The 57,671-nt window shown below is 61.6% G+C and carries 46 protein-coding genes (1 of these 46 only partly in view); 15 read left to right on the top strand and 31 right to left on the bottom strand.

Translation table 11 applies throughout. The annotated features are described in order from the left end of the window. The 4 genes in view from J2129_RS07600 to J2129_RS07585 are tightly spaced (at most 5 nt apart) and all read right to left on the bottom strand, a layout consistent with a single transcriptional unit that may run on beyond the window. Positions 1-680, bottom strand: partial view of a Coenzyme F420 hydrogenase/dehydrogenase, beta subunit C-terminal domain gene (locus J2129_RS07600; RefSeq protein WP_209630292.1) — the 5' portion only. Its footprint begins 334 nt before the window's first position; 680 of the gene's 1,014 nt are visible here — the first part of the coding sequence; it begins with the start codon at positions 678-680; its stop codon lies beyond the left edge, outside the window. 5 nt (positions 681-685) lie between these two features. Continuing rightward, positions 686-1,423 carry a hypothetical protein gene (locus J2129_RS07595; RefSeq protein WP_209630291.1) on the bottom strand — a complete coding sequence of 246 codons (738 nt, stop codon included), beginning with the start codon at positions 1,421-1,423 and terminating at the stop codon, positions 686-688. Between the two features lie 2 nt (positions 1,424-1,425). Next, a complete protein-coding gene (locus J2129_RS07590; RefSeq protein WP_209630290.1) occupies positions 1,426-2,937 on the bottom strand; it encodes a glutamate synthase-related protein in 1,512 nt (503 codons plus the stop codon). Then, on the bottom strand, positions 2,937-3,986 hold the full coding sequence (locus J2129_RS07585; protein WP_209630289.1) for a glutamine amidotransferase family protein: 1,050 nt from the start codon (positions 3,984-3,986) through the stop codon (positions 2,937-2,939). The genes J2129_RS07590 and J2129_RS07585 overlap by 1 nt, the downstream gene beginning before the upstream one ends. Before the next feature lie 93 nt (positions 3,987-4,079). On the opposite strand from J2129_RS07585, the gene glnA reads away from it, so the two are divergent. From glnA to J2129_RS07570, 3 genes are all read left to right on the top strand, one after another. Beyond that, on the top strand, positions 4,080-5,408 hold the full coding sequence (gene glnA, locus J2129_RS07580; protein ID WP_209630288.1) for a type I glutamate--ammonia ligase: 1,329 nt from the start codon (positions 4,080-4,082) through the stop codon (positions 5,406-5,408). A 1,572-nt stretch (positions 5,409-6,980) separates the two neighbouring features. After that, positions 6,981-12,113 (top strand): PKD domain-containing protein, encoded by a 5,133-nt coding sequence (locus J2129_RS07575; protein ID WP_209630287.1) that lies wholly within the window; start codon positions 6,981-6,983, stop codon positions 12,111-12,113. 17 nt (positions 12,114-12,130) lie between these two features. Then, complete coding sequence (locus J2129_RS07570) at positions 12,131-15,433, top strand: lectin like domain-containing protein (protein ID WP_209630286.1); 3,303 nt, start codon at positions 12,131-12,133, stop codon at positions 15,431-15,433. A gap of 717 nt (positions 15,434-16,150) precedes the next feature. On the opposite strand, the gene J2129_RS07565 is transcribed toward J2129_RS07570, so the two are convergent. The 6 genes from J2129_RS07565 to J2129_RS07540 all read right to left on the bottom strand — a co-directional run bounded on the left by J2129_RS07565 (position 16,151) and on the right by J2129_RS07540 (position 25,242). Continuing rightward, on the bottom strand, positions 16,151-17,359 hold the full coding sequence (locus tag J2129_RS07565) for a glycosyltransferase (RefSeq protein ID WP_209630285.1): 1,209 nt from the start codon (positions 17,357-17,359) through the stop codon (positions 16,151-16,153). A gap of 51 nt (positions 17,360-17,410) precedes the next feature. After that, positions 17,411-19,597 carry a bifunctional alpha,alpha-trehalose-phosphate synthase (UDP-forming)/trehalose-phosphatase gene (locus J2129_RS07560; protein ID WP_348632337.1) on the bottom strand — a complete coding sequence of 729 codons (2,187 nt, stop codon included), beginning with the start codon at positions 19,595-19,597 and terminating at the stop codon, positions 17,411-17,413. An 869-nt stretch (positions 19,598-20,466) separates the two neighbouring features. After that, positions 20,467-21,210, bottom strand: coding sequence for a hypothetical protein (locus J2129_RS07555; protein WP_209630284.1), 744 nt, complete (start codon positions 21,208-21,210; stop codon positions 20,467-20,469). A 611-nt stretch (positions 21,211-21,821) separates the two neighbouring features. Next, the gene (locus J2129_RS07550) at positions 21,822-23,066 is read right to left on the bottom strand and encodes a Glu/Leu/Phe/Val dehydrogenase (RefSeq protein WP_209630283.1); all 1,245 of its coding nucleotides are present in this window, start codon (positions 23,064-23,066) and stop codon (positions 21,822-21,824) included. A gap of 982 nt (positions 23,067-24,048) precedes the next feature. Next, the gene (locus J2129_RS07545) at positions 24,049-24,360 is read right to left on the bottom strand and encodes a hypothetical protein (RefSeq protein WP_209630282.1); all 312 of its coding nucleotides are present in this window, start codon (positions 24,358-24,360) and stop codon (positions 24,049-24,051) included. Next, on the bottom strand, positions 24,361-25,242 hold the full coding sequence (locus J2129_RS07540; protein WP_209630281.1) for an Mrp/NBP35 family ATP-binding protein: 882 nt from the start codon (positions 25,240-25,242) through the stop codon (positions 24,361-24,363). It abuts the gene before it with no gap. A gap of 194 nt (positions 25,243-25,436) precedes the next feature. On the opposite strand from J2129_RS07540, the gene J2129_RS07535 reads away from it, so the two are divergent. Beyond that, positions 25,437-27,239, top strand: coding sequence for an aldehyde ferredoxin oxidoreductase family protein (locus J2129_RS07535; protein WP_209630280.1), 1,803 nt, complete (start codon positions 25,437-25,439; stop codon positions 27,237-27,239). Here the strand turns inward: J2129_RS07535 and J2129_RS07530 are convergent. The 6 genes from J2129_RS07530 to J2129_RS07505 form a co-directional block, all read right to left on the bottom strand. Then, entirely contained in the window at positions 27,208-28,338 is a 1,131-nt protein-coding gene (locus J2129_RS07530) for an MFS transporter (RefSeq protein WP_348632336.1), read from the bottom strand. The genes J2129_RS07535 and J2129_RS07530 overlap by 32 nt on opposite strands. Before the next feature lie 49 nt (positions 28,339-28,387). Next, positions 28,388-28,801, bottom strand: coding sequence for a tRNA (N6-threonylcarbamoyladenosine(37)-N6)-methyltransferase TrmO (gene tsaA / locus J2129_RS07525; RefSeq protein ID WP_209630278.1), 414 nt, complete (start codon positions 28,799-28,801; stop codon positions 28,388-28,390). After that, the gene (gene cas4 / locus J2129_RS07520; RefSeq protein ID WP_209630277.1) at positions 28,798-29,634 is read right to left on the bottom strand and encodes a CRISPR-associated protein Cas4; all 837 of its coding nucleotides are present in this window, start codon (positions 29,632-29,634) and stop codon (positions 28,798-28,800) included. Before cas4 ends, tsaA begins: the two co-directional genes overlap by 4 nt. Beyond that, positions 29,631-30,035 (bottom strand): ribonuclease HI family protein, encoded by a 405-nt coding sequence (locus tag J2129_RS07515; protein WP_245320680.1) that lies wholly within the window; start codon positions 30,033-30,035, stop codon positions 29,631-29,633. Before J2129_RS07515 ends, cas4 begins: the two co-directional genes overlap by 4 nt. 655 nt (positions 30,036-30,690) lie before the next feature. Further along, positions 30,691-31,149 (bottom strand): DUF2721 domain-containing protein, encoded by a 459-nt coding sequence (locus tag J2129_RS07510; protein WP_209630275.1) that lies wholly within the window; start codon positions 31,147-31,149, stop codon positions 30,691-30,693. 339 nt (positions 31,150-31,488) lie between these two features. Next, positions 31,489-31,911 (bottom strand): CBS domain-containing protein, encoded by a 423-nt coding sequence (locus J2129_RS07505; RefSeq protein ID WP_209630274.1) that lies wholly within the window; start codon positions 31,909-31,911, stop codon positions 31,489-31,491. Positions 31,912-31,989: 78 nt separating this feature from the next. Between J2129_RS07505 and J2129_RS07500 the strand changes: the two genes are divergently transcribed. Genes J2129_RS07500 through J2129_RS07490 form a run of 3 tightly spaced genes read left to right on the top strand, consistent with a single transcriptional unit; the run spans position 31,990 to position 34,619 of the window. Continuing rightward, positions 31,990-32,820 carry a Clp1/GlmU family protein gene (locus J2129_RS07500; RefSeq protein ID WP_209630273.1) on the top strand — a complete coding sequence of 277 codons (831 nt, stop codon included), beginning with the start codon at positions 31,990-31,992 and terminating at the stop codon, positions 32,818-32,820. A gap of 18 nt (positions 32,821-32,838) precedes the next feature. Then, positions 32,839-33,780, top strand: coding sequence for an ATP-binding cassette domain-containing protein (locus tag J2129_RS07495; RefSeq protein ID WP_209630272.1), 942 nt, complete (start codon positions 32,839-32,841; stop codon positions 33,778-33,780). A 2-nt stretch (positions 33,781-33,782) separates the two neighbouring features. Next, on the top strand, positions 33,783-34,619 hold the full coding sequence (locus tag J2129_RS07490; RefSeq protein ID WP_209630271.1) for an ABC transporter permease: 837 nt from the start codon (positions 33,783-33,785) through the stop codon (positions 34,617-34,619). A gap of 11 nt (positions 34,620-34,630) precedes the next feature. On the opposite strand, the gene J2129_RS07485 is transcribed toward J2129_RS07490, so the two are convergent. The 3 genes from J2129_RS07485 to J2129_RS07475 all read right to left on the bottom strand — a co-directional run bounded on the left by J2129_RS07485 (position 34,631) and on the right by J2129_RS07475 (position 39,310). Further along, positions 34,631-36,430, bottom strand: coding sequence for a beta-propeller domain-containing protein (locus tag J2129_RS07485; RefSeq protein WP_209630270.1), 1,800 nt, complete (start codon positions 36,428-36,430; stop codon positions 34,631-34,633). Positions 36,431-36,745: 315 nt separating this feature from the next. Next, positions 36,746-37,975 carry a DNA methyltransferase gene (locus J2129_RS07480; protein WP_209630269.1) on the bottom strand — a complete coding sequence of 410 codons (1,230 nt, stop codon included), beginning with the start codon at positions 37,973-37,975 and terminating at the stop codon, positions 36,746-36,748. Positions 37,976-38,191: 216 nt separating this feature from the next. Next, positions 38,192-39,310, bottom strand: a complete 1,119-nt coding sequence (locus J2129_RS07475) for a TIGR04084 family radical SAM/SPASM domain-containing protein (protein ID WP_209630268.1) — start codon at positions 39,308-39,310, stop codon at positions 38,192-38,194. Between the two features lie 174 nt (positions 39,311-39,484). Between J2129_RS07475 and ablA the strand changes: the two genes are divergently transcribed. From ablA to J2129_RS07455, 4 genes are read left to right on the top strand one after another with little or no spacing between them, the layout of a single operon-like run. Beyond that, the gene (ablA, locus tag J2129_RS07470) at positions 39,485-40,798 is read left to right on the top strand and encodes a lysine 2,3-aminomutase (RefSeq protein ID WP_209630267.1); all 1,314 of its coding nucleotides are present in this window, start codon (positions 39,485-39,487) and stop codon (positions 40,796-40,798) included. Then, the gene (gene ablB, locus J2129_RS07465) at positions 40,791-41,618 is read left to right on the top strand and encodes a putative beta-lysine N-acetyltransferase (RefSeq protein WP_209630266.1); all 828 of its coding nucleotides are present in this window, start codon (positions 40,791-40,793) and stop codon (positions 41,616-41,618) included. Before ablA ends, ablB begins: the two co-directional genes overlap by 8 nt. 33 nt (positions 41,619-41,651) lie before the next feature. After that, complete coding sequence (locus J2129_RS07460; RefSeq protein WP_209630265.1) at positions 41,652-41,813, top strand: rubredoxin; 162 nt, start codon at positions 41,652-41,654, stop codon at positions 41,811-41,813. Further along, complete coding sequence (locus J2129_RS07455; RefSeq protein WP_209630264.1) at positions 41,814-42,563, top strand: hypothetical protein; 750 nt, start codon at positions 41,814-41,816, stop codon at positions 42,561-42,563. Positions 42,564-43,402: 839 nt separating this feature from the next. On the opposite strand, the gene J2129_RS07450 is transcribed toward J2129_RS07455, so the two are convergent. Then, a complete protein-coding gene (locus tag J2129_RS07450; RefSeq protein WP_209630263.1) occupies positions 43,403-43,960 on the bottom strand; it encodes a flavodoxin family protein in 558 nt (185 codons plus the stop codon). A gap of 81 nt (positions 43,961-44,041) precedes the next feature. Then, a complete protein-coding gene (locus tag J2129_RS07445) occupies positions 44,042-44,692 on the bottom strand; it encodes a protease inhibitor I42 family protein (protein WP_209630262.1) in 651 nt (216 codons plus the stop codon). Between the two features lie 297 nt (positions 44,693-44,989). Between J2129_RS07445 and J2129_RS07440 the strand changes: the two genes are divergently transcribed. Both J2129_RS07440 and J2129_RS07435 read left to right on the top strand, forming a co-directional pair. Beyond that, positions 44,990-45,472, top strand: a complete 483-nt coding sequence (locus J2129_RS07440; protein ID WP_209630261.1) for a response regulator — start codon at positions 44,990-44,992, stop codon at positions 45,470-45,472. Positions 45,473-45,526: 54 nt separating this feature from the next. Continuing rightward, positions 45,527-45,805 (top strand): peptidylprolyl isomerase, encoded by a 279-nt coding sequence (locus J2129_RS07435; protein WP_209630260.1) that lies wholly within the window; start codon positions 45,527-45,529, stop codon positions 45,803-45,805. Positions 45,806-46,212: 407 nt separating this feature from the next. Here J2129_RS07435 and ruvB read toward each other — a convergent pair whose 3' ends face one another. From ruvB to J2129_RS07400, 7 genes are all read right to left on the bottom strand, one after another. After that, a complete protein-coding gene (gene ruvB, locus J2129_RS07430) occupies positions 46,213-47,199 on the bottom strand; it encodes a Holliday junction branch migration DNA helicase RuvB (protein WP_209630259.1) in 987 nt (328 codons plus the stop codon). Further along, on the bottom strand, positions 47,196-47,792 hold the full coding sequence (gene ruvA, locus J2129_RS07425) for a Holliday junction branch migration protein RuvA (protein ID WP_209630258.1): 597 nt from the start codon (positions 47,790-47,792) through the stop codon (positions 47,196-47,198). The genes ruvB and ruvA overlap by 4 nt, the downstream gene beginning before the upstream one ends. 1 nt (position 47,793) lies before the next feature. Next, positions 47,794-48,309, bottom strand: coding sequence for a crossover junction endodeoxyribonuclease RuvC (gene ruvC, locus J2129_RS07420; protein WP_348632310.1), 516 nt, complete (start codon positions 48,307-48,309; stop codon positions 47,794-47,796). Positions 48,310-49,030: 721 nt separating this feature from the next. Further along, on the bottom strand, positions 49,031-50,257 hold the full coding sequence (locus tag J2129_RS07415) for an MFS transporter (protein WP_348632309.1): 1,227 nt from the start codon (positions 50,255-50,257) through the stop codon (positions 49,031-49,033). A 74-nt stretch (positions 50,258-50,331) separates the two neighbouring features. Then, a complete protein-coding gene (gene dnaK / locus J2129_RS07410; RefSeq protein WP_209630257.1) occupies positions 50,332-52,149 on the bottom strand; it encodes a molecular chaperone DnaK in 1,818 nt (605 codons plus the stop codon). A gap of 332 nt (positions 52,150-52,481) precedes the next feature. After that, entirely contained in the window at positions 52,482-53,156 is a 675-nt protein-coding gene (locus tag J2129_RS07405; protein ID WP_209630256.1) for a phosphoribosyltransferase, read from the bottom strand. A gap of 151 nt (positions 53,157-53,307) precedes the next feature. Continuing rightward, the gene (locus J2129_RS07400) at positions 53,308-53,520 is read right to left on the bottom strand and encodes a KTSC domain-containing protein (RefSeq protein WP_209630255.1); all 213 of its coding nucleotides are present in this window, start codon (positions 53,518-53,520) and stop codon (positions 53,308-53,310) included. A gap of 332 nt (positions 53,521-53,852) precedes the next feature. Between J2129_RS07400 and J2129_RS07395 the strand changes: the two genes are divergently transcribed. Then, positions 53,853-54,089 (top strand): hypothetical protein, encoded by a 237-nt coding sequence (locus J2129_RS07395; protein ID WP_209630254.1) that lies wholly within the window; start codon positions 53,853-53,855, stop codon positions 54,087-54,089. Then, positions 54,076-54,306 carry a hypothetical protein gene (locus J2129_RS07390; RefSeq protein WP_209630253.1) on the top strand — a complete coding sequence of 77 codons (231 nt, stop codon included), beginning with the start codon at positions 54,076-54,078 and terminating at the stop codon, positions 54,304-54,306. Before J2129_RS07395 ends, J2129_RS07390 begins: the two co-directional genes overlap by 14 nt. Positions 54,307-54,845: 539 nt before the next feature. On the opposite strand, the gene J2129_RS07385 is transcribed toward J2129_RS07390, so the two are convergent. From J2129_RS07385 to J2129_RS07375, 3 genes are all read right to left on the bottom strand, one after another. Beyond that, entirely contained in the window at positions 54,846-55,136 is a 291-nt protein-coding gene (locus J2129_RS07385; RefSeq protein ID WP_209630252.1) for a hypothetical protein, read from the bottom strand. A gap of 348 nt (positions 55,137-55,484) precedes the next feature. Then, positions 55,485-56,837 carry a DNA cytosine methyltransferase gene (locus tag J2129_RS07380; protein ID WP_209630251.1) on the bottom strand — a complete coding sequence of 451 codons (1,353 nt, stop codon included), beginning with the start codon at positions 56,835-56,837 and terminating at the stop codon, positions 55,485-55,487. Between the two features lie 62 nt (positions 56,838-56,899). Continuing rightward, positions 56,900-57,559: a hypothetical protein gene (locus tag J2129_RS07375; protein WP_209630250.1), complete on the bottom strand. Its 660-nt coding sequence runs from the start codon at positions 57,557-57,559 to the stop codon at positions 56,900-56,902. Positions 57,560-57,671 lie beyond the last annotated feature (112 nt).

Below are 57,671 nucleotides of genomic sequence, written 5' to 3'. Positions count from 1 at the left end.
TCGCCCCTGATCTTGCCCTCCATCAACTGCTCGTAGTCGAAGGTCTCGGTGCAGAAGAGCCCGACCACCAGGCGGACCGCCCTGGCATAGGGGGCATGGAGGTCGAGCCCGCTCGTGCGGATCCGTGCGAGGGCCGCCGCCGCACACGGCAGGGCGACGACCGCGACCCGCCTGTACTTGCGGACGACCACCGCCTCCTTGAGCGCCGCAAGCAGCGGCACCCACCAGTTGTACCTGCTCCCTGCCTGGGCGACGAGCGCCTCGGTCTCCGTGATCACCACCGACTGCGGCTTCTTCGTCCAGGGGTCCTGGGCGACCGTGACCACGGCGTCGACCAACCCCTTCTGGAGAGCATTAACCAGGAGCGCGGTCACCGCCCCGCCGCTCTGTCTTCCAGGGATCGCAAAAGTCGCCTTCGCCGTCACCGCCGCACGGTAGTCGCCGAGCAGATCGGCGGGCCGCACCTGCTCCCCGACCTTCGGGCATGCCAGATAACACGACCCGCACGGCACCTCGTCGGCCTCCATCTTGCAATATCTTGGGGGTTCAGGGTGGGCTGGCGACCCCGGCGGGAAGGTGAAGGCGTCGGCCGGGCAGACCGCCGTGCAGGCCCCGCACCTGGTGCAGAGCCCCTTCTCCCAGACCTCGCGTTCCAGATCCCGGTAATTTTTTTCAGCCATCGTCTTCACTCCCATGTATATTTCCCGGCAAACGGGCGGGCACTCGCCGGCCCGATCCTCGTGTAGTCGTCGGCAAGGAGGGCGGCGGCGTCGCACCCGAAGTGCCGGCAGTAGTCCTTGATGAGCGCCCCGACCCTGGCGCGTTCCTCCTCGCCGAAGGATTTTTTCACCGCCCCCACGGCCAGACACCGGTCGTCGACCTCGCCCCGCACGAAGATCTCGCCGCCATGGATCCCGCTGGCAAGCCCCCGCTCGGCAAAGGGTTCTTCTGAACCCCGTCTCAGGAGGAGGATCGTCCCCCCGGCCATATACTCGCCGAGGAAGGCCCGCGCCTCCCCGCCGATTACGAGATACGGGTGGCGGGCATTGTAGGCCTTCATGTGGATCCCGCCGCGGTAGCCGATATCGTCCCTGACAAAGATCATCCCCCCCCGCATCGAGTGGGCGACGGCGTCCCCCGCACTCCCGTGGATGACCAACCGTCCCGCCTCCATCGTGTTCCCTGGCGCGTGGTCGGCATTCCCGTGGACGACCACCGTCGGCCCCCGCATAAACATCCCGAGGTCGCCGCCAGGCACCCCGTGCACGACGAGCGTCACCTCGCCGACCAGGCCGTCGGCGATGAACCGCTGGCCCAGCACATGTTCGAGGACGATCTCGTCCTCGCCTGCGGCCACCGCCTCGCGCACCTGCCGGTTGAGCGGAGTGTAGTGGAGGCCTGCGGCGTCGATTTTCATGACCATCTTCACGCCCCCGCCTGCATGACGTCCAGCACTTCGAGCATCCCCTCGTCGAGCATATAGCCGCGCAACCGGTCGCGGTTGCCCCGCAGACTCTCGATCGCGTTGATCCCCGCGGCGCCCATCAGTTCTGAGACCTCCATGGTCCATGCCTCGATGAGGTTGGCGACATGCACCGCCTCCTTCTCAGGGTCGAGGCGGGCGACGAGGTCGGGGCGCTGGGTGGCGATCCCCCACGGGCAGAGCCCGCGGTAACAGTTGCCGCAGACCCGGCACCCCATCGCCACCAGGGCCGCGGTCCCGATATAGATCGCGTCGGCCCCCAGGGCGATCGCCTTGGTCACGTCGGCGGCGTTCCTGATCCCGCCGCTTGCGATGACCGAGATCTCGTTTCTCACCCCCTGGTCCCGGAGTTTGGCGTCCACCGCCGAGACCGCCGCCTCGATCGGGATGCCCACATGGTCGCGAAAGACCTTGGGCGCCGCTCCGGTCCCGCCGCGGAACCCGTCGACCACGACGGCGTCGGCGCCCGACCTCGCGATCCCGGCCGCGATCGCCGCGGCATTGTGGACCGCCGCGATCTTGACGAAGACCGGTTTTTTCCACTCGGTCGCCTCCTTGAGACTGCGCACCAGCTGCGCCAGGTCCTCGATGGAGTAGATGTCGTGGTGGGGCGCCGGACTGATCGCGTCGCTCCCGAGCGGGATCATCCTGGTGCACGAGACGTCGGCGCAGACCTTCTCGCCGGGAAGATGGCCGCCGATTCCCGGCTTGGCGCCCTGCCCGATCTTGATCTCGACCGCCGCCCCGCGTTCGAGGTAGTCGATCCCGACCCCGAACCTTCCTGAGGCCACCTGCACGATGAGACGGTCCTGGTACGGGTAGAGGTCGGGGTGCATCCCGCCCTCGCCGGTCCCCATGAAGGTCTCGGTCTTATGCACCGCCCTGGCCAGGGCGAGCTGGGCGTTGAGCGAGATCGCCCCATAACTCATGTGCCCGATCATGATCGGGGTCTCGAGCATGAGGTTGGGGGCGAGCTTCGTCTCCAGTTCGACGTCCCCTGCCTCGGTCCGCGAGAACTCCAGCTTCCTCGGCTTCTTGCCGAGATAGGTCCGCAACTCCATCGGCTCCCTGAGCGGGTCGATGGAGGGGTTGGTGACCTGGCAGGCGTCGAGGAGGAGACGGTCGAAGATCGAGGGGAGGGGCTGGGCATTGCCCATCCCGGCCAGGATGATCTTCCCGGTCCGCGCCTGGTTGAAGATCGCCTCACGCGCCTCGGCGGTCCAGACCGGGTGAGAACGGTAGTCCACCGGCCGCTCCTCCAGGCTGATCGCGTCGCGGGGGCACATGGCGATGCACCGGTGGCATGCCGTGCAGTTCCTGGAGACCGCGGTGATCTGGTCGCCTTCCCATCTGAATGTCCCATAGGAGCAGTTCTCGATGCACCGCCCACACTCCATGCACCGGTCGCGGTCGATGGTGACCTTATACTTCAAGGGGACACTCCCGAGGGCCATCAGCGCACCCTCCCGAGCACCGGTTCGCCGGCACGCGGCATCCAGACCCGGTCGAGGTCAGGGGCCATCCTCCTGATCGCCGCCTCTTCGCTGGAGATGTAGAGGCGGTCCCCCTCCTCGGCGGCGACGAGGGGCCTGAGTTTGATCCGGTCGGTGAACCCGACGATCCCGTCGCGGTTGGCGACCACGATCGCGAACGGCCCGTTCATCATCGCAGGGCCGTAGGTGAGGCGGAGGGCGCGGTAGAGGTGTTCTTCGCGCGGGGGCATCCGGTCGATCTCGTCCCAGAACGGAGGAGCAAGTGCATGGACTGTGAGGGTCTCGTCGAGGCCGTGGCGCCGCGCCAGCAGGTCGACGAGATAGGCCACCACCTCGGTGTCGGTGAACATCGTGCACGTGTAGCCGAAACTCTCGATGTACCGGCGGTTGGTGCCGTAACTGGTGATCTCGCCGTTGTGGACGACGCTCCAGTCCAGGAGGTTGAAGGGATGGGCCCCGCCCCACCAGCCGCGGGTGTTGGTCGGATAGCGGTTGTGGGCGAGCCAGATGTAGCCCGAGTAGTCCTGGATGCGGTAAAAGTCGGCGACCTCCTCGGGCCATCCCGCCGCCTTGAAGACCCCGATGTTCTTGCCTGACGAGTAGATGAGGGCGCCAGGGACCGTGGTGTTCACCTTCATCACCAGGTAGGTGACGATGTCTTCCTCTGGCGAGGGGGTGCCGGTCATCAGCGAGGGGTCGGGCCTGAAGAAGTAGCGCCATGGGGTGTGGACCTTCTTCAGGTGGGGTTGTTCGTAGGTCGGGATCTCTTCCTCGTGAACGATCTCCCCCCAGGTTTCGAGGAGGGCGTCCAGCGAGGACTTGGTCTCGATGATGTTGTCGAAGAAAACGTGGAGGGCGTAGCAGTCTGCATACTCCGGGTATGCGCCGTATACCGCGTACCCGGCGCCTTCCCCGCTGCCGCGTTCGTTCATCATTGCAAGAGCGTCTTTGATACGGGCGCCGTTCATCGCCGCCCCTGAGCGGTCGACGACGCTGATGATTCCACACATAGTCTGCTCCAACGCCACCCCGCGGGGTGGCGGTGCTCGCGACTCATAGCTCCAGTAGCCATATATATTATTGGGTGGAACCATGTTTCCATTATGCCATCCGACGAGGTTACGGCACTGCTGGAGAGGATCAAGGCAGACAACGTAAAATTTATCCGTCTGCAGTTTTCCGACCTCCAGGGACAACCGAAAAATGTGGCGATCCCCCCCATCCAGGCGGAGAAAGCCCTGACCGACGGCATCTCATTTGACGGTTCATCGATCGAGGGGTTTGCCAGGATCGAAGAGTCCGACATGGTGCTGAAGCCTGACATCTCGACCTACACCCTCCTCCCCTGGAGGACAGATGAGGGAGCGGTCGCCCGTTTCATCTGCGACGTCAAGTTCCCGGATGGGAGGGCGTTCGAGGGCGACCCCAGGCATATCCTCAAGAAGGTCGTGGCCGACGCCGCAAAAGACGGTTACGAATTCAACACCGGGCCTGAACTGGAGTTCTTCCTCTTCAAGATGATCGATGGGCGCCCGTCTCTTGAGTTCCAGGACCATGGCGGATATTTCGACCTCGCCCCCACCGACCTTGCCGAGAATGTGAGGCGGGCCATCGTCCTTGCCCTCACCGAGATGGGGTTTGTGGTCGAGGCCTCCCACCATGAGGTGGCCAAGAGCCAGCACGAGATCGACTTCAAGTACGGTCCTGCCCTCCAGATGGCCGACAATGTGGTCACCTTCAAGTTCGCCACCAAGACGATCGCCCTCATGAACAACCTCCATGCCACCTTCATGGCCAAACCGATCTACGGGATCAATGGGAGCGGGATGCACACCAACTGCTCGCTCTTCAAGGATGGGGAGAACGCCTTCTTTGACCCCGACGCACCCCTCCAGCTCTCTGAGACGGCGCTGCACTTCATCGGCGGGGTGCTGAAGCATATCAGGGGGATCACCAGGATTGCAAACCCGACCATCAACTCGTACAAGCGCCTGGTCCCTGGCTACGAGGCCCCGGTCTATATCTCGTGGAGCACTTCGAACAGGACGGCCCTCTGCCGGGTCCCCTCGCCACGCGGCAAGTCCACCAGGATGGAACTGCGCAGTCCTGACCCGACCTGCAATCCCTACCTCACCTTTGCGGTGATCCTGGCGGCGGGGATGGACGGGGTGCGCAACCGCATCGAGCCGCCGGCAAGTGCCGACCAGAACATCTTCGAGCTCTCGCCAGAGGAGCGGACGGCCGCGGGGATCGATGTCCTGCCCGACAACCCGATGGAAGCGAACCAGTATCTGCTGGAGGACGACCTTCTCTGCTCGGTCCTTGGGGATCACGTCGTCGAGAACCTCACCAAACTCACCGAGATGGAGTGGGACAGTTACCGTTCGATGGTCCATCCCTGGGAAGTGGAGCACTACTTCTACCAGCACTGAGCGCGAGGATCTTTTCTCTTTTTTTGCCCAGATCTACTGCATGGCCCCTCTCGCGTGAGGGGCGGGATCTTTTTCCTCGCGATCGGGCATCTGGAGGGTCTGGTTTCATCGCCGCCCCCCGAACCTCCTGCCGATGAAGATTGACGGAGGATTGCAACCTCTCTTCATGGTCTCTCGCTGCCTTCCCGTTCCAATCGCCATCCCGGGGGTCTGGGGGCGGAGCCCCCGGTGCGAGCGTAGGGGAAGGGTACGGATGTAGGTCTGCGCAACAAAGAGGCGACGACCTCTCAACCATCATCCATCGCCATCTTCTCTGAGAGGGAGGCCGGAGATTTTGGGATGACCTCTATGATAGGGCGGTGGATCAGATCGACGTGCCCCCCCCAGACTCCCCGCGTCAAGATAGGACAAGGTAGCGCAACTCCCTCTTCATGTCCATCGGTCATACCCTTCCAGGCACGATCTTCATCTCCTGGGTCGGGGGCGACGCCCCTGGTGTGAAGTCTGGGGAAGGTGGGCGAGTCGCGCTCGCACCACAGATAAGTGGAGTTTTCTCGGGATTGAATGGTGGGATTTTGGCTCTGTAGAATCGGGCATGACCCTCTGGCTCATGCATATGGGATGAAAATTTTTCGTCACCTGCTCTCTCTCTTTTTAAGAGAGGAGAATCGGGGTGGGATCGTATTCCATCGCCGCCCCCACCACTCTTCGGTCCGTGGGGGGTCCGGGGAGCGGCACGCCCCCCCGGTGCGAGATGGCGGTGAAGATTCGACGATGGGGGGCGGCACATCGGATCGACGTGCCTTCCCGCACCGCCATGCCGGGCGCCGCGCCCCCGGAACCCCCAGGATGGCGATAGAGGTGGGAAGGCAGAACGCCGATCATGCTGAAGACGACTCTGTAATCTGCATATCATCTTCAACGAGATATGGCTGGTTCAAATTCTCATGCAAACCTGGAAAGATAATCGTCAGGATCATTTTCATGGTAAACCCTCTTGATAGTTCTCTTCGATGGGGGGCTCGCCGCCTCCCGCACCCCCCGCGCCACGATAGGTCGTGGACGGCAATCCCCTCTTTATGGTCATTTTTTGTGCCTTCCTGACCTCATCGTGGTCCTGGAGGTCCGAGGGAGCCGCGCCCCCGGTGTGATTGTGTGGGAAGGCGATTGAGTCACCCTTGCACCGAGAAGAAGTGAGGGGTTCTACAAAGCCGAAATCTTTGATCTTCCTATCAATCGAGTACTGCGCCCCTCTCACCGGTGGCTCTTCCCTCCGTCTCCGTCATGGCGGTAGATAGTTGGGCCGCCGGGAGATGGACCTGGCATTTCCCCCTTCTCTTCGGCTGACCTCGACCTTTTATGCCATGATTCTTCCCTGGATGGCCGTGGTCTGGTGGTTGAATCTCATCGATTTTTGGGCCATGTAGACGGAGTTAAGTGAACCCGGTTAAATCCCCATCTATTATTCAAATCACTATTATAGATTTTTTCGTCACTTGGGGCGGTTTAGAAGCTTATTTCACTATATACTGAGGTACCTCATGTAATCAAATTCATCAAACAGGTTAAACCATGTACCGAAGTCAACAAGACACATATACTCACGCGGCCGCCATGGCCGTGGCCATCCTCCTCCTCTTCTGTGTGATGGTCATGCCCGCGGCTGCAGAGGACACGGGCCTCGGGGCGGCGGTCGACGCCCCTGACCTTGTATGGACGACCGGCAACAATGTCGATTGGACGGTCGATACCGAACACGCCGTGAAAGGCGGAAGTTCTGCCCGGAGTGGTGAACTTTCTGGGTTCATTGGAGACTCTGAGATCAAGACCACTATTACTGGTCCTGGCACTCTTTCCTTCTCCTGGGATGCTTCTTGCTCAGATAGCAGTTCGCTGAGCTTTGCCCTTGATGGGGCAGATCTGAAGACGATTGCCGGGACAGAGAACTCCTGGAAAGAGGAGTCGGTTTTTGTTCCAGAAGGCGAGCACGAGCTCAAGTGGCACTTCCATAAAATGGGTTCAGCAGGCGAGAACTGCGGCTGGCTCGACGCCGTCTCCTTCACACCCGGAGAAGCGCCTGAAAAACCTCCCCTTGGTGACGCCCTCGACGCTCCTGAACTTACCTGGACCACCGGCGGCGACGCAAACTGGAGCGTGGATATTCAGGACGGAGTGACCGACGGGAACAGTGCCAGGAGTGGTGCACTCTCCAGTTCCAAGTCCACCTGGATCGAGACCAGCGTCACCGGGCCTGGCACCCTCTCCTTCGACTGGAAGGCGAACATCCAGAACATCTTCTCTTCACAGGGCAGCCTGGAGTTCTCCATCGACGGTGCCACTTCTTCTGACGAGGACTACAAGATCATCAAGGCGACCAGCGACTGGGCCCATGAGTCTTTCGACCTCGGTGAGGGCGAGCACACCCTGCGGTGGACCTACTCGGCCAAGATGAGCGACAAACCCGAGAATGGCGGATGGCTCGACAACGTCACCTTCGCCTCCACACAACCGCCAGAGCCCCCAGAGCCCACCCTGGGCGAGGCCCTCGACGCCGCTGAACTCGAATGGACCACCGGCGGCGACGACAATTGGGTCGTCGAGGTAGGAAACGGCGTCGGTGGCAGCTGCGCCAGGAGCGGCGAGGCCCTCTACGGCTCTGACGGCTCCTGGATCGAGACCACGGTCACCGGCCCTGGCACCCTGAACTTTGCCTGGAATGTCTCGTCATACTACGACGAGAGCGACGACCTCAACGACCCCTACTCTTCTGACCTCCTCAGGTTCACCATCGACGGCGAGACTCAGAAGAACATCGCCGGCGAGGACTACACCTGGACGAGTGAGTCCTTTGCGATCGGCGAGGGCGAACACGCCCTGCGGTGGACCTACCTCGACATGAGCGGTGATTGTGCCGGCGAAGACTGCGGATGGCTCGACCATGTCGTCTTCACCCCGGAGACCGTGTCCGCGCCCACCAGCCTCAAAGAGGCCCTCGACGCTCCGAACCTTGAGTGGGCCTCCGCCGGTGCATCTGAGTGGACCATCGACACCGAGAACGGCGTGAAAGGCGGCGGGTGCGCACGGAGCGGTCCGCTTGAATACCGTTGCCAGGAATCAGATCTCCTCACCAGCGTCACCGGTCCGGGCACCATCACCTTCTGGTGGAATGTCTCCTCCAACACTGAGGAATACTATTATTTCGCAATTGATGAAGACAAGAATGTCATTTCCAGCATCAACGGCACAGACCACGCCTGGGAGGAGTGTACCGCTGAGATCGCCCCTGGCACGCACACCTTCAAGTGGTGTTACTTCCGGTTCACTGATGAGCCTGAGGGCGAAGACTGCGGCTGGCTCGACAACGTCTCCTACACTCAGCATATCGCCACTGCCTTCACCGCCAACACCACCGGCGGCGAAGCCCCGCTCAGCGTGCAGTTCACCGACCAGAGCACCGGGGCGATCACCGCCTGGCACTGGGACTTCGGCGACGGCACGACCTCTGATGAGAAAAATCCAGTTCACACCTTTGCGCCTGGTACCTACGACGTCTCCCTGACCGTCACCAGAGACGGCGTGGAGGAGACCGAGACAAAGACCGATTACATCCATTCGGTCGGCGAGGTCACCCTTCCAGAGGCCCTCGACGCCCCTGACCTTGCGTGGACCACCGGCGGCAATGCCACCTGGTCGGTCGTGAAGGGCCCCGAGTATGTCGGTGCCTGCGCCGGCAAGAGTGCCGGTGCGCTGGAATATGGTGAGAACTCCTGGGTCAGGACCAGCGTCGACGGTCCCTGTATCCTTTCCTTTGACTGGAAGGTGAACCCGGGCAGGGTCTCCGGGATGCCGATGGGCAAGATGGAGTTCGTGGTCGACGACGCCGACCAGTACGACGACCTCTATGAGAAGATCCAGCACGACAGGGATTGGCGCCATGAGACCTACCACATCGGCCACGGCACCCACGCCCTCACCTGGGCCTACTCCACGTTCATGACCGAGTCCGAGGAGAACGGCGGGTGGCTCGACAATGTCACCTACACCTACGGCGGCGGCGACCCGGTCGCGGACTTCGTCACCAATGTGACCGAGTACCGCGGCATGGCGCCCCTGGCCGTGCAGTTTGCCGACAACTCCACTGGATACCCAATAAAATGGGAGTGGGACTTTGGCGACGGTTCGGCGCCGAGTGCGGCCGAGCGGCCGGTCCATGTCTATGAGAATACCGGCGAGTATCAGGTCAGTCTGACGGTCACCAACATCGCTGGCAGAGATGCCGACGGGAATGACGTCTTTGGCACCGACACCGTGACAAAGACGGTGAAGGTCGTCGAGCCCATCTCGCTCGGCGAGGCCGTCGAGGCCCCTGGCCTTACCTGGACGACCGGCGGCGACGCCGACTGGTTCACCGACCTCTACTGCGCCCTGACAGGCGGGAGTTCCGTGAGGAGCGGCGTCATCTCTTCAGAAGACAACGCCACCTGGATCGAGGCCACGGTCAAAGGTCCTGGCGTGCTCACCTTCAACTGGAACATCAATGCCACGGCCTTTATCTACAGCGGACTCCTGAATTTCTCGGCCGACGGGACCGATGTGTCTCATATCAAGGGGACCCAGGAGGGCAAGTACTGGCCTGGCGTCTACTACGAGGTTCCGCCCGGCGAACACGCCCTCAGGTGGACCTACACCAACGAACACCGGTATGGAGAGGGCGACTGCGGTCACCTCGACAATGTCACCTACACCGAAGGCGCCATCAAGCCGACGGCCGCCTTCGAGGTCAATGTGACGCGGGCGATGGCCCCGGCGACGGTGCAGTTCAACGACACCTCTGCAGGGTGCCCGACCGCATGGTCCTGGGACTTCGGCGACGGTGCGACCTCTGACGAGCGGCACCCGACCCACACCTACGAGGAGGTCGGGGAGTATCCGGTCAGCCTGACGGTCACCAACGACGCCGGCACCAGCAGCACGACGCAGACTATTGCGGTTGTCCCCTTCGCCACCCTCCCAGAGGCCGTCGAGGCCCCTGACCTCGAGTGGACCACCGGCGGCAACGCCCCATGGTTCGTCGACGTCGACTGCGTCCACACCGGCACCACCTCGGCACGGAGCGGTGTCATCGGCAGCAACCAGGAGTCCTGGCTCCAGGCGAACATCACCGGGCCCGGCTACCTCACCTTTGCCTGGAATGTCTCCTCTGAACCCAGTTACGACTACCTGAGGTTCCTCATTGACGGTGAAGAGGAGAAGAAAATCTGCAGTTTCCCCAAGAACTGGTCCGAGGAAGAGTACAGGCTGGGGTTCGGCACGCACGCCGTCAGGTGGGTGTATGAGAAGGGTTCTGGTGAGGGTATGATGGAGGACTGCGGCTGGGTCGACAATGTCACCTTCACCAGGATCGACGACACCGACTTCGTCGGCAACGTCACCTGGGGCGAGGTCCCGCTCACCGTGGACTTCACCGGATATTCGACCGGGAACCCGACCCACTGGGCCTGGGACTTCGGCGACAAGGAGTCGGCGGTCGGCAGGAACCAGACGCACACCTACACCACGCCAGGCGTCTACAATGTCACCCTCATCGTGCAGAAGGACACCGCCCCTGAAGGCCAGATCGAGGTCAAGAACGGCTACATCACCGTCACCCCGATCTTCGAAGAGGCCCTCGACGCCGAAGACCTCGTCTGGACGACCGGCGGCGACGCCCCATGGTTTGTCCAGCTGAACAAATCCTTCACCGGCGGGAGCGGTGGACAGAGCGGCGCGATCGACCGCAACCAGCAGACCTGGATCGAGACCACGGTCACCGGTCCCAAGAACCTCACCTTCGACTGGGGGATCTCTTCCTATGAGGGCTTCTCGATGAAGTTTTCAGACACCCTTTCCTTCTCCATCGATGGCGAAGTGCAGGACGAGATCGCCGGCACCGGCGAGGGTCTGCAGCCCGCGAAGTACACCCTGGCGAAGGGCGAGCACACCCTGCGGTGGATGTACGAGAAGCGTTCATACGACGATGCCGCGGGCGAGGACTGCGGATGGCTCGACAATGTCACCCTCACCAACATCGCCCCGGTGATCTCGTTTGCGCCGGCCACGGCGACGGTCGCCGCCGGCACCGAGCGTGAGGTCGCCATCGTCGCCGACCATCTCCCTGACGGCCTGAAGAATGTCAGCCTCACGGTCAGCCTTGAGGGCACGAACGCCCTGATCACCGGCGTTGACTTTGCCTTCCTGGCGGGCGCATCCGGGTGGTCAGGCGTGCCCGGCACCACCATCACCTTCGACGCGACCGACGACGGCAACACCGTCGAGGCGGGCGCGGAGAACGTCGTCCTCGCCACCCTGAAGGTCAAGGGCCTCACCGACGGTATGAGCGGGATAGAGGCCAGCGAGGTCGTCATCTATACCGACGCCGGTGAAGAGACCGCCGTGGTCTGTAAGCCGGGCGCCATCGACGTCGTCGGACTTTCGCCCTTCCCTGGGTGCACCTACAACCCTGGCGACCGTGACGGCGACGGCCTCTTCGAGGACGTGAACGGCGACGGTACCCTGGACACCGACGATGTCAGGGTCTACTTCGAACACTTCGAGAGCATCTTCTCGCAGAAGAACCCGCGGGTCTTTGACTACAATGGCAACGGCCGGACCGACTTCGACGACGTCGTGACGGTCTACCGCGCCATGGAGACCGACACCATATGAGACAGGTGGCTGGAGACATGAATTTCAACATACTGAAAGGTCTGGCAGGCGCATTCCTCTGCGCCTGTCTCCTTCTCTGGGTCGCGGCCCCGGCGGCCTCCGCACTGGAGGTGACCGAGGCACCGCTCAACCCTGAGTTTGTACAATATCTTGAGGAGAAAGAGGCCCCGACCGAACGCATGATGATGTCGGCCGCCGCCCCGATCGAAGAAGGCGACCCCACCGACGCACTCTGCGGCGAGATCCCCTCGCCGGTGACCGTTGCCTGGCCTGAAGAGAGCGAGGTGCAGACCACCTCGGCCTTCAATCCCGCCCCCTCGGAGAGCCGTTACGACCTCCGCGACGAAGGCCGCGTCGGTTCGGTGAAGGACCAGGGCCACTGCGGGAGTTGCTGGTCGTTTGCGGCCATGGGCTCCCTTGAGTCCACCCTCCTCCCAGGCGAGGTCTGGGACTTCTCTGAGAACAACCTGAAAAACACCCATGGTCTGGACTATACCTACAAAGAGGGTGGGAACGCCTACATGGCCACCGCCTACTTCTCCCGCTGGTCTGGCCCGGTGAACGAGTCCGACGATCCCTACCGCGAGGCCTCGGGCGTCTCCCCCACCGGCCTCACTGTCCAGAAGCATGTCCAGGACGTGGACTTCCTCCCCAAGCGGACCGAGCGTGCCAATGTCACCCTGATCAAGCAGGCGGTCAAGGAGCACGGCGGGGTCTACTCCTCGATGTACTGGTCGAACGGGTTCTACGACGAAGAGCATGCAAGTTACTATGACCCCTGGCTCGTCGGCGGCGGCCACGCCGTCCTGATCGTGGGCTGGGACGATACCTACAGCAAGGACAACTTCACCTTCACCCCACCGGGTGACGGTGCGTTCATCGTGAGGAACTCATGGAACGCTGACTGGGGCGACGACGGCTACTTCTACCAGTCGTACTATGACGCCGACCGCGGCTGCAAGGCGGTCTTCACGGCAGAAGATACCGACAACTACCGCGACGTCTACTACCACGACCCGCTGGGATGGACTTCGGCACTCGGGCTTGGGAGCGAGACGGCGTACGCCGCCAACGTCTTCACCGCCACCTCGGGCAACAGCCTTGGGGCGGTCGGGTTCTTCACCCCGGCGCCGAACGCCGCCTACGAGGTCTCGGTCTATGTCGACCCGACCGACGGCCCCATCTCGGCAGACGGTCCGGTGACGACCATCTCAGGCACCCAGGTCCTGCCTGGCTACCACACCCACCCGCTCACGACGCCGGTGCCCCTGGTGCCTGGCCAGACATTCTCGGTGGTCATGAAACTCACGACGCCGAACTACTACCAGCCCCTGGCGGTCGAGCGACCGATCGCAGGGTTCTCGACCGGCGCAGAGGCGTCGGCAGGCGAGAGTTATATCAGCGCTGACGGGGTTGAGTGGGAAGACCTCACTGTCAACGCTCCCAACACCAATGTCTGCCTGAAGGCCTACACGGTCTACGAGGAGCCGAAGCTCTCGTTCAGCACCGACCAGGCCTCCCTGAATTCGGGCGACGAGACCGAGGTTGCCATCACGATGAGCCGCGCCCCATGGGGGCTTGCCGGCTATGAGATGGACGTCTCGGTCGCCGACCCTGAGATCGCCACCGTCACCGGCGCTTCCTTCCCGGCCTGGGCGACGCTCAACCTCTCGCGCGAGACCGACGGCGGTCTTATGATGCGGGCGGTCGACCTGGAGGACGCTGTCCGTGCAGGCGACGAGGACGTCGTGCTCGGCACGGTGAGGGTGAAAGCCCTCATCGGTGGGTCTTCAGATCTCCAGATCGCCGTGCGGCAGATCGATGCCGACGGCGGCGACCTGGTCACCACCAGGGCGAACACGAGCAGTGTCAAGGTCACTCCGGCCGGCGAGACCGAGCAGGTCGAGAAGGTGAACCTTGACGTGCCGGGATGCACCTTCGATGGTGAGAATGTCTCGGTCGAGGCCTCTGGAGATGTCCAGATTTCTGAGGACAGGAAGGGTATCACGCTTCACCAGGGATCCTTTGACCTGATCATCGGGACCGCAGGAGAGGTGACCGAGGAAGACGGCGTCATCAACGCTACTGTTGAGAGCATCCTCCTCCAGACCAGGTCGCTTGCGGTCAGGTCAGACGAGACCGGCGAGGTCCATGGCTCGGTCATGGCAGACCTCGACAGTATGCCAGAAGGCGCGGCGGTCACCACGGCCCTGAGGATCAGGGCCAGCGGCGACGCGATGAAGGGCTTCGAGGATGCGGCTGCAGAGAATGGGTTGACGATCGATGCCCTTGCCGCCGCCCTCCAGGTCCAGACCACTGGACTCACCGACGGGGAGGAGATCACCAGCGCCACGGTGCTGATACGCGCCCCGACCGCATGGGTGGAGGCGCACGGCGGTGCGGAGAATGTCACGATCGTACGCTATGGGGACGATGGGACTACGGCCTTCCTCCAGACGCATGTCCAGGGGACCGAAGGCGGCATGACCACCTTTGCCGCCGTCTCGCCTGAGGGTTTCTGCGAGTTCGGGCTTGTGGCGGTCTCTGCGATACCGGTCACGCCGACTCCTGAGCCTACGACTCCTGAACCGACTCCCGAGCCCACGACTCCTGAACCGACTCCCGAGCCCACGACTCCTGAACCGACTCCCGAGCCCACGACTCCTGAACCGACCTCAGCCCCTGTCTCCTCCTCGAATGGAGGCGGCGGCCGGTCCAGCACCTCAGTGGGTACCGCAGGCACCCTCGAAGCAGGGGAGAATGTCACCCTCACGATGAACGGCAATATGCCGGTCACCGAGGTGGCGCTGACCGCCGACGAGGCGGTCGGCGACCTGATGGTCATCATCGAGAGGGCTTCGATGCCGGCGGAGTATGAAGGCGAGGTCTATGCCTGTATGGAGGCCTCGCTCCGTCACGTGCCTGCAGAGCGTGTGAAGGACGTCACCATGCACTTCGGTGTCCCGACCTCATGGCTCAAGGAGCATGAGTGCACGGCAGAGGACGTTGTCATGCTGAGGTATGACGGCACCGCCTGGGAGACGCTCAAGACGACCGTACTTGGCGAGGAATACGGGCAGGCCCTCTTCTCCGCCGAGACCGACGGCTTCTCGACCTTCGCCATCGCGGTCGGCACGACCGCGTCGGCCGCCCATGGGGCAGAGGAGAACGTCACCCCGACGGTCACCCAGACCGTCACCGTGACCGAACCAGAAGAGACGGCCACGCCGGCGCAGACGCCGACCCAGAAGGCCCCGTTGCCGCTCTGGCCGGCCCTTGTCGCGGCCGGTGCCGCCGCCCTCCTGGCAAGGAAACACTAATTTTCTTTTTTTTCTTTTTTTGGATCTGTAAAATCGAGCATGAACCCTGGGTTCACGCATACGGGATGGGAAATGATCCGGACGTTCAATTCTGGAGGTATGGATGAGAACTTGAACAGACAGATTTCTCTCATACCTGACATGCGGAGAACAAAACCGCCTTCTGAACAATCAGACTCTCTGCCTTCCCTGCCCTATCTTCATTCCGGGGATCCGGGGGATGCGACTGGAAGGAGCTTGAGAACAGAGAGAATCGAAGATTCCTGATGATAGGAAGATCTTCGATCTTCTGTGGATCTTTGATCTTTGGGCTCTGTAGAAACCCTCACCTCTTGTGTGGGGGAGACGTGTGCCACCCACCTTCCTACCCCTTTGGCCGGGGGCTCTGCCCCCGGACCCCTGGGACCACGATAGGGTCGGGAAGGCAGAATAGATGACCATAAAGAGGGTGCTGCCGTCCTCGACCTGTCGTGGCGCGGGGGGTTCGGGGGGCGGCCAAGCCCCCCGCCAGAGAGATTCATCAAGAGGATTTCTACAGAGCCGATCTTCGAGAACACCCCCGGACCCCCCACGATGAGGATAGGCGGGGACGGCGATGGAACAAGGCCTTCATCGACTCTTCAGTCTTGAAAAGAGAGAGCGCAAGCGACGAGAAATTTTCATCCCATATGCTTGAGGTGTGCTTCCGCTTCATGAGCAGTTCTACAGAGCCCCTCTTCACAAGATCACATCATTCAGCACATCAAGCCAGTCGCCGAGCAGCCGCGTGATCAGGAACTTCTCCTTCACCGTCCTCCTCGCGTTCTTCCCCAGACGCTTGGCCAGACCCTCGTCCTGCAGCACCTGGACCACGCGGTCGGCGCACCCCGAGATATCCTCAGGGTCGACCAGGAACCCGTTCTCGCCGTCGGTGATCTGGAGACCGATGCCTCCTACCGCCGAGGCGACGACCGGGCGCCCCTTCCAGAGCGCCTCGGTGACCGTGAGCCCGAACCCCTCGCGCAGCGACTTCTGCACCACCACGTCCGAGGCCCGCTGGAGGGCGTTGACCAGGATGTTGTTCTCGCTGTTGATGACGATGACGTCGCCGTTGGTGCTGAGCTCCGTCGCCTTGCGCTCCACCCGCTCGAAGATCTCCTGCCCCTCCGGGTCGTCGGCCGCCATGCTCCCACAGAGGACAAGCCGGCAGTCCACCTCCTTCTCGACCTCCTGATAGACCTCCAGGACGCCCTCGGGGTCTTTCCAGGTATCGAACCGCGAGATCTGGGTGATGAGAGGTTTGTCGGTCGGGATGCCGAATTTTTCGAGGTAGCGCTCGGCCAGGTCCTGGGGGATCTCGATGTTCTTTGGGGAAAGCGGGTCGAGGGCCGGGTGGATCACCTGCTGCTCCACAGGAAGGTCCTCTCTGAGATACCGCGTGTTGGAGACGAGCATCAGGTCATATCTCAGCAGGTACTGCTTGAGATAGTCCCAGAGTTCTTTGTTCGGGTTGGTGAGGTCGAGGTGGCAGCGCCAGATCCAGGGCTGCAATTTCCGGCAGCACCTGACAAGAGGGAGAGGCTGGGGGTCGTGGATGATGACGCAGTCGTGGTCGATATGGGTATAGACCTTGAAGTCCTCGCTTGCCCTGACGTACAGGCTCTTCTTCATCTCGGTGAGGTTCACCTCGGCACCCTGCAGGGCATTGTGGAACTTCTTGGTGATGGTGAAGAAGTCGGGGTTGCCATGCAGGATCCGCCACCCCATATCGACGCCGAGGTCGTTCATGAGCGGGACCATCGAGGAGAGGAGTTCGGCCACCCCTCCCCCCTGGTAGGTCGAGTTGATGCAGAGGACATGTTTGCCGGTCAGGCCTCTGGCCTTCTGGTAGATCTCGTAGATCTGCCGGTCGCTCACGATCCCATGATAGTCGTCCAGGCTTCGCATACCGTCTCCCCCAGGGCGCTCGCGCCTATATCCCCAGGGACACCCGCGCCCTTATATCTCTTGCCCGCCCTCGGGGCTGAGGCAGTCTTCGAGGAGGGCCCGCACCTCCCTGAGCGACCGTACATGCATCCTGGCCTTGGAAAGCCCCATCCCGACCTTGACCGAGCACGCCCCTTCAGGGAGAGCCTCGAAGAGATACTCGTCGGTCCAGTCGTCTCCCACGCCGAGGACAAAATCCCATGGCCCGTCGTCAAGCCATTCAGCCGCCGCCCGTCCCTTGTTATAACCCGCGTTCTTCACCTCGAGCACCCGGCTCCCTTCCATGATGTCGAGGTCGCGGTGGGCGGTCAGGTCAAAGAGCATACTCTTCAACTCTTTCACGCGTGCTGAGGCCAGGTCGGGGTCGGCCATCCGGTAGTGCCAGACCAGGGAGAAGTCTTTCTCCTCGATGAACGAGCCTGGGGTCCGGTCGACATAGCGTTCAAGGACCGGCCTGATCTCCTCCTTCCACTCCTGCTGGAGAGGGGCGGTCCGCTGCCACTCGCCGCCAGGGCGGCAGGCCCAGACCCCGTGCTCGGCGATGAGCCCGACGGCAAGGCTGCCGAACCACTCGGCCAGGGTCCGGCGGTCCCGGCCGCTGATCATCACCACCTCGGTCCCCTTCTCGGTGGCCAGGCCCCCGAGCAGGGAGAGGAGGGGAGGGTCGGGGACGGCATGCTCGGGCCTGGAGACAAACGGGGCAAGGGTGCCGTCATAGTCGAGGAGGAGGAGACGCCGCCCTGCCTCCTGGTACCTCTGGACCATCGTCTCTCTCTGTTCGGTCGAGAGGAGCGATGCTTCCAGTTCTCTCTGTCGTACCTTTGTCGCCTCAAGGCGTTGCATGAAGTCGTTGGCCCAGTGGAGCACATGGTAACGCCTGAGCCGTTCCTGCATCCAGCGGTTCCGCCGCACCTGTTCGTTTTCTGGCATGGTGAGGGCCTCTTCGAGGGCGGCGACCATCTCTTCGGTGTTGAAGGGGTTGACGATGACCGCCTCGCCAAGTTCGGCGGCGGCGCCGGCCATCTCGCTCAGGACCAGAACCCCGAGTCCGTCGTGTTTGGTGGCCACGAACTCCTTGGCCATCAGGTTCATCCCGTCCCGCAGAGAGGTGACGAAGGCGACGTCGGCGATCTGGTAGAGGGCGACGAGTGTCTCGAAGGGGAGGACGTCGTAGAGGTATCTGACCGGGGCCCAGTCGATGGTGCCGTGCCGCCCGGTGATCTCGCCGACCAGTCGGTCCACCTGCCGCTTGAGAGTCTGGTATTTGTGGACCGCGGTGCGGGACGGGACCGCGACGACGATAAGGACCACTTCGTCCCTGTACTCGGGGTGGCGCTGGAGGAAGAGGTCGAAGGCGTGCAGGCGCTGCGGGATCCCCTTGGTGTAGTCGAGGCGGTCGAAGGAGAGGATGACCCGTCTGCCGCCGTATTTTCGGCGCAGCCGTGCGGCCTCTTCCCTGACTCCTGGTTCTTCGACCGCCTTCGAGTACCTGGTATAGTCGATGCCCATCGGGAAGGTGTCCACCTTCACCAGGCGGTTGCCGGTCAGGATCTCGCCTGAGGTGTGCTGGTGCCCCAGGATCCGCCTGACACTGTCGGTGAAGTGGCGGACATAGTCGAAGGTGTGGAACCCGATGAGGTCGGCGCCGAGGAGACCTTCGAGGATCTCCCTGCGCCAGGGGAGGATCCTGAAGATCTCGTAGGATGGGAAGGGGATGTGGTTGAAGAACCCGATGGCGGCCTTTGGGAGTGCCCTGCGGAGCATGGCAGGGAGGAGGAGGAGGTGGTAGTCGTGCACCCAGATGATGTCGCCGGGACGGTATTCCCTGACGGTCGCCTCGCAGAAAGCCTGGTTCACCCTGAGATAGGTCTCCCATGAGGCGCGGTCCCAGGTGCTGCTGGTGTGGAAATAATGGAAGAGCGGCCAGATGGTGGAGTTGCAGAAGCCGTCATAGTAGCCCTCGACCTCATCGGCGTCGAGGAAGACCGGGAGGCATGCCTGTTCCTCAAGGAGAGCGGCGACGGTGCGCATCCCTTCCTCGCCGAGGCTTCCCGCGTCGAGGCCTGGCCACCCGACCCAGGCGCAGTTGTGCTCCTGGTAATAGGATGCAAGTCCGGTCGCAAGGCCGCCGATGCTTGGCTCCACGCGGTATTTTTCGCCGTCATGGTGGATGTGGTACGGGAGTCTGTTTGAGATAATGAGTGTTCGTTGCCTGGTGGTGTTGGTCTCGATTGGTACGTCCCCCGGGCCTGGATCTGCGTTCTTTCCAGATAATCTTTGAGGTGATCGCCGAACTCACTTCAGAGGTGGAGCAGGACGGCGGTCCCTCTGCCTGGGGACGTGCCGCCCCCGGGCCCCCGGTGCGGCGATGGGACGGGTCAAGAGGCGTGAGGAGCAGGTGAGAGGTGTATTCTTCGATATTCAGCGATATGAAGAGACCTTCATAGATCTGTCAGAGTAATGTTCTGATCACTTCCCCTCCCGCACCACCCGCACATGGGGCGCTGCTTCCTGACTGGTGAGACGAAAATATGAAGTGGAAAGGATCCTGTAAAAGCAGACAGAAACCTCAGGCCCCGCACATACGCGATTGATCTTTGTTCTGAACAGCGTTTCAGAGTGTGAGCGACTTTTTCTCAATCGCGAGGGGAGATCAGGGAGTTGTGGTTCAATCGCCACCCCTCGAAGAGGAGGGGAAAGAGCCTGAAGAGGGGGTTATCATACACCGCTCATCTTCGAGCGACCGGTCCTCCCCGCACAAAGATCAGGAGAGAGGATTTCTTCAGGGCCATTTTTCAGAGGTCTGCTCTTTTTTCGGCTCTGTAGAAATCCTCTGGATGGATCTCTCTGGCGGGGGGCGTGCCGCCCCCCGGTTCCCCCGTGCGAGCGATAGGCGGGGGATGGCAGTGCGCTCTTCATGGCCATTGATTGTGCCTTCCCGCCCCTATCTTCATCCCGGGGGTCCGGGGGCAGCGCCCCCGGCGAGAAGATGGAGGAAGGCGGTTGAATCGCGTTCGCACCAAGAATTGGTGAGGATTTCTACAGAGCCCTTTTTTCCTACTTTTTTCTCACCCCCGCACCACCGGCGAGGCATTCTCGTCGAAGGGGTTGGTCCGCATCGCGAGGGAGAAGAGGTACGGGTAGTGTTCCTTGAGATATGCCATGTAGTCGAGCCACTGGACGACCAGGAGGCGGTAGGCACGGTTGACGTCGATGTTCAGGTGGGCGAGGTCGGTCTCAGGGGTGTGCGCAAGGTCGTCGCGCCGTTCGAGTTCGTCGGCAAGGTGGAAGACCGCCCGCAGCACTTCGGTGAAGTGTTCGTGTTCGAGGAGTACCGGGTTTTCGAGGAGGCGCAGGAGGAAGGGGCGCTTCTGGATCAGGAGTCTCCGGATCACGTCCAGCTCGTCGGCGTCCACTCTCACCTCGTAGGGGTGGTCGGCCATACAGGCCCGCACCTCCTCGAACTCCTTCGCGGACCAGTCGTCCCTGACCATGAGGTCGCAGCGGATCGTTTCAAGACCGGCGTCGCGGTCTGAGAGCCTGACCAGCAGGCTGGTCCCGACCTCTGAGAAGAAAGTCCCGATGACCATGTTCAGTTTCTGGAGTTTGTCCCGCCGTGCCCGCACGGTGAGGAGTTGGTTTAAGATGAGCGTGACGAGCAGGACATTGATCGGGAGGAACCCCAGGGCATTGAAGATGTAGTAGTAGGTGTTCTCAGGGGTGCCGAGGACGAGGAATTTTGCCGTGTAGATCGCAACACTTGCCAGGACCAGAAAGATCCCGAGCCTTGTCTCCCAGGTAAGACGCGCCATTGGACTGATTCACCAGGGGTATGTGACGCGCCCCGGCAAAAAAGTCCTGCGATCAGAGGAGGATGAGAGTGGGGTGTCGGACTCTGGAGAAACCCTCTTGATGGTTCTCTTCGACGGGGGGCTGGCCGCCCCCCGAACCCCCCGCATGAGGATAGGCAGAGAACAGCAATCCCCTCTTCATGATCATTGATAGTGCCTTCCCGCCCCCATCGTGGCCCTGGAGGCGTGATTGTGTCGGAAGGCGATTGAGGTACCCTTGCACCGAGAGGAAGTGAAGAATTCTACAGAGCCCGCTTTTTATTCAATATTGGTTGAAAGGTGGAGGACGTGTTCCATTCGCCGCCCCCACCGATTCTCGTCGTGGGGGGTCCGGGGGGCGCAATCCCCCGGCGCGAGAGGACAGTGAAGATCTGGTGATCGAGGGCGGCACGCCCCCTGGTGGAGGAGACGTTCACCCCAGGAGAGTGGTGGGATATGCTCCTGGTCTGTGTCATCCTCGACCAATCTGGGGGATGAATTGAGAATCTCTGAGGATGAGGAGATCAGTGCAGAGATCCTTCATTTTCCAGGTAAAAAAAGAGTGCGTGGAATTGTATGCCTGGTAGACCGACTTAGACCCAGCCACGCAGCTTCATGGCGTCGACGACGCGCTTCATGGAGAGGGTGTAGGCGGCCTGGCGCATGGAGATGCCGTGCTCCCTGGTGATCTCGGCGACCTCGTGGTAGGCGCGGGTCATCTTTTTGCCGAGACGGGCCTGGACGTCGGCCTCCTCCCAGCGGTCGAGGGAGAAGTTCTGGACCATCTCGAAGTACGAGACTGTTACCCCGCCTGAGTTGCAGAGGAAGTCGGGGATAACGGTGATGCCCTTCTTGAAGAGGATTGCGTCGCCTTCAGGCGAGATCGGACCGTTTGCAAGTTCCCCAACGATCGTCGCCTGGACCTTGTCGGCGTTCGTCTCGTTGATGGCGTTCTCAAGTGCCGCCGGGATGAGGATGTCGACCTTCAGGGCAAGAAGGTCGTCGTTGGTGATGGTCTCGGCGCCCTCGAAGTCCTTGACCGAGCCGGTCTTTGCCTTGTGGGCGGCGAGTTTCTTGAGGTCGAGCCCTTCCTCGTTGTAGACCGCACCGTGGCTGTCGCTGACCGCGACGATGGTGCACCCGAGTTCTCTGCCAAGGGTGGCGGCGTGCGACCCGGCGTTCCCGAAGCCCTGGATCGCGATCTTTGCCTGGGTAAGGTCGATCCCGTGGTCCTTTGCCGCCTCTCTGAGGACATGCCAGCCGCCGCGGGCGGTGGCGTCGCCCCTGCCTGCCGAACCTCCGAGGAGGAGCGGCTTGCCGGTGATGACCCCGCAGGCATTGTGGCCGACAAGGGTCGAGTACTCGTCCATCATCCAGGTCATGATCTGGGCGTTGGTGTAGACGTCAGGGGCCGGGACGTCGCATTCGGGGCCGATGTCCTTGTAGATCGCCCTGATATAGGCACGGCTCAGGCGTTCGAGTTCACCCTCTGAGAGTTCCTTGGGGTTGCAGATGATGCCGCCCTTGCCGCCGCCGAGCGGGAGGTCGAGGAGCGCACATTTCCAGGTCATCAGGGCCGCGAGCGAGCGGATGGTGTCGATGGTCTCGTGGGGATGGAACCTGATCCCTCCCTTGGCAGGGCCAAGGGCACAGTTGTACTGGACACGGAAACCCTGGAAGACGCGGACGGTGCCGTCGTCCATCCGTACAGGGAGGGCGACGTGGATCTCACGCATCGGGGTCTTGAGGAACTCTTCGACATTGGAGGGTATGCCGAGGAATTCGGTACACGAGCAGATCTGCTTCTTGACGTTTTCAAAGGGGTTCTTATTGGTCATGTGGATTCACCAGTTACCCTTTAGAGATTAACTGTAATCGGGCTTATAGGTGCCGAATGGCCCGAATAATAATATATTAACGATATTGTTTAAGAGCCTCCCGATTCTGAATTTGTGGGAGGTATACAATTGATAATTCCTGGCGGCCGAAGGAGGAAGGAAACTTCCTACCTGCGTTTCCCCGGGGGGGGTCTGGATTGGAGTTCGGGGGGAGAGGGATGGGGACGTGAGTATGGGATGAAGATCAGGCGCCTCTCTGGAAGATACGACTTTGAGAATCTTTTGTCCATCTGGTACGGTCCCTCTCTGATCATCTGTCTTCCTGTCCCATCGCGCCGTGGCGGCGACCTGAGGGGGCATCAGGGGTACAGGGTACAGGATGAAGGGCTTTGTAGAAACCCTCACTTGCCGGGGGCGCTGCCCCTGAACCCCCGGGGGGAAGATAGGGGCGGGAAGGTATCATGGACAACTGTGACGAGAGTGCCGCCCTCCTCGACCTCTTGTGTCGCGGGGGCGGCACGCTCCCCGCCGGAGCGCCTCATCAAGAGGATTTCTACAGGGCCGGGTGAAGAAAAAATGCACAGTATTTTCTCTGCACAGAAAAATCGGGAGTCCTGCTCAGGAGAGATCTCCCTGATGGTACTCGGTGGCGGGAGGGGGTAGCGTCTTCAATCGCAGAACCTTTCCTGGCGTCTCTTGCCTGGGGTTTTCATCCCCATGGACCTCCGGCGATGAGAAGAGGCGAGGGCGGCAATGGAGCAGTGTTCCCCTGTGGCGTCTTTCCTGGAAAGAGAAACGGGGGTCCATTCACTCCAGAGAACTCCAATAATTTTCATCCTGGGTGCGTGATCCAGGGGCTCATGCCTGGTTCTACCACTCCACAGAATGTATCGAGGTACACACTTCAGCGAGTTTGAGAAGACCCTGGGGTCTTCGAGTGAGTGATCGATTCTAAGAAAAAAGACGAAAGAATCAGGAGACTCTATTCGCCTGAAGAACTCTCTGACTCCAGCATGAGCGAGCCATAGATGACCCGCTCAAGGACCTGGGCAACGTATTTCATCCACTGCGTCTGTTCGATGTTCTCGTAGCGGTGGATGTCGGCATAGACCTGGAGGCGCACCAGGGCAAAGCGGAGGTGCTCGAGGTCAGGGTCAGGGAGGGCAGAGGCTGCGGCGGCGATCGGTTCAACCCGGTCGGCAAATGTCGCGATGTCTGCCAGGGCTGCAGCAATCCTGGTATAGATCTCCAGGGGCTCGCCGGCCCCCTGGAGCACCCGGAGATACTGGTCCATTTACTCCTCGACGTTCTTGACGAGGTTCTCCATCACGGCGTCGATCGCCTTCCAGGACGGCGAGTCGTTGTGCATGTTGATGAACGGCCTGCCCTCGTCGCCGGCCTCACGCATCGCAGGGTCGATCGGGATGGCCCCGAGGTACGGGACGCCGAGTTTCTCTGCCGCCGTCTTGCCGCCGCCCTTGCCGAAGATGTCGATCTCTTTGCCGCAGTCCGGGCAGATGAGCCCGCTCATGTTCTCGACGATCCCGAGAACCTTGAGGTCGAGTTTCTCGACAAAGCGGACCGCCTTGCTTGAGTCCATTGTCGAGACGGCCTGTGGGGTGGTGACGATGACCGCGCCCTCGATCTGCGGGGCGAGCTGGATGATGGAGAGGGCCTCGTCGCCGGTGCCTGGCGGGAGGTCGACGACCAGGTAGTCGAGGTCGCCCCAGTTGACGTCCTCCAGGAACTGCTTGATCGCCGTCATCTTCATCGGCCCGCGCCAGATCACCGGGGTCTCGCCGTCAGGCAGGAGGAACTCCATCGAGACCACCGAGAGGTTGCCGGTCGCGTGGACTGGCTCGATCTTGTTGCCCGCGACCATCAGGCGTTCCCCTTCGACCCCGACCATCTTTGGGACGTTGGGGCCGTGGATGTCCAGGTCAAGGAGACCGACGTCCTTGCCGCGGTTTGCGAGGGCGAAGGCGAGGTTGACCGAGACCGTGGTCTTGCCTACCCCTCCCTTGCCTGAGAGGACAAGGATCACATGCTTCACGTTCATCTGTACCTTTGGTGGGAGACCGCAGGTGGCCTGCCCGTTCTCGTCCTTTTGAGCGCTCGGGCATGAGTTGCAGTTGCCGTCACACTCTGATCCCTGTTGAGACTGATTCTCTGCCATGACTATCTCCTCATTTCGTGTGCTCTCAACACTTCTATAAGTATCTGTTTGCGCGGCCCTTAAATAGTTTAGATCCAGGCAACAGGGTCAGGATAGAGACCAGATCGCCGCGCATCCCCGGCCCTGCCCGCGTACATGGTCGCCAGGTTACCTTTATCATGCCGACGACGCCCAAGGGGGAGAGAGGAGGGAACATGAAAGGATATGCCGACCGTCTCCTCGAGGTTGACCTCACCGCGGGGAGGTGCAGACCACACCCCTATCCAGACGAATGGAAGCGCGACTATCTGGGTGGCCGGGGCCTGGGGGTGAGGCTCCTCGCCGAGATGATCGACGCCTCGACCGACCCGCTCAGCCCTGAAAACCCGTTGGTCATCGCCACCGGACCGCTGACCGGCAGCGGGGTCCCCCTGGGGTCACGCTTCGACCTCGTCACCAGGTCGCCCCTGACCAGAACGCTCACGAGCGCGAACTCGGGGGGGTTCTTTGGGAAGGAGTTGAAGAGGGCCGGGTTCGACGGGATCATCGTCACTGGCCGGGCCGAGCGCCCGGTCTATCTCTGGGTCAATGACGGGGAGGCTGAGATCAGGGACGCCTCAGGGTGCTGGGGGAAACGGGTGAGCGAGACGGTGCGGGCGATCGAGGCCGAGACCCTCGGGCCCTCGACCGAGGTGCTCTGTATCGGTCCGGCCGGAGAACGCCTGAGCCCGATCTCCTCGGTGATGAACGAGACCTTCAGGTCGTCGGGCCGGGGCGGGGTCGGGGCGGTGATGGGGAGCAAGAACCTCAAGGCCGTCGCCGCACGGGGCGAGCAGAAGACCGAGGTCGCCGACCCCGAAGGGCTGAAGAGGCTGAAGGCGGCGGTCAGGACAAAACTGAGGGAGAACCCGGTGACCGGCACCGGTCTCCCGACCTATGGGACGGCGGTCCTGGTCAACATCATCAACGAGCACCACATCCTGCCGACCAGGAACTTCCAGCGCGGCTACGACCCTGAGGCCGGGGCGGTCTCAGGCGAGGAACTCGCGGAGCAGTACCTCAAGAGCAAGAAATGCTGCTACTCATGCATGGTCTGCTGCGGGAGGCTCACCGAGATCGACGGGGTCGAGGGGGACGGCCCTGAGTACGAGACGGTCTGGGCCTTCGGGCCGAACATCGGGTGCCACGACCTCGGGCTGGTGATCAGGGCGAACAACCTCTGCAACGAACTGGGGCTCGACACCATCTCGGTCGGGGGGACGATCGCCGCGGCGATGGAGATGAACGAGCGAGGATACCTCGACACCGGGATCAGGTTTGGGGAGTGCGAGAAGGTCCTCGGCCTGGTCGAGGCGATTGGCGAGCGGCAGGGGATCGGCGACGCACTCGCCGAGGGGAGCGCCGCCTTTACGCGGCGGCACGGCCACCCTGAACTCTCGATGAGTGTGAAAGGGCAGGACCTCCCGGCCTACGACCCCCGCGGGCTCCAGGGGCACGGCCTGGCCTATGCCACCTCGGTGCGGGGCGGTGACCATGTCTATGCCTACCTCATCTCGCCTGAGGTGCTCGGTCTCCCCGAGGCCCTCGATCCCTTCACCAATGAGGGGAAGGCCGGGTGGACGAAGGCCTTCCAGGACCTCACCGCCGCCATCGACTCGATCGGGATCTGTCTCTTCACCTCCTTTGCTCTCGACGCCGCCGACTATGCGGCGCTGGTCAGGGGGGTGACCGGGATGGAGGTGACCGCCGCCGACCTGATGGTGGCCGGCGAGCGGATCTGGAACCTGCAGCGGCTCTTTAATCTGGGGGCCGGGTTCAGGCGTGCAGACGACACCCTGCCGCCCCGTCTGCTCGCCGAACCGCTCACCGACGGTGCACCCAGAGGGAGGGTCTGGCGACGCGAGCCCCTGCTCTCGGAGTATTACCGGGCTCGCGGCTGGGACCGGCACGGGGTCCCAGGGCCTGAAAAATTGGAGGCCCTCGGGATCACCTGGGCGGCACCGCTGCCCGCGACATGACCCAGAAGTAGAGGCTTCCGAGGAGGCCGAGAGTTCCGGCCGTCCAGAAGACCCCGAAGACCCCGGCGACGTCCATGACGGCTCCCGAGAGGAGGGGACTTATGATCATCCCGATGGAAAAAGCGGTGTTGAAGACCCCGAGCGACGCCCCCACCCCCCAGACCTTCCCCCGCTGCACTGCCATGGCGGCGGCCGCGGGCATGGAGAGGGCGGTGCCGAGGCTTGTCAGCGAGCAGGCAAGGAGGAGGGTGACGAAGTCGCCGGTGAACGGGATGAGGAGGAGGGCCACCGAGGAGACGACCGACCCGGCGAAGACCAGGCCTCTCCTGTTGCCATGGTCTGCCCGTTCGCCTGACGGGATCTGGAGGACGGCGATGGCCAGGATATGGACGAAGAGGAGGATGCCGACACCCGTGGCCCCTATCGCGAGCGTCGAGGCGAAGATCGGGACAAAGGCGAGGATCCCGCCGCGCCCGAGGGCATGGACCGCCCTGAAGACCAGGATGCCCTTCATGCCTGGATCGGTGGCGATCGCGCGGAACGAGTGTCCCGACGAGGCGGGGGCGGTCCGTGGCGTCCCCCCGGGGAGACCGATGGCAAGGAGTCCGGTCGCACCGGCGACCAGGGCCATCGCAGCAAACGCCCCCTCCATCCCGGCATGCTCGCTGATCACTCCACCGATGAACGGTCCGGTGGCCATGCCCAGGTAGATCGCGGTGTGATAGATCCCCATCGCCATCCCTTCGCGGCCCGGCGCCGCCGCTTCGGCCATGCTTGCCATGGCCACGGTGATCACCACCGCGGCCGCGGCGCCGTGGAGGAATCTCACCAGGAAGAGTGTGGGGACGGTCGCCGCAAAGGGGTAGAGCGCCGAGGCAAGCGCGAACCCGAGGAGTCCGGCGACGACGAACCACCGCCGTCCCTCCCGGTCAGAGAGGGCCCCGGCATAGGGGGAGAAGATCCCGCGGGCAAGCGGGAAGGCCGCAAAGATGAGCCCGAGGAGCAGACCGGAAGCGTCGAGCGCACTGGCGTAGTAGGGCATGAGCGGACTGATGACGCCGAGCCCTGCCATGGACACGAAGACCGCACAGAAGGCGATCGCAAGGGCTCGGCGGTGGTGAGAAGAGGGATGAACTGCCGTGTCTGCCTCACCTGTCAGAGGTGCCCGGGATCTCGATCAGCGGCAGGTGGGGCTTGAGGTCGAGGAGCGGGCTGCCGTCAAGGGCTTCAAGCCCCTGCACCCGCAGGGTCCGCCCATTGATTGCAAGGAGGTCGACGACCGAGAGGGCGATGGGGTTTGGACGGTGCGGGGACCTGGTCGAGAAGACGCCGCGCGAACGGGTCTGGCCGGGCGGGGTCGCCGTGAGCAGGCCCCGGTCGGCACGGTCCAGCCAGTAGAGGACGACGAGGCGGTCGCACCCTCCGAGGCCTTCCAGCCCGTCCGCATATGCGGGGTAGACTTCGATCTCGGATTCAACATCGTTCAGCCGCCCCTGACGCGGGGCATCCTCTGGCGAGGTGTAGGGGGACCTGATCGTCCCGATCGCTACCAGTTCCATCATTGATACTCATCTCCCAGGGCCGACCCGCACTCCTCCCGGTAGGCGCAGGACCGGCACCGCACTGCAGCGTTGTGGTTCCGCCTCGCGCTCCCGCCGTCCTCCAGGCAGGCCCGCATCTCGTCCACGGTGGCAAGGACCTGCGCCCTGAGGTCGGGGGTGAACTCGATCCTGTGCTGTTCCCCGTTCCCATAGACCAGGGTCCCGTACGGGACCGAGGTGCCGTAGCGCTCCTCGACAAGGATGCAGTAGGCGGCGAGTTGGAGGATATGGTTCCAGTAGGGTTTTCTTGCCCGTCCACTCTTCACCTCGACCGGGATATAGGCCCCGGTCATCTCGTCTCTCAGCACATAGTCGGGCTTGCCCGAGATCTGGTGCGCCTCTGAGTAGAGCACCCTGGACGGGGCGTCGAGGTCTGAGTAGAGGAGTTCGCCTTCAGGGATCCCGAACTCTTTGCGCACCATCCTGGTATGATAATATTTCCAGAGGGCGAAGGTGAAGAAGGCGGTGGCACCGAGAAGGAGGAGCAGAATGCCGGTGTAGTTTCCCACTGTCGTTGTGCTCACGGCGCCCTCCCTCAGCAGGACGATGAGGGCGAGGGCGAGGAGGGCATACCCCACGACGGTGAGGAGCCAGAAGATCCGTCGTTCTTGTTCGACCTGGGAGAGGGTTCTGCCGACCTCGGCATGTACCCGGCGGCCCCGTTCGACCGACGGGGTGACCGGCGGGGCCGGGGCGGTTTTGTTCCGCTGGAACTGCCACGAGAGCGCACAGTACGAGTATTCGGCGATCTCTGAGGCCGAGACCACCGGGACGTGCTGCTCTGTCCTGTTCATTCCCTGTCCCTTCTATCGAGTTCGAGGTTGCAGAGGGCGTCGGCTTTGCTCACATAGTGGTCCGAACGCCGTACCGAGGAGAAGGTGACGGCGCTGAACTCCCTGGCAAGGCCGAGGACCTCTTCTTTGAGGGTGCGGAGGTGTGCTTTGTTCACCCGGTATTCCCCGCGCAGCTGGCGGACCACCAGCTGGCTGTCTGAGTAGAGGGCGACCGGGCCGTCGGTCCATGCTCTGGCTTCTTCGAGGGCGTGGATCACGGCCATGTATTCGGCGGTGTTGTTGGTGGTGACACCGGCGCGCCCTGAGGCCTCGTGGACGACCTCACCGTCCCTGACGAAGAGATAGGCAAAGGCGGCGGGGCCAGGGTTGCCCCTTGATGCCCCGTCGGTATAGATGGCCAATCCCCCTCTTTCTGTAGCGGTCATCCTGGTACAATGGTGGGAGTTGCCTCCAGATATGAATGATGGTTCAGGAAGAAAGGTGACCTGGAGAGGGGTGGTCGATGTGGAAAGGCGGACCGGTCACATTCGCACGAGGAGAAATGATGAAGGGTTCTACAATGCCGGGAGTCGGGCTATGCAGAAGTTCTCTCGATGATACTCTCTGGCGGGGGGCGTGCCGCCCCCCGGGCTCCCTCTGCGTCAGGATTGAGGTGGGGATGGCACCCCCCTCGTCATACTCGTCCATTCTGCTTTCCCGATCCCATCTTCATCCAGGGGGTCAGAGGGCAGCGCCCACGGCCGAATATGGTGGAAGGCGGATGAGTCATGCTCACACCAAGAATAGGCGAGGATTTACATGAAAATGATCCAGTCGTTCTATTCTGGATTTATGGATGAGAATTCGAACGCACTGATAATCCTCAAAACTGATACACAGAGGAAAGAGACACCTTCTGAACATCAGGTTCTCTGCCTTCCCGCCCTCTCTTCATCCCGGGGGTCCGGGGGCAGCGCCCCCGGCACAAACATGTGGGAAGGCACGTCGATCAGGCGTGCCCCCCCTGACCCTCCACGACGAAGAGAGGTGGGGGCGGCGATGAAGCGACGAAAACTCTCACTCATTCTGCATGTCAAGACAGATGATCCGGTAGCCCTTGACCGCCTCCCACCCGGCGAAGAGAACGCCGGCGAGGACGAGGAGCATCCCGACCAGGAACGAGGCGATGGTGAGGGCGCCGAGGATCTCGATCCCCCCGAGCACCGAGAAACCGATGAAGATCGAGGTGAGGACAAAAAACGCCACCGCCGCCGAGTAGCAGACGATGGCGTCCCTCTCGAACTGCGCGCGCGTCTGGAGTTCAGAGAGTTGTTCGAGCACGCACGAGAGGCGCGGGTCGTCGTGGGTCTGGCGGGCCAGGTCGTCGTGGAGGTGATCTCGTTTCTCATTGTCAAGGACGCGAATACGACTGAGCACCACGGAATATTTGTTGCTCATGCCGAGAAGAAGAAGACCGCAGGCCGAGATCATAAGTCCGGGGGCGAGCATGGTCTGGATGATATCAGCTGATGTCACATGATCCTCCAGGTTTTCATTTGTGGTTATCATAGGGCGACATGGAAAAAATACCTTGGTGAAGAGGCGATAGTTCGGCATTGTAGAAAATCTCACCTTTTCCTGGTTCGAGTATGATTCGGCCGCCTTCCCCCGTGCTCACGCCGGGGGCTCTGCCCCCGGACCCCTGGGATGGCGATAAGGCCGGAAAGGCTGAATAAAAGATTCTGAAAGACAGGATGCCGTCCTCCGCCTATCTTCGCGCGGGGGGTTCGGGGGGCGGCCAGCCCCCCGTCGAAGAGGACCACCAAGATGATTTCTACAGAGACGATAGTTCCGGTCTTCCGGGAAAAAAAAGGATCAGATCTTTGGCCGTCCCGCCTTGATCACCGTTGCGATCCGGCCCATCTCCTCGGCGAGCAGGGCGATGATGTCGTCGACCGTGATGATCCCGGTGAGCGCACCCTGGCCGTCCACCACCGGGACGCGCCTGATATTCCGGTCCCTGGCCTTCCCCAACGCCTCGTAGAGCCCTGCGGAGGCCGGGAGGACCATGAGGTTCCCGCTCATCACGGCCCTGACCGGGACCTGCGCCGGGTCCAGGGCCTCGGCGGTGACCCGGACGGTGATGTCGCGGTCGGTGAGGATCCCGACCGGCTTTTTCTCTTCCACGACGACGACGCTCCCCACATTCTGTTCGGCCATGATCCTGGCGACATCATAGACCGGGGTCTCGGGCGGGACCGTCACCACCGGCACCTGACAGCAGTCCATCAGTGTCATCTTTTCTCTCCTCCTCGGTCGCTCCTCCCTCTTGGGGAGCGAATATTTGAAGGTGCGTGCGCGCTGAACCTGGTGGGGATGGCGACCGAGGTACCGGCATGGGAGACACTGGCAGAGGCCCTCACCAGGAAGGGGGCGGCCGGCACAGTCTATCTGCTCGGGGCCACCGACACCGGGAAGAGCACCCTGGCCACGTATCTCATTGAGCGTCTCGGCGAGCAGACGGCCTACCTGGACGCCGACGCCGGACAGGCGGTCCTCGGGCCGCCCGGGACGCTCGGGATCGCCCTGCCAGGCGGCGAGGTCCGCCTCCGTTTCACCGGGGTGCTCACGCCGACACGGGCCCTGGAAGAGACCTTCGAGGCCCTCAGGGTCCTGTGTGCGGCGGCATATGCGGCAGGTGCAGAGACGGTGGTCGTCGACTCCTGCGGGTATGTGGCGGGGAGGGGCGGGGTCGCCTTCCAGCGCCGTTCGGTGGCGGCCCTCAGGCCCGACCATATCGTCGCCCTCCCGCGCGGCCGTGAACTCGAACCTATCCTCGGCCCCTTCAGGGGCCGGCGGGGGCCACGGTTTCACCGGGTCAGGCCCTCCCCCCATGCACGTGAACGTTCACGGGGCGAGCGGCGGCGCTACCGGAGAGCACGGTTTGCGGCATATATGGAAGGGGCGGTCAGGCTCTCCCTCCAGGCCGACCTCCCGGTCAGGGGTGCGATCTCAGAAGACCCGGCCGGGACCGTCGCCGCCCTCTGTGATGCCGCGGGATGGGTCCTCACCGTGGGGGTCGTCGAGGCGGCCGGCGAGGACGGGGTCGTGCTCCTGGCCCCGCCGCCCTCGCCAGGGGTGCCGGTCTCTCTTGAGGTCGCAGACCTCAGGCCAGACCTGCCGCCCCGCTACCTTCAAGAGGGATGAGGCCGGGAATGAGGGACGATGGCGGGGGTCATCGAGGTGGAGGGACTCGAACACACCTTCGGGACGGTGAAGGCGGTGCAGGGGATCGGTTTCACCGTCGAGGAAGGGGAGATCTTCTCTTTTCTCGGGCCGAACGGCGCCGGGAAGAGCACGGTGATCAACGTGCTCACCACCCTCCTCCCCCTCCAGACCGGGCGGGCCATGGTGGCGGGGTTCGACGTGGCGGCCGACCCCGACCGGGTGCGGGAGGCGATCGGGATCGTCTTCCAGGAGGTCACCCTCGACCGCGACATGACCGTCGGCGAGACCCTGGAGTTCCACGGCCGCCTGTACGGCATGGAGAAAGAGGAGAGGAGGAGACGTATCGACGACCTCCTCGCCCTCGTCGACCTGACCGAGAAGAGAGATGTGCTCACCCGCCATCTCTCCGGCGGGATGAAACGCCGGCTCGAGATCGCCCGCGGCCTCCTGACCCGCCCGAAGGTGCTCTTCCTGGACGAACCGACCATCGGCCTTGACCCCAGGACGCGCCGGCGGATCTGGGAGGCGATCCGTGAAGTGAACCGGGCCGGGACGACGATCTTCCTGACCACCCATTACATGGACGAGGCCGACCACCTCTCCGACCGGATCAGCCTCGTCGACGGCGGGCGGATCGTCCTGCAGGGCCGGCCCGTCGAGTTGAAAAACGCCCTCGGCCAGGACCTCATCTACCTGGAGACCGCGGAGAAGACGGAAGCGGCGGCGGTGCTCGCGGCGATGCCCGCGGTGAAGGAGGTGCGGGAGAAGCCGAAAGGCGTGCTCCTCATGACGGCAGAGGACGGCACCCGCCTCCTCCCCGACGTCATGGCGGCGATGGCCAGGGCCGGGATCAGGGTCACGGCGGTGAACATGAAGAAGCCCTCGATGGACGACGTCTTCGTCCACTTCACCGGGCGGGCGCTCGTCGGGGAGACGTAGCGATGGATCTCCGCTTTCTCACCATCACCTGGCGCGACCTTCTGCGGTTCGTCCGCTTCAAGTCGGTCCTGGTCGCCTCGCTCCTCCAGCCCGCCCTCTGGCTCGCCTTCTTCGGGATCGGGATGGCAAGTTCCTTCGACCGGTTCGCCCCGGCCGCCGCCGTCGTACCCGGCATGGTGACGGTCGGCTACCTCACCTTCATGTGCGCCGGGGTGATCGCCCTGACCACTCTGTTCACGAGCCTGTACGGCGGGATCATCTTCCTCTTCGACAAGAACTGGGGGCTCTTGAGGGAGATCGTTGCAAGTCCTCTCCCCCGCGGCAGCATCATCGTCGGCATCGCCCTCTCGGGTGTCACCAAGTCCTACCTCCAGGCGATCGTCATCACCGGGTTCGGGCTCCTCCTCGGCGTCGAGTTTTTCGCGGGTTTCGGGGCGGTGGAGACGGTGGCGGCCGTCGCGGGGATGCTCGTCTTCGTCGGCGTCTTCGCCCTCGGGTTCCTCTTCCTCTCCTCGGCGATCGCGGTCACGATGGAGACCCCCGAAGGACTGCAGGCGGTGATCACCCTCCTCACCCTCCCGATCTTCTTTGCCTCGAACGCCCTGTACCCGACGGCCACCCTGCCCGACGCCCTCAGGGCCCTGGCAGCGGCAAACCCCCTGACCCATCTCATCACCGGGCTCAGGTACTTTGCCATCGGGCCTGACTTCAGCGCCCTCGGTGTCCGCTATGTGACGACGGCCGTGGATGTCGTCTTCTCATTGTGTGTCCTCCTCGTCTTTGCCGCCCTCACCTTTCTCCTTGCCCGCTGGCGTTTTGCACGCGTCTCGGTGACCTGAGCATGGGGGCGTCAGGCACTGATCTCGGGGGGTAGGGGCATCCCGCCGGTCTGCACCGGGGGTGCCGCCGGCGACTCGCCGATGACAACCGCCCCGGTGCGGGTGCAGTCGGGAAGAGAGGTCAGGACGATGGAGAGGTCGGAGACGGTGGCCAGAGTCTCGTCGAAGCGCACCGTCCTCTTCACCCTCCCGTCCCAGGAGGATTCATGAGTGATGGTGCCGGTATGGTCGATACCCTCCTCCTCAGAGAGCGTAAAGACATATGCCCCGTTCCAGGGAGAGGAAGAGACGGGATAATAATTCTGTCCGTGGTCGTACACCGGGAGGACGAGGACGCCGCGCTTCTCGTCGAAGAAGAAGGCCTTATGGTCGTCAAGGGCCGGGGACTGTGTCGTCCTGGTGCCGATGATCGCCGTGTCGATGACGGCCGGGGCCGAGACATTGCCGACCTCGAAGAGGGCGACCTTCAGGCCGCCGGTGACGGTGCCGCCCCACTCGTTCACCGAGGTCTCCCGGCCGACGCCGATGAGGCAGTGGTCGCCGCAGGGGTGGAGGTACTCGGAGTAGCCAGGGATCTTCAGGGCACCGAGGACGACGGGCGTTGGTCCTGAGAGATCGATGACAAAGAGGGGGTCGATCTGTTTGAAGGTGACGAGGTAGAGGCGGTCACCCATGAAACGGGACGCATAGATCCGCTCGCCCGGGGCGATCCCCTCGAGGGCGCCCTGCACTTCCATCTGGTCGTCGAGGAGGTAGACCCCGCTCGTGCTGTTGTTCTGGAAGGCCGTCGTCGCCACCCTCAGGGTGTCGCCGGCCTCGTCCATGGAGAACTGGTCCTTCACCGTGCCGTTGACCATGCCGGTTGCCACATAGGCGGCGCCCCTTTGTGTGAGGGCGAAGCGGTGGATGACCGACTCGCCTATCGGGTGGTCAGGGTAGGCGAGATAGAGATTTTTTTCTGAGACGTACATCGTCCCTCCTTCGCCGAGGAGGAAGGAGACTGCCGAGGCCTCGTCCCCGCCCGCAACCGGGAAGGAGGCGAGGGTGTGGAAGGCGTAATACTGCTGGGGCACCGGCGGGGTGTAGATGGGCGGGCGGACGCCGCCGGCTTCGGGCAGGGGATAGTCCGGGGGCTCCGGGTATTCCACGGTCATGAGCCAGACCTCGCCGTCGATGAGCCGCGCCTCCTCATAATTGCCGGTGATGGTGATGTTCTCGATGAGGCGAGGGGCCGCCCGGTCCTGCACCGACCAGATCTGGGCCGAGGTCACGGTCCTGTGCACCGGGACCGGGGCGACGCTCCCCTCCGGGGTGACAAGGTCGTCCTGGACCTCCTCGGTGAAGACGACGAGACGGTCGCCTTCCAGGAAGAGTGCCTGCGGCCTCCCGTCCACGGCGGCCCGTCCGACGACGGCCGCCTCATCTGCCGGGACGGCACGGACGATCACCACCTCGCCGTCCCTGAGGAGGTAAAGATATTGTCCATCATTTTTGACGATGTCGGCCTCGTCCACCCCGGCGACCTGGACGTTTGTCGAGGAGTAGTCGACCGCCCCGTCTGATTCGATCAGGGGTGCGGTGGCGGGGGCGAGCGGGGCGTCGGTCGAGATTTCAGGTCCGGGGCCTGTGGTGTGGGTCGTGTCGCGCGAGGCATGGGCTTTGAGGAACTTGATCACCTCGTCGTCAGAGGCGAAGGTCTGCAACCCGCTCTCGTCGATCTCTTTCCCGTCGTCGGGGAGGACGAGCACAAACCCGGAGGCGAGGATGATCAGAAAGGCCCCGAGGAGGGGCAGGAGGATCCAGCGGTCCATGGGGGATCATGGGGGTGGCGATATATATCTGGATCGATATCTGCGAATTTTTTCGGAGTCTTCCCTGTTTATTTCGGTGCGGGCTTCGAGGTCATCGCGGAAGGATTCACGGCCGCCACCATTCTCCAGATCAGAGCAGATTTTTAGGTTGTGTCAAATTCGGCATGAGTCGAGAGCACGTCTCAGGCATACTGGATGAAAATTACTTTGGGCTTGTGGAGTATGCACGGATCCATGCTCTACTCTTTGAACCGGACACCTGGTGGGGCCACCACTCAACCGCCCCCCCGGGTACTCCCACCCCGAAAAAAATCTTCAACAGCGCTCAGGTTTTCTGAAGAGGACGATCCGGTTCGTGTTCGTCCCGCCCCGGTTGTTCCTGATCCCCCAGATATTCGAGGTCTTGGTGAAGGCCTGGGTGTTGACCATCACCCCCTCGGGCAGGAACCCGGCCCTTGCCCCGAGCGGGACGACGTGCTCGTCAAGGGCGACGCGGCCGTTGCGCACCTCGCCGACCTCGAAGGCGACCCATCCTCCGGGCCTGGTCACTCTGAAAAGTTCGGCAAAGACCAGGCCCATCGTCTCCTCCCACCCCTCGACGCTCCTCGCCGTGGTGATCCCCTCGTCGATCGCCTCTGCGTCCAGGCCGTTGAACCAGCACCTGAGCCAGTTGTCCCTGGCGTACTGGACGATGTCGAGGAACGGGGGCGAGGTGACGGTGAGGGCGACTGAACCTGAAGGGATGGCGGGCGTCGAGGCGGCGTCGCCGGTGAGGAAGAGGGCGTCCTCCCCGGCGCGGCGGAGGGCCGCAAGGTCGTCCTCGTTCAACCGCCCGAGGAGCCGCCTGGACTTCCTGAGGATGAGGGCGTGGGTGTCGCGGTACTCAGGCACCTGACCGCGTTTTCTGTTGATCCGCCGCTGGCTCTCAGGCGAGACCGCCTGGTTGGGCGGGAGAGTGTAGACCGAGAAGAACCCGCGTGAGTGCCCGGTGAGCCTGGTGGTCGCCACCATCCTGATCCAGCGGTCGACGGCGTCCTCCGCCTCGCCCCTGCCGGTGAGGTACGCACTGAGGGCGACCAGTTCCCCCTCGGTCCCTGGATGATAGAACATCGAGAGGTCGGTCCCGGCGCACAACCCCACCCCCCGCGGGACCTCTTCGAGGCGCGCCTCCACCTCGTCGAGGTCTGGCGGGGAGAGACGAGGCCGCGCCAGGATCTCGGAGAGTGGGTTTGCGTCATTGGCGGCGACACGCCGGCCGAGAAGTGCGGCCTCCACCGCCGTCGTCCCCCGCCCGCTGAATGGATCGTAGACAAGGTCTCCTGGCCCGGTAAATCGGGCGATGAAAAACCGCGGGAGCTGGGGCTTGAAGCACGCCCTGTACGAGACCTCATGGATCGACGACGCCTGCCTCTGGCGCGCCGTCCAGAACTCGTTGGCGTACCGCGGGACAGTCATCCCGCCGCAGGTCACCTCGTCGCGGACGGTCGGCGTCCCGTCGGCAGCGGTGAACGCCTCAAGGTAGTCGTCGAGGGGGGTCGGTCGCATCAAAGAATATCTCTCTTCCTGAGTACCTGAAGGCTTCGATCAGGGAGGGCCGGAAAACTTCTTCCGCTAGGGGTTTCCATCCCTTCGAAAAAATCCGTCGGGATCTTCCAGACCATGGACTCAGTTGAAACTCTCGATTCCGATTCCTCTTCTCATGGCCAGAGTAGTGACAGGAACAGAGCACTTCACCACCTCCCCTTCACCCTTCCGAATCGGTCACGGGATGATCTCGCACCCATTGTAGCGCTCGAACGAGAAGTCGTCGAGGGTCACGACCTCGTCCTGGATCAATTCCCTGATCTCGGGAAGGACCGCGACGACGGCGTCACGGAGGTTTCGGACCGTCCCGCAGACCAGGCGCCGTCCCTCCGCAGGCCAGGGGTTGAGGACGTTGGAGTACAGGCACCGCCCCCCGCAGAACCCGGCAAGGTCGCAGGTGGTACAGGCCCCGCCGACCGGAACCGCGGGCAGGTCCTGCGGTCTGGTCTCCGCCACATGCCCGAGGTACCATTCCTTCATCCCGACCATGCAGGGACACGGGATGATCGTCCCGTCGGTCATGACAGTGTAGTTCGCATACCCGCATCCGCATCGCAGGCGGCTCTCCTGGCCCAGGAGGAGGTCCTCGGTCACGCCAAGGAAGGGGTACCATTTCGGGACTGTCCCCTCTTCCCTCATCCTCTCCACCCAGCGGGTGGCCAGACGGCGGATGCCCGGATTGTACGACTCCGCCGCCCAGCGCCCGAAGTCACGCGTCGAGTAGTCGCCCCAGAAGTTGGCATCGATCTGCCAGTGGATGGACGAGAACGAATGGTCGGGGTTCTCTGAGAGGGCGAGGACCGCCTCCTCGATATCGGTCTCCTCCGTGATCGTCATCCTGGCGATGAGTTCGCCGGAATACCCCCCGTCGAGGAGGGCATGGACGTTCTCCATCACCCGCCGGTAGACCCCGTCCCCGCGGTGGGCGTCGGTGAGGGCTTCGGGTCCGTCGATGGAGACGAGGACTGTCGAGAACTGGTTTCTATACTCTGGTTCCAGCCGGTCGAGGCGCATGGCATTGGTCTGGAGCATGAACCCCTCGACCGGGGCGTGGTCCATCACCTCTCTGACCAGGTCGAGGCGCATCAGCGGTTCGCCGCCATAGAAGGTGAGGACTGCGTCGGGGTCTTCTGCGAGGAACTGGTAGAGGTCGCCGAGGTCGAAGGAGAGTTCAGGCGGGACGTCCTCGTCGAAGGTCACCCCCTCCCCGAAGGGGTCGCACTCCTCGAAGTCCTTGGCCCGGCAGTATGAGCAGCAGAGGTTGCAGGCGTCGGTGAGGATGAGGTGGTAATACATCTGCGCCCTACAGGTGTGCGGCGGATCCCGATAAATCCCTCCGCGTGAGGCCGGGGGGCCGGTCACCGTGGAGGGATTCACGGGAGAGGTAGTTTTCAAAAAACCATTCTATAAAAAAATATGCCCGACATTATATCTATTATATGGAATATAGCTCGGGGACGGAGCGCATACATGACCGCCGACACGACGACAGCACATGAGATCGCCATGCGGATCGATGCCGATACGGCCGTTGCCAGGTGGAAAGACTGGCGCTGGCAGGTCAGTCACTCGGTCCGGGAGATCAAGACCTTTGAACGAGCTCTCGGGATCACCTTCCCGCCCGAGGAACGATCTGAACTGGAGCGGACCGTCGAGCGGTTCCCACTCTGCGTCACCCCCTATTATCTCTCTCTCATCGACCCCGAGGACTTCAGAAACGATCCCGTTTTCATGCAGTGTTTTCCCTCGGTCAGGGAACTCGAGGTGGAAGACTACGACCTCGCAGACCCCCTGGCCGAGGACGTCGACATGACGGCGCCCTGCATCACCCACCGCTATCCCGACCGGGTGCTCTTCCTGGTCTCGAATATCTGTGCGATGTACTGCCGACACTGCACGAGAAAACGGAAGGTCGGCGACATCGACTCGGTCCCGGCCAGGAAGGAGATCGAGGCCGGGCTTGCCTATATCAGGGAGCACTCCGAGGTGCGCGACGTCCTCCTCTCTGGCGGCGACCCCCTCATGCTCCCTGACGAGACCCTCGACTGGGTCCTCACCGAACTCGACGCCATCGAACACGTGGAGGTGGTGCGGATCGGCACCCGCGTGCCGGTCGTCCTCCCGTACCGGGTCACCCCCGCCCTCGCCCAGATGCTTGCCCGCCACCACCCCCTCTGGATCAACACCCACTTCAACCACCCCAAGGAGTTCACCCCTTCTTCAGAGGCGGCGCTCGGCAGACTTGCCGACGCTGGCATCCCCCTCGGCAACCAGACTGTCCTTCTCGCCAATGTCAACGACTGCCCCAGGCTCCAGCGGACCCTTGCGCACAAATTGGTCCGGAACCGGGTCCGCCCGTATTATCTCTACCAGTGCGACCTCTCTGAGGGACTCTCGCATTTCAGGACCTCGGTCGCGAAGGGGATCGAGATCATCGAGAACCTGGTCGGGCACACGAGCGGGTTTGCGGTTCCCACCTATGTGGTCGACGCACCAGGGGGCGGGGGCAAGATCCCGCTGATGCCGACGTACGTCCTCTCCTGGGCCGACAACAAGGTGGTGCTGCGCAACTACGAGGGGGTGATCACCACCTACCAGGAACCAAAGGACTACCGCCCGGTCTACTGCGACGGGAACTGCGTGGAGTGTACCCTCCAGCTTAAGGAAGAGAGTGCCGAAGAACCGGGGCCGGTCGGGATCGCCAAGATCCTCTCCGACCTCGACGAGACCTCGACGCTGGTCCCTGAGCACACCGAGCGGATGGAGCGGCGCATTGATGCCTGATGCGGTGGTGACCATCGGCGGATCGCGGGTCCAGCATGGTCAGGCCAACAACCGGGTCTACCTGCTCAGTCTCGACCCTACCGACCGTGCGATGATGCCTGGCCGACTCCTGGACCTTGCACGAGAACACGGCTACACCAGGGTCTTCTGCCGTGTCCGGGGGGGCGCCCTGGAGGCGTTTCTCAGGGCCGGGTACCAGGTGGAGGGGCGGGTGCCAGGGCTCTTTGGTGGTGTGGAAGATGGATATTTTCTCGGGTATTTTCTCGACCCGGAACGGGCCAGGAGCGATGTGGCGGCCCCGGTGCTCTCCGGCACCGGGCCCGGCCATCCCGACCGCCCCCTCCCGGAGAGTTTTCAGATGAGGGAGGCGGGTGAAGAGGACGCGTCTGCCCTGGCCGCCCTCTATGAAGAGACCTTTGCGACCTACCCCTTCCCGATCGACGACCCCGCATACCTCAGGTCGGCGATGAGAGATTCGGTCAGGTTCTTCGTTGTCGAGCACGAGGGGCAGGTGGTCGGGGCCTCCTCGGCCGAGATGGACCTGGCAGGAAAAAACGTGGAGATGACCGACTTTGCGGTCAGTCCGTCCTGCCGCGGGGCAGGGCTCTCGGTGCACCTTCTGCACCTGATGGAGGCCGAGATGCGACAGGCCGGGATGATCGTCGCCTATACTCTCGCACGGGCGGCGTGGCCCCCGGTCACTCGCCTCTTTGCAGGGGCCGGGTATCGGTATGGCGGTACCCTCGTCAACAACACCCAGATCTGCGGGCGGTGCGAGTCGATGCATCTGTGGTACCGGCGCCTGGACCGACCCGCATAAGGCATATATGATGGTATCGCCATTGGGGGAAGTATGCGGATGTATAAGTGCACGAAGTGCGGCTATCTCTATAACCCCAAAAGCGGGGACTATACCCAGGGCATCGCCCCGAACACCTCCTTCGAGGACCTGCCTGAGAACTGGGTCTGTCCCAGGTGCAACGCCCCCAAGAGTGCCTTCGAACCCGTCGATTAGATGAACCAGAAGATTGGTCGGGTCGCCTGCGTCGATATGGAGTTCGGGCATATCTACGGGACGCACCGCGGTCTGGTCATGCCCATCGAGGTCGGGGCGGTCATCTATGATCCCATGACCGACCGGGCGGAGTTTGCCGGGTGGAGTTCAAGATACGACATCGAGGTCGAGGTCTGGCTGAACACGACCGACGCCCTCGGCCGGAAGACCGGGGTGGCGACCCATGTGGTGAACCGGGGGAAGACACACTCTGCCCGCGCATACAACCCGCGTCACCGCCTCGACCGCAAAGAATGGCGGGCGGCGCGGGAGACTGTGGCGGCGTCCTTCCACGACCTCAGGGAATTCATGGAACGGCTCTGCCAGAAAAAGGAGGTGGAGAGATTCTCGTTCTTCGCGAAGAATATGGAATGCAGGGCCTTTGAGATGGCGGGGTTCGACCTTGCACCATACCGCTGCACCGACCTCCAGCGCGATATCAAGACGGCCCTCCAGATGAAAGACTTCCTCTCCCTTGACCGTTCGGCCTGCATCATCGGGTTCGAAGCGGAGAAAGGGGGAATACGGTCGAACCGTTTCTCATATGCAGTGCCTGACCGCTACCTCCCGTCCATCCGCCCGCACTCTGCGGTCGGGGACGCCGCCAGGATCTTCCTGCTTGGCCGCGAGTTTTATACCGGCACCGAGCGGTTCCTCTCTGAGGCGGAGTCCTACCTGACCAGGTGTGAAAGGGAAGAGTCCCCTGCCTGAGGTCGTGTGCGAGGATTTGTCTTCTCCCTTTCCTCGGTGCTTTCAGCCTCTGAAAATCCTCATCACTACAAATATTGGTCAAAGAAGGCAGGCAGATCGATTGAGAAATGTATTCCCCTCTGATCACAGGATAGCAGTCCTCCACGAATCACCCCCGGGAAGTGGCATCATCAAACTCTTGGGGACGTTGTGACTCACTCGCCCTCCCATAGTCTCTTGTCAGGGGTGCGTGCCGCCCTGCCCTCCAGGAAGAGGATGAGGTCGGGAAGGCGGAGCTGATGAACATGAAGAGGGATTGTCATCGGGCTCTGTAGAATCATGCATGAACCCCTGGTTCGCGCATACGCGATTGCACATGATCGTGGGTCTCGGGGGGGTGTGGACCTGTGTTCCCCCTTGAGCGCAGGACACCACGGGGGGCGCCTCATTGCCGCCCCTCCCGGTGCGAGACATCAGTGAAGATCCTGCGATGAGGGCGGCACGTCGGATCATCACGCCTTCCCACACAATAGGTGGGGGGTTACCATGAAAATGATCTGACGATCCTCTCTTCAGGTTTGCATGAGAGTGTGAACTCTCCATATCCCGTTGAAGCCAATACACAGAGGATAGAAAATTCTTCTGATGGATCGGCCGCCCCAAATCCTCAAATCTTTCCTGCCATCTCGCGCCGGGGGCTCTGCCTCCGGACCCCCACGACGAGGATAAGGGAGCGGCCATGGAACACGATCCCCGCCGATTCTCCTCTCTTGAAAAAGAGCGATCAAGCAACGAGAAATGTTCACCCCATATGCGTGAGCCAGAGGTTCATGCCCATTCTACAGAGCCAGGATTCGAGTTCATCCTGAGACAAGATTCCTCCCCAGTTCATAGGCCCGCTGCATGAGTCCCCTGTCCTTTGCGGCGTCGCCGAGGTCGATGAGTCCTGCCCCGACGAGGGGCGCCGCCACCTCGATCCCGAAGAACTCCAGGGTGACCGCGAGATGGGTGGCCATGGGGCCGTAGACGTCGGGGTTCGGGTCGCCCTGCGCAAGGATGATCGCCGCCTTCTTGCCTGGGCTGAGCCTGGGGGAGAACCCGGGGCCCATGAAGGCGTACCACCGGTCGATGAAACTCTTGGTGATCCCGCTCACCATCCCGAAGTAGACCGGCGAGCCCAGGATGATCCCGTCGGCCTCCTCGATCATCGGGTACAGCCCGGCCATGTCGTCCTCGAGTTTGCACTCCCCGCTCTCATTGCAGAAGCCGCACCCCTGGCAGTCAAGGAAGGCGGCATCATTGAGGTAGACCAGGGTCGTCTCGGCCCCGGCGTCCTCCGCACCCTGGAGGGCCTCCCTGACCAGCACCTCGGTGTTCCCGCCAGGCCGCGGGCTCCCGACAAACGCAGTGACCTTCATGATCTCTCTCCTGGGGGAGGCATGCCTCTCCTCCTATATCAATCAGACGCGAAAAAAAGGGGACGGTGGTCTTGAGGCGCTTCAGGCGGTGGGGACGACGGTGAGCGCGAGGGTGAAGTTCTCCTCGGTCCCGGTCGTGTTCTCCCACGGGCGCGTGTAGATCGCAGAGAAGGTCTGGTCCCCTTCGCAGGTGGCCTCAAGGAGCCAGGTGCGGGTGCCGCCGACACCGACCATGCCCTCGGGGTGAGGGTCGGTGGTGTAGGTGTCGTTGATGAGGTTCAGCCCGTCAGAGAGGGTGGCGTTCCACTCGTATCCGGTCGTCGGGTTCTCCCTCAGGTCGACCTGCACGATGCTCCCGGCCGCCACCTCGACAGAGGTGTTGTCCGCGGTCTCGTTGAAGACAAAGTCGGGCGTGGTCATGGCGGCGCGGTAGACCTCCCATGCGTCCATCTCAGTGCCGTTCTCGAAGATGCAGACACCGTGCTCGTTTCCGTCGGCGTCCGTTCTGATCTCATACCCATAGCCCCTCTCCTCGCACCAGACCGCGGCAGGGTTTGGCATTCCGATGGTCTCGTTCTCGGTCGGCGTCGGGGCCGGGGTCTCGTTCGTCGTCGTCTCAGGCACAGGTGTTGTCTGGGGAGTCTCTTTCTGGTCTGCCGAGGTGCATCCTGCACCGATCAGGCAGGCGGCAAGGACCAGGAGGACGGCTCCCGCAAGGGCCTTTGTGTTCATACCTACTTTCTGATCTTCATCAGGAATAAACAATTCCTTGACTTCGAAGATTTTCACACCAATACCAGGGGTCTCAGGTGGTCTGGGGGGATTGACCGCGAGGGAAATAGAATTGGCCTCTTGAGAAGAGATGAGATATGAATATAGTGTATATTTTATCGAATTTCTCTTTCACAGGGCTCTCCCACCAGGGAAGATGAGAAATTTCTCTGGAACGCCTGGGCGACGAGATATGTTCTTTCAAGCAGGCAGTTAAATGCGAAATATTTTAATAATTGTATATATTATTACCACATCATGCCCCCATACCCCCCTGCTGAGGTCCGCGTACTTGTGGTGGACGACGATCCCTGGTTGCTTGGGGTGATCAGGATATTCCTTGAAAATACCGGCATTTTCGTCGTTTCCCGGGAGACCTCCGCGAAAGAGGCGTTATACGCCCTTGAGACCGAATATTTCGACGTCTGTATCTCGGACTATGATATGCCAGGCATGAACGGGGTCCAGTTCATCAGGACGATGCGAGAGGACGGGTATGACATCCCGTGTATCCTGATGACCGGTGACCGGCGCAAAAAGGTCCATGCCGCCGCCCTCGGTGCCGGGGCGTGGTGCGTGGTCCAGAAAGGCGGGAAAGGTCCGGTCTTTTTCAATGAACTTGCAGAGGCCGTCAGAGAGGCTGTAGAGAAGCATCGTGCCGGTCGCTATCCAGGAGTCGGGAGCGGTGACACCGGCCGGGACACCCATGCGCTTGTCAGGGGAGGGGCGGATGTGTCCTGAACCTGCCCTTCGTTGACGTACGCATTCATATCCCCTGGCGTCTCACCTCTCTGTATGGTACAGTGCAACGCATCCCATATCCTGGTCGGGAGCATGCCCGAGGCACAGGAACTGATTGAGCGGATCAAGTCGGGCGAGGACTTCGAGGCCCTGGCACGCAAGCATTCCATCTGCCCGTCAGGGCGGGACGGGGGCAAACTCGGATGGTTCGGGAAGGGGCAGATGGTCGCGCCTTTCGAGAAGGCCGCCTTTGCCGGGAAGGCAGGCGAGGTCGTCGGTCCGGTGCAGACCCAGTTTGGCTGGCACGTGATCCGGATCGATGGCAAGAAATAATTTTTTTTGGTTCTGCGGAGTCTGGGATGAGTCTTGGGCTCACGCATGTGAGATGAAGATTTTTCATCACAGATTCGCAGGGGTATGGAAGGATCTCTGGTCCTTCTTCTCGCTCCATGACAAGCGGTGTGAACATTTCATCATCGCCGACTCCGCTCATCTTCGTCAGCGGGGGTTTGAAAGGGGACACTCGCCCCCCGGTGCGAGACCACGGAGGAAATCCTGCGATTGAGGGGCGGCACGCCTGATAATCACGCCTTCTATCGTCCTCACCTCAATCGTGTGGCGGGAGCCAGGGCGGCGGCCAGTCCCCCACCAGAGAGAACCGTCCAGAGGCTCTCTACAAGGCCGAAAATTTCAGTTCTGTAAAATTCTTTTTGATTGATGGCTCTTTCAGCCCGGGGTATTCAGGCCGACCTGATATGCCGCCGTGCGGCCTCGGTCGTCTCCCGGCCCTGCGGGGTCCGCTTGAGAAACCCGATCTGGATCAGGTAGGGTTCGTAGACCTCCTCGACTGTCCGCACTTCTTCGCCGATCGAGATGGCGATCGTCCTGGCCCCCACCGGTCCGCCGCCGAAATCATCTGTGATCACCGAGAGGATCCGCCGGTCCAGGTCGTCGAGGCCAAGGCGGTCGATGCCGAGCATCGTCAGTGCAAGGTCTGCGGTCTTGCCGTCGATGGTCCCGTCGCCCCTGACCATGGCAAAGTCCCGCACCCTCCTGAGCAGACGGTTTGCGATCCTTGGTGTCCCCCGACTCCGCGTTGCGATCTCACGCGCCCCGTCCCTGGTGACCGGGGTCTGCATGATGGCGGCGCTCCGCTGCACGATGCCCTCCAGGTCGGCCACCTCGTAGAGGTTGAGGCGGAAGACCAGGCCGAACCGGTCCCTGAGCGGAGAGCCCAGCAACCCCACCTTCGTCGTCGCCCCGATGAGCGTGAACTCCTCAAGGGGGAGGGGCACCGAACGCGCTCCTGGCCCCTCGCCGATCATCACGTCGATGCAATTGTCCTCCATCGCGGGGTACAGGATCTCCTCGACCACCGGGTTGAGGCGATGGATCTCGTCGATGAAAAGCACGTCGCCGCGGGAGAGCGCCGTCAGCTGGGCGGCAAGGTCGCCGGGACGGTCCAGCACCGGCCCCGAGGTGCTCCTGATCCCGACGCCCATCTCCCGCGCCACGATCCCGGCAAGGGTCGTCTTGCCAAGCCCGGGCGGTCCTGAGAAGAGGATGTGGTCAAGAGATTCTCCCCGTTTTTTTGCCGCCTCGATGGCGATGGCAAGGGTCTCTTTGATCTGCGCCTGGCCCACGAACTCGTCCAGGGACCCTGGTCTGATCCCGGCCTCGTCGGTCTCGCCGGGAAGCGTGCCAGGTGAAGGGAGGCGTTCGTTCATGCCGACCCCCTCTCCCGCAGGTGTGTCAAGGCCGCACGGATCAGGGCCTGCACCGTCTGGTCGGGCACGGCCTCCAGGGCGGTGTCGACTGCCTCTTCGGCTTCGTGCGGTGAGAACCCGAGCGAGACAAGGGCGCTTACTGCGTCTCGGGCTTCAGATGAATGTTTTTCGAGAGAAAGAGTCTCCACGCGTTTCTTCATCTTCTCCTTCAACTCAAGGATGAGCCGTTTCGCACTCTTGGGCCCGATCCCGGGGATCCGGGTGAGCACCTTCTCGTCGTCATTGACGATGGCAAGGGCGAACTCCTCGAACGAGACCTGGGAGAGGATGTTCATGGCGATCTGCGGGCCGATCCCGCGGACCCCGATCAGGACTGTGAAGAGTTCGAGTTCGCCCGGATGCAGGAACCCGAAGAGCTGGATGTCGTCGTCACGGACCGCCATGTGCGTGTGGAGCATGACGCGGCCCTCTGCCCCCTTGAGACGTGCCAGAGCGGGGCCGGTCACCTGCACCCGGTAGCCCACGCCGCCGACATCGATCACCACCCATCGGTCGCCGGTGGATGCCAGTTCTCCAGAGAGGTGTGCGATCATCTTATCCGACCATATTGATGTGGCAGAGGGCGATGGCAAGACCGTCGGCGGTGTCGTCTGGCCGCGGCACTTCCTGCAGCCTGAGAAGCCGCCGCATCATCTCCTGTACCTGGTGTTTCTCGGCACGTCCCGACCCGGTGACCGCCTGTTTGATCTGGTTGGGGGTATACTCGGCGATCGGGATCGTGTGCTGTTCGGCGGCGAGGAGGAGGATGCCCCGTGCCTCGCTCACGCGCATGGCCGTGGTGACGTTTTTCGAGAAGAAGAGCTTTTCCAGGACGACCCACGTGGGGTCGTACTCCTCGAAGAGGGCGGATACCCGCTCGTAGATCTCCAGCAGACGCTCGGACTGACTGCAGTCGGGACTGGTCTCGATACAACCGTAGTCCAGTGGTACAGGGAACCGGCCCTCTTTTTGGAGGATTCCATACCCGGTCCTCGCCACCCCTGGATCAATACCGATCACGATCATGGTCACGTTCAGTAAGGAGTACTCCGTGCTCCTGGTTGATACCATTTATGGGCTCTGTTGGACCCCTCTTCTGGGTGGGAAGAGGGGGGCGGCATGTCTCCAGGCAGAACTCTTGAGGGGGAGGTATCATGAAAAATCAGTTCTGTAGAAATTCTCCTGATGATGCTCTCTCCGTTGGTGGGCGTCAAATCTCTCTTCAGATTCCAGGGTGTGCCTCCCGCTCCTATCTTCCTCCCGGGGGTCCGGGGGTGAAACCCCCGGCGGGAGGCTATGGGAAGGCATGATGATCCGACGTGCTGCCCCCAGCGTATAGACTCTTTACCCCCGTCTCGCCCCGGAGGGCGTTGCCCCCGGACCCCTCGGAGAGAGGATAGGCAGTGGGCGGCACGATGCAGGATTCCTGGCCGGTCCCTGGTCACAAAGAGAATGACCACAGATCCTCTCACGCCCCGGAACCCTGTGACATGAAATTTTAGCTTTGTAGAAACCCTCCCTCATTCTTGGTGTGAGCGTGACTCACCTCCCTTCCCTCATCTTCTCGCCTAGGGCGCTGCCCCCAGATCCCCGTGATGAAGATTGGGGTGGGAAGGCTGAATAGACGATCCTGAAAGACGGGATTGCTGTCCTCGACCAATAATCGTGTGGCGGGGGGGGTCAGGGGGCAACGCCCCCGTCGAAGAGATTCATCAAGAGGATTTCTACAGAGCCGAAATTTTCGTCACGTATGCGTGAGCCCGAGGTTCATGCTCGATTCTACAGAACTGAATTATACGGTATTCGCTTTCCTCCGCTGTTGCCTCCCGACCAGGACGAAGAGGGCGACGACGGCCAGGGCGAGGGCCGCCGGGACGGCGAACCCGGCCGCATACCCGACGCTCCCGATGACGATCCCGGCGATGAGCGGGCCTGAGGCATGGCCGATGTCCATGATCGAACTGAGCGCCCCGACCGAGGCGCCGAGTTCGTGGGTGCGGGCGACGTCGGCGACATAGGCGCCGGTCGAGACGGTGACCAGGGAGAGGGCGAGGCCGAAGAGGATCCCGATCGCCATCACCACCGGCACGGCGGCGGTGAGGGGGACGGCGGCGATGCACCCGGCGATCGCGAGGAGGCCGAGCACGATCTGCGCCCGCCGGCCGGTGCGGTCGGAGAGCGCCCCGAAGAAGGGTTTGGAGAGGGCGATGGCCAGCACCTGGAGGGCGAAGAGGAGGCCGATGAGGTATTCCTGCACCCCGGCGCCGGTGAGGTAGAGGGGAAGCCAGGTCTCGAAGATCCCGAAGGCGAAGTAGGTCGCCATCTCCACCAGGGCGGTGGAGAGGAGGAGACGGTTTTTCCCGAAGCCTGCGAGGCGTTCCCAGAACTCTCTCAGGGTGACGCGGGTTTTGTCACCGTCGGACGCCCCTTCTTCCTTGATCCCGAGGATGAGGAGGACGACCGGGAGCGAGGCAAGGAAGGCGGCGACATAGACGACCTGATAGTTCAGGAGCCCGGCCGAGGCCGCAAAGACCGAGATGAGGATGCCGCCCACGAGCGGGGCGATCGTCCGTCCGACCAGGGTGGCCGAGGAGTAGATCCCGCTCTTCTCCCCCTTCGCATCAGGGTAGGCGGCGTAGATCATCATCGCGGCGACCGGGCCGAGGATGGCGGTCGCGAGGCCATGGAAGAACCTGATCGGGATGAGCCAGAGGGGGTCGACGACGAGGAGGTACAGGAGCGGGGCGGAGAGGAAGACGGCTCCCGAGGCGAGCAGAAGCCGCCGCGGCCCGATGCGGTCGGCCATCACCCCGACCGGGAAGGAGAAGAGGATCCCGGCCGCGGGGGAGACGAAGGCGATGAGCCCGATCATCGTCTCGTCCGCACCAAGAGCACTGGAGAAGAGGGGGAGCACGGGATTTTTCGAGATGGTCGTGGAGAAGATCGCGAAGAATCCGATGATCGAGAGATAGGTGATGAGGGAGGGCCCTGCCCGTCTGAGTTTTGTCGGTTGCACCACTGCGGTCACCAGAGTAATGAAAAATAGGTGCTGGCGACTGTAAATCTATCGGAGGGGCGAGGGGGTCGTATCCCCTACTTTGCGTCTTTCATCCTGTACTCGGCGTCGTAGACCGTTCCTCCTCCCTGGCCGGGTGCCGCGGCCGCTTCCTGGTAGAGGACGCTCCCGGCCTCCTGGAGGACGGTCCGAAGCCTTTCCAGGCCGGCCCTGACGTCTTCGGTCTCACCCCCGGCAAGGGCGGCCTTCAGGTCGGCGAGGGCCGCCTCGACCTTCTCCCTCGGCCCTGAACCCATCCGCTCCCCAAGATCGGCGAGGGTTTTTTCTGCAGTGTAGACGAGGGCGTCGGCCTCGTTTCTCACCTCGATCTCCTCCTGCCGTCGCTGGTCCTCGGCCTCGTACTCCTCGGCCTCCTTCACCATCCGCTCGACCTCGGCCTCAGGGAGTTTGGTCGAGGCGGTGACGGTCATCTGCTGCTCTTTGCCGGTGGCGCGGTCCTGCGCTGAGACCGTGAGGATCCCTGAGGCGTCGATGTCGAAGGTGACCTCGATCTGCGGGATGCCCCTGGGCGCCGGCGGGATGCCGACGAGGTTGAACTGCCCGAGGCTCGTGTCGTCCTGCGCCATCGGGCGTTCGCCCTGGAGGACGTTGACGGTCACCGCGGTCTGGAGGTCGGCGGCGGTGGTGAAGACCTGACTCGTCCTGGTCGGGACCGTGGTGTTGCGCGGGATCAGGGCGGTCCTCACATGCCCGAGGGTCTCGATCCCGAGGGTGAGCGGGGTGACGTCCAGGAGGACCATGTCGGTGATCTCGCCGGCCAGGATCGCCCCCTGGACCGCCGCCCCGACGGCCACGCACTCCATCGGGTCGACGCCGTGCTCGGAGGGTCGGCCGGTCTTCTCCTCGACGAACTGTTTGACGACCGGCATCCTGGTCGGGCCGCCGACCAGGATCACCTTCCCGATCTCGTCCTTTGTCAGGTTTGCGTCGGCGAGGGCCCGGTCGAAGGGGGCGACGCACCGCTCGATGATGGGCCCGACCAGTCCCTCGAGTTTTGCACGGGTCAGTTTCATCACCAGGTGCTTTGGGCCCTCGGCCCCGCCGGTGATGTAGGGGAGGTTGATCTCGGTCTCCAGGACGGTCGAGAGTTCGATCTTCGCCCGCTCGGCCGCCTCTCTCAGGCGCTGCACGGCGATCCGGTCTTTGCGCAGGTCGACCCCCTCCTGCTTCTTGAACTCGTCGGCGATCCAGTCGATGACCGCCTGGTCCATGTCGGTGCCGCCAAGATGGGTGTCCCCTGCGGTCGAGAGCACCCGGAAGGTTCCTTCCCCGAACTCCATCAGCGTGACGTCCAGGGTGCCGCCGCCGAAGTCGAAGACCAGGATCTTCTGCTCGCCCTCCCTGTCCAGGCCGTAGGCCATCGAGGCGGCGGTCGGTTCGTTGATGAGGCGCACCACCTCAAGCCCCGCGATGGTCCCGGCGTCCTTTGTCGCCGTGCGCTGGTTGTCGTCGAAGTAGGCGGGGACGGTGATCACCGCCTTCGTCACCGGTTCGCCCAGGAAGCCCTCGGCGTCCCGCCTGATCTTTTTGAGAAGGAAGGCGGAGATCTGCTGGGGCGTGTAGTCGGTCCCATGGATGTGGTAGCGGTGGTCGGTCCCCATCTTCCGCTTTGCCGCCATCACCGTCCCTTCCGGGTTGGTCACCGCCTGTCGCCGGGCCGGTTCGCCGACAAGCATCTGTCCTTCTTTCGTAAAGGCGACGTACGACGGGAACATCTTCCCGGCCCAGGTCGCCCCCTCCGCGGACGGGACGATCGTCGGTTTCCCGCCGATCATCACTGCCGCCTGACTGTTCGAGGTCCCGAGATCGATCCCGATGATCTTCTGGTCTGACATGGACACATCCCCCTGTGGTCGTGGCGTCTAGGGGTGCTGTGGGGTGATAAGGGTTGCTGGTGGATGTATGGCCCCACATGAATTGCACCGATTTCCACGCGATTCTCCTGGTCGCTGTTCGGTGCGGCAGAGGGGGCCGGGGGGAACCATTACTTGCAGTAATATGTGCCCCTGACGGGCGGCTCTACTGCCTGTATTTAAGAGGATCCGGCAAACAGGTTCCATTCCTTCGGCTCTTCAAAAGACGGCCTGATCGGCCCCGGACCGGTGCGGCCGATCACAGAACGGAGGTCAGAACAGGCGTATCTGACCTGGTACGGGTGGCGCTCATCTCACCCCCCTTCCCACTCATGCCCTTGACGGTAGCGGTCCCCCTCCTCCTCTACGGCCTTTCCGAGCGCCAGGAGGTCGGCCAGGGCCTCCGCGACCTCGTCCTCGTTGGCATGGATCTCGTACCGGCGGGCGAGCGCCGCCCTGATCTCCGCCATGGTCAGGCCCTCGTCTGCGAGCACCTTCTCGGTGAAGCCCACCAGGTCTTCATGGAGTGCCCAGGGATAGACCACCCAGCGCCACCCGGCAAGGTACTCGGCATAATAGTCCGGGTCATACGAAGAGGTGCGCTTGTGCTGGAGCACGCCGGTCCTCACCTCCCGCGCCCCTTCTTTCTCCACGTACGCGACCGCATGTTCGAGGGTCTCGCCGGTGTCGGTGACGTCGTCGACGATGAGCACCGAGAGGTCTCCGACATCGGTCGCGAGCGGGTAGCGGACCACCGCTTTCTCTTTCTTTCTCGCCGCAGTCCCCCAGTGCTCGATCTTGATGCTGGTCAGGGTGTCGAGGAGGAGACGGTCGCAGACGATCCTGGCCGGGACGTACCCGCCGCGGCCGATGGCGATCACGAGGTCGGGGCGGTAGTCCGCGGCCTTCACCTCCGCCGCGAGGGCACGGGAGAGGCGGACGGCATGGTCCCAGGCGACGAGTTCGCAGGGGAACGATTCGGGGATCATGGATCCCCGGAGGGGGTGGGGGGATATAAAACCGGGGCACGGAGGGGAAGGGGGCGCTCGGGGTGCCGGTCACTCTGCCTTGCGTTCGATCCCGAGGAGGTGAAGACCTGGTCTGTTTCAAAGGCCCTGTGATCTTTTTTCCTGGTTCATCTTACCTGATCTTCCTGAAGTGATACCACTCTCTGACGTGCTCGTTGAAGTAGGTCCCGTGGGAAGGGGCCGCCATCAACGCCCGATAGACCGACTCCGGGACGTCGGAGTACTGGTAGAGAGAACTGTTCGTGAACTCGATCTCCAGGGTGCCGGAGAGAGCACTGTATCCGACCGATTTGATGGTGTCCGAGGTGACGGTTTGGCGCAACATGTATCTGACATTCATCTGTCGGGTAATATACCATTCTCTTCAGAAATTTTTCTCGAAGAGATCATCCCGGAACTCTCCAGGCTTCCTCCTCTCTGATGGAGGAGGGTGTTGAGCATTTCTGGAAGAAAGCACGTCGGTTCGAGGGGATGTTCACCCCGGGAGCGTTCCGGGATATACTCAGGAATAGTTTTTCAACGACCACGACCTGAAGGCCGGGGTCTGAGACTTTTTTGCCGGACTGTTCCGGTCCGGCGCTCCCCGGGGAGGGGGGGATAGAAAAAGCCATGTCATCTCACGCGTGTCACTCCATCAAGAGTCAGGAGGGAGAGAGGATGCACCGGACCGTCGCAGAAAAAATACCGGAGATCACAGAGATCTGCAGGACGCACCGCGTCAAAACGCTCGAACTCTTCGGGTCGGCGACCGGGGAGGGGTTCGACCCCGGTACGAGCGACCTCGAAGCACTCTTCGCCCGTCCCGTCGACCTGGTGGGGATGGCGCCCATCAAAAATCCCTATTTCAGAAAAGCGGTGGACGAGTCCAGGGTTCCGGTATATGCCGCCCCATGAGATCAGGAAGTACCTCTACGACGTGGCCGCGGCCTCCGAGCTGATCACGACATTTGTTGACGGGAAAACCTTCGACGATTACCGGAACGACCCGATGCTCCGTTCCGCAGTTGAATGTCAGTTCGAGAACGTTGAGGTCGTGTGGGGTATCGTCGAAAAGTACCTGTCCCCTCTTCGAAAACAGGTGGCGATGATGCTGGACGAAGGATCGTCCTGAACCGTCCCGCGGGCGACGCTATCATCCCCCTGCCGGCCGGGTCTTCTCCCTGCGGATCGACGACAAAGGGGGGGCTTCCTCAAAGGACTCACCCCCTTTGTCGGGGAGAAGGGGATCGCTTGCGACGAGGTCCGGGTGCTCGGGGCGCTGATGGACAATAGGTTTGGCGGCAGGTTCCTCTCCAGGCGCCGGCGGATGCGATGGGAGCGCACTCTGTTTGCATGGGTGCACCTGAGTGCATTGTCCTGCACTCCGGCATTGTCAATGAACGAATGGATTTTATGGTATTGATTGCAGATCGAATGGTTTTCACCCGATCTTTGCCGTCGTGTGCATCAGGACACCGATCGCACGCACACCCCCCCGGAGACCCTGACCGATCAGGGGTGCCGGGTGCTCTCCGGTTCTGGTGCAATATAGTACTATGAGAGAGAGAGATCTCTCTCTCCTCTCTATAATAGGTACTCTGGGGCCGTTCCTCTGTTCCTGTCTTCTGCATATTTTCGGTGCCATCCGGGTGCATTCCAGGTGCGAACGTGTTAACGTCCGGCGGGTCCGGCGTCCCTTCTCTGAAGGGGCCTTGTCCCGAAGAGGTCAGTGCCGGGTCGGTCGCCCTTCGACGTCCCGCGTATCGCGTTCGCGGTCCACATAGTCTTGAGCACCATCCTGGCCTCGAAGCCGAAGAGCCCGATGAGGGCGGCGGTGATGACGAGGGGCCAGGAGAAGGTTTCGTAGGTGCCGAAGGCGAGGACGAGGCCGGAGCAGAAGAGGAGCGGCCAGGCGAAGGCGAAGTGGAGGCGTAGAAGGTCGGCGTAGGCGCGGAGGGTCATGGGGGGATCCTGCGGTGAGGTTCGCGGGTGACGGATGTTTTTTGGAGATGGGTTTTCATAGGGCTTCGGGTCTGGGGTTCATCCGGGTTTCTGGTTTTTATTTTCTTTGGGGGCGATCTTGAGGGGGGGATGAGAAAGTTGACGTGGATGGTAGTGACCACCTGTCGAGGTGATAACCTAAAGACTTCATCTTCATATGGTGAAGATACGGGAAAAGTGGACTGTATGATCCCAGACGACGAGGTCTTATGTGAAGAAGGTTGTAGGGACTATCGTTCCCTTGTAGGTGGAGAAAAAAAGGGTGCGAGAGTGGTTAGAACCAGAGGATAATGTATCAGATGCATAGTTTTATTTGATTAGATCTGATGCACTTTTTTTATTTATATCATCAAGTATGATCGTTTTTCCATTTTTATACCATTGACGAGTTCTAACGTGGGATTGAATATATTTTATTCTGACGTTCTCACCAGGATCAGGATAGGGTTCCCAATTCCTCTCTTTCAGACTTTTCAGGTGTGAAATTATTACCTCGCCCGCAACCTTACCAAGGCGGACTGGAACCGCATTTCCGACTTGAGCATATTGTTGGGCCGTTGTCCCGACAAATTCCCATTCATCAGGAAACTCTTGAATCCGAGCATATTCTCTAAGTGTTAATGCACGGACTTCTTGAGGATGGCAAAGAGATGTGGAAGCGTGAGTTGGCAGCGTCATCAGTGTCGGGCAGGGAAGGTCGTAACTTAACCTCCTCCACCATCCGGACCTCCCACCTGTTGCATACCATGCTCTCCCCATAGACTTTTTCTGGTCTTCAACAGTGAGACTCCGCCAGTTTGAGCCCCCGGGTACTTTGCTAAGATAATATTTTTTTCTAGGGCTGAAATCTGATATGATTGGATTCTCTTCCTTTAGATCTCCTATCGCATCTCTGAGAGTTTTCCAAGGTTTAAGAGGTTGAACCTCTGAGTTGAGGACTTTACTCTGACCATTATTTGCCTGAGGAGAACAATGGGTGGGGTTTGGGAATTTAACTTGGGCGTGATATCTATTTCCAATGAAAAGGACTCTCTCGCGGATCTGAGGGGCCCCATAATTGACAGCATTTACCCCAAAACAGTCAAGACGATATGAACTGCCATTAATTTTTTTTAGATCCTCAGCAAAATGATGGACAAAGGATCCTGGTTTTTCGACATCTTCAAGGGGCGCTCCACCAAATTCAGGCCTTTCTGCAATGGGTCTATGCCTCAGAGCCGCAGACATCAACCCTCTTACATTTTCTATAAGGAAGAACCGAGGTTGGATATCCTTGATAAAACGCAAGTATTCCCAGAGCAATGTCCCACGAGGATCTTGGAGAGTTCCTCTCCTACCTGCCGTGCTAAATGGTTGACACGGCGGCCCTCCAGCGATTAGATCGACCTCTCCAGGTCGGAGACCAACAGAGTCTAATATGTCCTTTGGATTAATTTCATGAATATCTTCCTCAAATATTTTCAGATCCTTTGACAAAAGACCCTTTTCTTGGTTCAGACGAATCGTATCGCAAAAAACTTTCTCTTTTTCTACGCAGGCGATTATTTCAAATTGACTTGTACATTGGAGGCCGAGGTCAAGGCCCATTGCTCCAGAAAATAATGATATTACTTTGAACTTAGTCTGTGAAGGCTTGGGGGTAGGGGGGGTTTGACCGAGCATTCTGTCACCAATACAGTAAAAAATATTCAATAACCATTTTATTCTGTGATTAAAGGCTTTATCTATTCATTATGAGAATTCATGTCGCAGATGTCTTTGAGGGGACAGGTATCTCCATAGCAACCCCGGTATGTACATACAACCGCGCCAAAATCTATTAGGGCATAATTAAAATCGACATGGCAGTCCTTTGGGATTAATATCCGGGCCAATTTTATAGTTTGACCTATACTTGGTTTATCACCAACAGAACTACAGAATACTCTTGATAGGAGTCTCTGGACATTTGAATCAACTACAGGGGATGGGATGCCCATACCAAATGAAAGGATACATCCTGCAGTATATTCACCAACATGAGGTATGGATAACAATTGATCTTTGGACGGGGGAAACACACCATTGAAGGTATTTACGATATATCTAGCTGCTTCTACCAAACCTTTTGATCTCTGCTCATACAAGCCGATTGGTTTGATAATTGATTTAAGTTCGTCTATATCGGCATGTGCTAAGGCGAAGATATCTGGATATTTTGTAATAAATTTGTGAAAAACCCTAGTTGCAGCTTTGCTTGTTGTTCTTTTCAGTAATAATTCTGCAACAAATATTCTATAGGGAGTACGATTTTTTCGCCATTCAAAGTCCCTTTTATATTTGCTTGACCATTCCAATATAATTTGAACAAAATATTTTTTTTGGAGAGTATCTTTATCAACCACAAACTTATGATTAATAGAGACTCTATTTTGAATTATCGCATTTCAACCTATAACAAATCTAATGAACAGACACATACAATTTGCTTGAGGATCCAATCCGGACACCATCTGC

Source organism: Methanofollis sp. W23 (genome assembly GCF_017875325.1).
Lineage (GTDB): Archaea > Halobacteriota > Methanomicrobia > Methanomicrobiales > Methanofollaceae > Methanofollis.
This window is presented reverse-complemented; position numbering and strand designations above follow the sequence as displayed.

Coding starts and splice junctions, on each gene's coding strand:
- ablB (WP_209630266.1), top strand. CDS start 40,791: ATGCCTGATGCGGTGGTGACCATCGGCGGATCGCGGGTCCAGCATGGT.
- J2129_RS07545 (WP_209630282.1), bottom strand. CDS start 24,360: ATGGACCAGTATCTCCGGGTGCTCCAGGGGGCCGGCGAGCCCCTGGAG.
- dnaK (WP_209630257.1), bottom strand. CDS start 52,149: ATGTCAGACCAGAAGATCATCGGGATCGATCTCGGGACCTCGAACAGT.
- J2129_RS07400 (WP_209630255.1), bottom strand. CDS start 53,520: ATGTTGCGCCAAACCGTCACCTCGGACACCATCAAATCGGTCGGATAC.
- ruvC (WP_348632310.1), bottom strand. CDS start 48,309: ATGGTATCAACCAGGAGCACGGAGTACTCCTTACTGAACGTGACCATG.
- J2129_RS07575 (WP_209630287.1), top strand. CDS start 6,981: ATGTACCGAAGTCAACAAGACACATATACTCACGCGGCCGCCATGGCC.
- J2129_RS07550 (WP_209630283.1), bottom strand. CDS start 23,066: ATGACCAATAAGAACCCCTTTGAAAACGTCAAGAAGCAGATCTGCTCG.
- J2129_RS07385 (WP_209630252.1), bottom strand. CDS start 55,136: ATGACCCTCCGCGCCTACGCCGACCTTCTACGCCTCCACTTCGCCTTC.
- J2129_RS07485 (WP_209630270.1), bottom strand. CDS start 36,430: ATGGACCGCTGGATCCTCCTGCCCCTCCTCGGGGCCTTTCTGATCATC.
- J2129_RS07460 (WP_209630265.1), top strand. CDS start 41,652: ATGCGGATGTATAAGTGCACGAAGTGCGGCTATCTCTATAACCCCAAA.
- J2129_RS07390 (WP_209630253.1), top strand. CDS start 54,076: ATGCCGCCCCATGAGATCAGGAAGTACCTCTACGACGTGGCCGCGGCC.
- J2129_RS07500 (WP_209630273.1), top strand. CDS start 31,990: ATGGCGACCGAGGTACCGGCATGGGAGACACTGGCAGAGGCCCTCACC.
- J2129_RS07450 (WP_209630263.1), bottom strand. CDS start 43,960: ATGAAGGTCACTGCGTTTGTCGGGAGCCCGCGGCCTGGCGGGAACACC.
- J2129_RS07480 (WP_209630269.1), bottom strand. CDS start 37,975: ATGCGACCGACCCCCCTCGACGACTACCTTGAGGCGTTCACCGCTGCC.
- J2129_RS07455 (WP_209630264.1), top strand. CDS start 41,814: ATGAACCAGAAGATTGGTCGGGTCGCCTGCGTCGATATGGAGTTCGGG.
- J2129_RS07380 (WP_209630251.1), bottom strand. CDS start 56,837: ATGCTCGGTCAAACCCCCCCTACCCCCAAGCCTTCACAGACTAAGTTC.
- J2129_RS07490 (WP_209630271.1), top strand. CDS start 33,783: ATGGATCTCCGCTTTCTCACCATCACCTGGCGCGACCTTCTGCGGTTC.
- tsaA (WP_209630278.1), bottom strand. CDS start 28,801: ATGATGGAACTGGTAGCGATCGGGACGATCAGGTCCCCCTACACCTCG.
- J2129_RS07535 (WP_209630280.1), top strand. CDS start 25,437: ATGAAAGGATATGCCGACCGTCTCCTCGAGGTTGACCTCACCGCGGGG.
- ruvB (WP_209630259.1), bottom strand. CDS start 47,199: ATGAACGAACGCCTCCCTTCACCTGGCACGCTTCCCGGCGAGACCGAC.
- J2129_RS07585 (WP_209630289.1), bottom strand. CDS start 3,986: ATGTGTGGAATCATCAGCGTCGTCGACCGCTCAGGGGCGGCGATGAAC.
- J2129_RS07395 (WP_209630254.1), top strand. CDS start 53,853: ATGCACCGGACCGTCGCAGAAAAAATACCGGAGATCACAGAGATCTGC.
- J2129_RS07440 (WP_209630261.1), top strand. CDS start 44,990: ATGCCCCCATACCCCCCTGCTGAGGTCCGCGTACTTGTGGTGGACGAC.
- cas4 (WP_209630277.1), bottom strand. CDS start 29,634: ATGAACAGGACAGAGCAGCACGTCCCGGTGGTCTCGGCCTCAGAGATC.
- J2129_RS07555 (WP_209630284.1), bottom strand. CDS start 21,210: ATGGCGCGTCTTACCTGGGAGACAAGGCTCGGGATCTTTCTGGTCCTG.
- ablA (WP_209630267.1), top strand. CDS start 39,485: ATGACCGCCGACACGACGACAGCACATGAGATCGCCATGCGGATCGAT.
- glnA (WP_209630288.1), top strand. CDS start 4,080: ATGCCATCCGACGAGGTTACGGCACTGCTGGAGAGGATCAAGGCAGAC.
- J2129_RS07445 (WP_209630262.1), bottom strand. CDS start 44,692: ATGAACACAAAGGCCCTTGCGGGAGCCGTCCTCCTGGTCCTTGCCGCC.
- J2129_RS07475 (WP_209630268.1), bottom strand. CDS start 39,310: ATGTATTACCACCTCATCCTCACCGACGCCTGCAACCTCTGCTGCTCA.
- J2129_RS07540 (WP_209630281.1), bottom strand. CDS start 25,242: ATGGCAGAGAATCAGTCTCAACAGGGATCAGAGTGTGACGGCAACTGC.
- J2129_RS07435 (WP_209630260.1), top strand. CDS start 45,527: ATGGTACAGTGCAACGCATCCCATATCCTGGTCGGGAGCATGCCCGAG.
- J2129_RS07505 (WP_209630274.1), bottom strand. CDS start 31,911: ATGACACTGATGGACTGCTGTCAGGTGCCGGTGGTGACGGTCCCGCCC.
- ruvA (WP_209630258.1), bottom strand. CDS start 47,792: ATGATCGCACACCTCTCTGGAGAACTGGCATCCACCGGCGACCGATGG.
- J2129_RS07590 (WP_209630290.1), bottom strand. CDS start 2,937: ATGGCCCTCGGGAGTGTCCCCTTGAAGTATAAGGTCACCATCGACCGC.
- J2129_RS07565 (WP_209630285.1), bottom strand. CDS start 17,359: ATGCGAAGCCTGGACGACTATCATGGGATCGTGAGCGACCGGCAGATC.
- J2129_RS07595 (WP_209630291.1), bottom strand. CDS start 1,423: ATGGTCATGAAAATCGACGCCGCAGGCCTCCACTACACTCCGCTCAAC.
- J2129_RS07495 (WP_209630272.1), top strand. CDS start 32,839: ATGGCGGGGGTCATCGAGGTGGAGGGACTCGAACACACCTTCGGGACG.
- J2129_RS07570 (WP_209630286.1), top strand. CDS start 12,131: ATGAATTTCAACATACTGAAAGGTCTGGCAGGCGCATTCCTCTGCGCC.
- J2129_RS07405 (WP_209630256.1), bottom strand. CDS start 53,156: ATGATCCCCGAATCGTTCCCCTGCGAACTCGTCGCCTGGGACCATGCC.